The organism is Alteromonas sp. BZK5, from assembly GCF_014349115.1.
Lineage (GTDB): Bacteria > Pseudomonadota > Gammaproteobacteria > Enterobacterales > Alteromonadaceae > Alteromonas > Alteromonas macleodii.
Genome location: NZ_JACSOE010000004.1, coordinates 1 through 57671, shown reverse-complemented (window position 1 = coordinate 57671; position 57671 = coordinate 1). Strand labels below are relative to the sequence as shown.

Below are 57671 nucleotides of genomic sequence, written 5' to 3'. Positions count from 1 at the left end.
TGCACTATCGCGGCTGTAGCGGCGTGCCAAATTTAAAAGCGCGGGCGTATCACAGTGGAGAAACAGAAGACCCCAGCTTTTTCTTAGAGTGGCTTCACGATAAATTTCCACGAATTCCTAAAGTGGCCATCGGCTTTTCCCTTGGCGGCAACATGCTATTGAAACTGTTGGGCGAAAACCCTGCGCAAAAGTGGCTTAAGGCAGCGATTGCCATTTCTTCACCTCTTAAACTTTCTGAATGTGCTAAATCAATTAACCAGGGTTTTTCTCGCGTATATCAAAAGTATTTACTTACTAGCATGAAGGATACGCTGCGTAAGAAAATGGAGTACATCGATTATCGCAAGCTTATACAGCTAACAAAAACTGATGTGGAAGAGATCACCAGCTTTACCCAATTCGACGAGAAGATCACAGCGCCGCTTCACGGCTTTGCAGACGCTCAAGACTACTATGAAAAGTGTAGTGCGTATCACTTTTTAAGCGCGATCCACTGTCCTACACTGGTATTGCATAGCATTGATGACCCCTTTATGAATCACTTAATTGTGCCTAAGGAAGAAGAGCTTGCGCGCAACGTTACCGTGGAGCTAAGTGAACGAGGCGGTCACGTTGGGTTCATGCAAGGTTCTATATTAAATCCTAAAGTATGGCTGCACGAACGGGTGAAACGTTTTGTAAGTGAAGCCTTACCTGTAAATACTACGTGTCGTTACGTCAGCCGCTAATGTTGATGTCCTAATAATTTACCCAAACGCTTTTTATCAGGAGTGTGAATGATAATCCCCATTGACGCGCTAGAAGCCGATACGCTTTATAGCTTGGCTGAGTCTTTTGTTCTGCGAGAGGGCACGGACTACGGCGCTGAAGAAGTTGCGCTAGATGTGAAAGTGCAGCAAGTGTTAAACAGACTCAAATCGGGTGAGGCGGTGCTGGTCTATTCAGAGCTTCATGAAAGTGTAGATATCAAAAGAAAAGAAGATATTGAGCCAAGCGAAGCTGAAGAACAATAGACACAAAAAAGCCGGGTCGAGCAACCCGGCTACCTACCTGAGGAGAGGAAGGCTTAAAACGCGTAACGTGCAGTTACCTGCATAATGTCTAAATCATCAATGATTCTGTAGTTTGCACCCACAGCCCATTGTGGCGTGATGTAATAGTTAGCGCCTACTCTAAATGTCGCTTCACCATCGTCTACATCGTAGTAGCCAACTTCACCCGCCAGCTCTACCTGCTCTGTGATCATCGAGCGAAGGCCAGCATTAATGCTGTAACCTGTTTCGTCGTTTACGTCACCGTCAATACGCTCTAAGTTGGCACCAAAATACGCGTCTGTTGTCGCGTTAACAGGTAAACGGTAACCCGCACCTAGTGTCAGCATATCAAAGTCAAAGTTGCCCTCTTCAAAGAAGCTATACTCGCCGTTCAGGTACCAGTTGCTGTTCAGTAGGTATTTACCGTTAACGGTTAAACCGTCTGGTTCAAAAGACTCATTGTCGTCAAAGTCCATTTTGGTGTAACCACCTTCTACGTAACGCCAGTCAGGCTTGTCGGCCATAGCTGTAAGAGGAAGTGTTGCCGCAGTTAGTGCTGCTGCAATAAGTGTGAATGATTTACGCATGTGATAACTCCTTAGTATGTTAAGTAACCCACCTTGTTCATCGCGAATGTTCTCGGTTTGTTATAAATGTGCAAACCCAAGCGCAAGTCAGCGCTTAACAGCGCGCTACAAAAGGCTACTTGGTTGATGAACACAAAGCCGTACTTGCCTTCATGCCATCTTTGTTATTTCCGTTAAGAAATAGTGTCCGATTTATTTATCAACATGATGAATAGCAAAGCGTTTGCCAACTTCGTACTAAATCACTATTTTGATATGTCTTAATTTATCTATGTAGCTAATATTTATAGATAAAATGCGTCTGGCTTTTTAGAGGCTACACATTTGAAATGTTCAAAATCAAAGTTTGATGTATTCCTAGTAAAACGTTGGCACATAAAACTGTCTCTAAAAAACAACAGTTATCCTTTTGTCTAACTCATCGGACATTTTTACAAGCCAGTGTTCTCCAATAATTCACAATGTGTGTGTTTGTAAAGTATTGTAAATTATGAAAAATATAAAAAATAACGGCGACTATTTCGTGTTGGAACAGCTTTTGCTCAAGTCTCTGTGTGTTATCCAACATTCACTTTAGCCCTTCGGCAAGGAATTCGGTTTTTCACGATATTAGTGGATAAAGAAAGGAAGAGAGCGCCTTTCTCGCGTGGCTTCAATCAATACCGTTTTTGTAAATGACGCTTTTCAGTAAGTAAGGCGTGTAACGAGTTGTTGATGGTCATCTGGATAACCATTGTTTTCATAAGGAGAGGACAAATGGCTAAGCCAGTTTCGATTTTCGGTAAAGATTTACAAACGAATGTGCGTCAGCGCAATAAGCTGTCACACCTTCTTTTAGCGATGAGCAGTGTCATCGCATTATTTGCGTTTCAACAAGCCGGTGCAGTTGAGGTTAACAACGACAATCAGCCTCAAAAAGCATCGCCGGTTCTTCAGTCAATTATTGATGCTGCACGCCAGTCAGCGACAGAGAGCTACGAGCAGGACGATCACGGGTTAAACAGCAAGCTTAAAGAAATTGACTACACCACGTATCGTTCAATTCGCTTCAAGCCCGAGCAGAGTCTTTGGCATGGCGAGAATGACTACGAACTGCAGTTTTTTCACCCGGGGTTTTTATATGAATACCCTGTCACTATCCACACTATTGGTGAAAGCAATAAGCCTGAACGCCTAGCGTTCAACAGTGACATGTTCAACTACGACGGGTCTGCGTCGGGGTTAGCTGGGCTAACGGACGAAAAGTCAGGGTTTGCTGGATTTCGCGTTCACTACCCTATCAAGAACGAAGAGTACAAAGACGAATTTGCTGTATTTTTGGGGGCATCGTACTTCCGTCTTGTAGGTAAAAATCAAGTGTACGGTATCTCTGCACGAGGTCTTGCGATTGATACGGCGCTAGCCAAAGGCGAAGAGTTCCCCCACTTCACTGAGTTCTGGGTCATAGAACCGAGTGAGGGTAAGCCTATTACTGTTTATGCGCGTCTTGAAAGCCCTTCTGTAGCGGGCGCGTACAAATTTGTTATACAGCCTGATATTGATACCAGCGTTAAGGTAGAGAGTTGGTTATTTGCCAGAGATGACGTGAGCAAGCTAGGCATTGCACCATTTACCAGTATGTTCTTGTATGGCGAGAACACAGAAAAGCGTCATGACGACTATCGTCCAGAGGTGCATGATAGTGACGGTGTGCTTATGGTAACTCACGCTGGTGAAGAAATTTGGCGCCCGCTGACTAACCCTGCACGCCTTCAAGTCACGTCACTTAGCGACGCAAACCCTAAAGGATTCGGCATGCTTCAACGCGACGGCGAATGGGATAATTACCTCGACGCAGAGGCCAATTACCATATACGCCCAGGGCTATGGGTGACGCCAGAAGCTGGTTTTGAGAAAGGCCGATTAGAAGTCGTCGAAATTCCGACTAAATCCGAAATACACGACAATATCGTGGCTTTTTGGACGCCTGAAAAGCCATTCAATTCGGGCGAATCACTGTATTTCGCTTACGAGCTTAAAACCGTAGAACAAAATCCGTTTGTCAGTGAGCTGGCCTCAGTAGTACGTACCCGCCAAGGCAAGGCTGTGTTGCCGGGTGACGAGTTTAAAAACGACAGTCTAAATACGACACGACAGTTCAGCGTGGACTTCAGCGCGCCTTCTGCCATTGCTTTTGATAACGAGTCGATGAAGTTGGTGGTACAGGGTACTAACGGCACGATTTCTCAGCAGCGACTTTACCCCGTAGCTGACGGACAAGAGTGGCGAGCCGCCTTCTTTGTTAAGCCGAAAGAAAAGCAGACGGTAGATATGCGCGCTTACATTGAGAAAGACGGTAAACGTGTGAGTGAGGTTTGGAACTATGTCTACCAACCAAAATAATCGCGCTTGCATAGCGGTATCGGACGAGGCTAAAGCCGTGCCTCAGGTTAAAAGTGATGGCACTGCACGTGCTTCACATTTCATCTTAAAAGGAGAGCATATGCGTTTGTTTATCATGGCAATGCTAGTTATTCCAAGCACGGCACTGGCCGGTTGGAGTTTGTACGAGATCTTTTTACCTAACGGCCTTACCAACCTAGAGATTGCACAGCTGGGGTTGGGGCTAACCCTGTTCGCATGGTTGTGTATGGCGTTTTGGACAGGCATTATCGGTTTCTTTTTGCAGCTTTTTAACGTCGACCCGTTGAGCTTGCGCAGAAATCAAACGCCTCCTGATGCTACTGCGCCATTAACGCAAAAGCACGCCGTGGTCATGCCGGTTTATAACGAAGATACCCGCCGCATTATGGTGGGGTTTGAAGCTTGTATTCGCGAATTAATGGAAAGTGACAACAGTTCTAAATTCGACTTTTTCATGCTTAGCGACACCCGTGATATGGAAAAAGCGGATGCAGAGCTACGTGCCTTTACCCGTTTGAAAAAGCGTTTAGGTGCGTTCTCTAGCCAAGTGTTTTACCGTCGTCGCGAACAAAACCTGCACAGAAAAGTGGGCAACCTTAAAGAGTTTTGTGAACGCTGGGGTGCAAATTATGAGTCAATGATTGTATTAGATGCCGACAGCGTGATGAGCGGTGAGCGCATGCAAGACTTGGCGCGTCGTATTGAGCAAAACCCTGATACGGCTTTAGTACAGACCATTCCAATGCCGGTACGTCAAAACACCTTCTTTGGTCGTTTTGTGCAGTTTGCTGCTCACCTTTACAGCCCAATGTTGGCGACAGGTCTATCGTTTTGGCAAACAGACAGTGCAAACTATTGGGGGCACAATGCCATTATTCGTATTGCACCATTTATGCAGCATTGCGGGCTACCTACCCTCGAAGGACGCGCGCCTTTTGGTGGTGAAATTTTAAGTCATGACTTTGTTGAGGCTGCGCTACTGCGCCGTGCTGGCTGGCAGGCCTACTTGCTTACCGACACCACGGGCAGCTATGAAGAAGTGCCAAGTAACATTGTTGACTACGCAATTCGCGACCGTCGATGGGTGCAGGGCAACATACAGCATTTAGGGTTATTGAACGTTAAAGGTCTTAAAATGGCAAACCGCCTGCACTTCTTATTTGGTGCGTTTGCGTACATCTCTTCACTCATACTATTTTGCATGTTGGCGCTAGGTACAGCAGATGCGTTAATTCGCGCCACGTCAGTGCCAGAGTTCTTCGTGTCTGAATACCAGCTTTTCCCTAGTTGGCAGGTAGCGCGCCAAGACATGATGATGGTAACCATGTGGGGTACGGCGGCCTTATTATTCTTGCCTAAACTTCTCGGTATTACTTTAGCTTTAATAAAACGTCGTGGCGAATTTGGTGGCGCGTGGTCTTTGCTTAAAGGGGCAGCAATTGAATTAACTATGGCCGTGCTTATTGCGCCGCTAATGATGTTCTATCACAGTTATTTTGTGATTAGCGTTTTTGTTGGCCACTCTGTTAAATGGGAAGCGCAAGAGCGTGAAGGGCGCAAAGTGCCATGGAAAGTTGCAATTAAACACACGCAAATTATGAGCTGTTTAGCGGTAGCGTGGGGCGTAACTACTTTCTACTTCACCCCGTCGCTATTTATGTGGTTGTTACCCGTATTAGTAGGCATGGTGTTAGCGGCGCCGGTTATCCGCTTAACAAGCAGCGATAAACTAGGCATAGCCATGCGTAAGTGGGGCGTGTTTGTCATTGACCAGGAAGTGAATGAGTGTAAAGCACTTAAGCGTTTACGCGTTGCAATGGGGTATTTCGCTATATCACAGCACAAGGCAGAAGTACCTGCGCTTCCTGATAACGTGTGGCAGAGCATGCCAGAGCAAGTACTAAGTCAAAAGCCATTGCCTATGCGCCACAGGCTTCCTAACAGCGCATAATGGACTCAAAGTAGATATCAAAACAAAAAAACCGCACATGTGTGCGGTTTTTTATTGCGTTTAGTCACGTGCCACCTAGCTTTTTATCGATAGACGGCGGCAATAACAATGTTTTATTGAGTAAACGTAACTGAAAACGTTACGGGTACTGTTGTTGTTATGCTCTTAAGCCCTGCAATTTTTTGAAGTGCAGCTACGCCTTCAGCAAGTCCAAAAGACTCTGCTTTAATTAACGTTGGTGACGTGGTTGATACGGTAAGCGTATCGTCGTCTACTTTACTTGCTTTAACAGAAAATGACGTAGGAACGGCTTTTCCGTGCAACATCAAAATACCGTCTACCTTCCCGTTAACAACTTGGCCCGATTTCAGGTTCATCATCGACTCAGGCAAGTTGGCTTCAAATGTCGCTTGTGCAAACTTGGTCACGTTGAACAGCATCTCTTGCATTCGCTTGTTGCGAATATCAATGGCTGTATTCACTGACGATAAGTCAACCGCCACGTTAAGTTTGCCACCGTCAGACAGCGTACCATCAAAGCTATCAAACTTATGTACTTCGGTGACTTGTGCATTCTTCGTCGATAAGAAGTGTAGTGCACTTGTTTCGCCGTCTATTGACCAATCGGCTGCGGCGGGAAATGCTAGCCCACATGCGAGCAATGCTGCAGACAACGTGCGAATACGTGTAGTCATCATAGGTTACTCCTTTTACTTTTTGGTTCCATCTGGCTTGATTTAACCACTACCAGAGTAATGTGGCCCAGCAACATTACTACGCTATTATACGTAGGTTAACACGCTGCGCTAAGTAAATTATTACGCGCTAGTGCTGATGTGGGTTTACGAAGTCATCATACTGGACTACATCTTGCCATGGCACCCTTTGATCGCCCATTACCACAAAATCTGGGTTCTCTAGCGAATGACGCTGATTGTAGGTAAGAGGTTCGAAGTTAGCTGCGGCAATACTCCCACCCGCTTCAGAAACAATGCATTGCGATGCGCCAGTGTCCCATTCGCCGGTAATACCGATGCGCATAAACACATCAGCTTTTCCTTCAGCAATAAAGCAGGCTTTCAGGGAACAGCTTCCCAATGGAAGCGTTTGATATACGCGCTTGGCGCACATTCTGCTGAGCACTTTTTCTCTCGACTGACGACGGCTTATTGCAATCATCACCACACTATTTTTAGGGTCGTCTAGCTTGCGTACGCTTATTGGGTGATCGCCATCAGGTGATGACTTAAACGCGCCTTTGCCTTTCTGGGCGTAATATAACGACTGCCCTGGAGGCCAAAAGATAACGCCTATTGTCGGCTCATTGTTCTCTATTAGCGCAATGTTTACTGCGAAATCACCGCTTCTAGCAATGAATTCTTGGGTTCCGTCGATGGGATCGATTAACCAGTATCGAGGCCAATGCTTTCGCTCTTCTAGACTTGCATGTTTGTTTTCCTCTGAGAGGATTGGGATATCAGGCGTTGCGGCTTGTAAGCGCTTGTTGATGATATCATTTGCCAAATAATCTGCGCTGGTAACGGGAGACTCATCGTCTTTTTGATAAGCGTCAAACTCCCCTTTATCGTATACTTCTAATACGGCTTCACCGGCTTCGATGGCAATTTCTTTCGCAAGTTCTAGTAGGTCGGCATGGGCGTCGTCGGGCATTGTTTATTGTTCCTTAAACCACTTTTGAGCTAAAAACAGCGCGGCTATACAGCGTGCTTCTACAAAATCTTCTCGTGCAAGTAAAGCATCTGCTTCATCTAAAGGCCAGTGAATCACCTCAAGAGGCTCAGGTTCGTCGCCTTCAAGTTGCTTTGGATACAAGTCTCGAGCCAAAACAATGGTCATATTGGCGTTAAAGAAAGTGGGCGCCATGCTGACCTTATGAAGCTCCACAAGATCATTGGCCGCGAAGCCTGCCTCTTCTTGTAGTTCGCGATTAGCAGCTTCAATGGCAGTTTCGCCAGGGTCTATTAAACCTTTTGGAAAGCCTAGTTGATACGAATGTGTGCCGGCAGCATATTCACGAATTAACACCATAGTGTTTTCATCAAGCATAGGCACTATCATTACTGCGCCCCTGTTTCCGCCAGCCATCCGCTCGAATTCACGGGTGGCGCCGTTCGAAAACTCAAGGTCTAAGCGTTCTACCCTAAAGAGTTTGCTTTGCGCAACGATTTCACGAGAATGAATTTGTGGTAACGGTTTGTTCGGATCAATTTTTGGCATGTCTATCGCTACAACTTTGTTATCATACTTGTATACAATTTCCTAGCTTACTTCATTATAAGGAAAATCGCTTGCCCTTTCTGCCCTGGAATGAAATAGAAACTGTACTGTTAGACATGGACGGCACTTTGCTGGACCTTCATTACGACAACCAGTTCTGGCTACATCATTTGCCTAAACGATTAGCACAAATAAGAGGAATTTCAGAGGCGCAGAGTCAACGTGAAATGACTGCGCGATATGAGTCAGTATTCGGGCAAATTCAATGGTATTGCTTAGATTACTGGGCTGAATCTCTTGAAATGGACTTAGAAAATGAGTTTATGCCGCTGAAGCGTGAGCTGGCACATTTGCTCGCCCTTCGTGACGATACAATTCCGTTCCTTGATGCGCTTCATGACTCAGGCAGGCAGGTGGTATTAGTGACCAATGCGCACCCAAACAGTTTGGCGCTAAAGATAGAGCATACCCAGCTCGACGCACATATCGACAACCTCATCTCTACCCATGAGTTCGGCGTAACCAAAGAGTCTCAGCTGCTATGGGAAAGATTACAGGCACGGGTAAAGTTCGATGCCCATCGCACTCTATTTGTCGATGACTCACTGCCAATTTTAAATGCGGCAAAGACATACGGTATTAAACATTTACTTGCTGTCGATAACCCTGATAGTACTTTGCCAAATCGCAATATTAGTGAGTTTCCAGCGGTGCGCGATTACCGTTTAATGCTAGAAGATATTAAGCAGAACCCTGTTGGGACTGTTTCGAAAGGACGTTTATAAAGGACGAAAGCACATGGTTTCTGACACAATTTATGTAGGGTCGCTGAATCCGGTAAAAATTAATGCTGCGCTCAATACACTCTCTGACACACTAGAGCACGATTTCGACGCTCAGGGTATGGCTGTACCAAGCGGCGTGCCTGACCAGCCAATGAATGAAGATGAAACGCGCTTGGGCGCCATTAATCGCGTGAAGGCCATGCTTGCTCATCATCAAGGTGGTCTCACAGATGCGTGGTATGTGGCAATTGAAGGTGGTGTGGATGTATTTGAAGATGGTCCTGCTACCTTTGCCTATGTGGCGATATACCATGAAGGTCACTGGTCGGTAACGCGAAGTGCAAGCTTGCCTCTTCCTGTAAGCGTATATCAGGCGCTACAGCGTGGAGAAGAACTTGGGCCAGTTATGGACAAGCTCTTTGATACAGTAAACATAAAGCAAAAAGGGGGGGCTATTGGTTTGCTTACTCTTAATCACGCCTCGCGACAAAGTGTTTATGAAGTGGCGTTAACGCTTGCTATGGCAAAGTTCCATTTCCCTGACTTATACACGGACTAGTGTTGAACCTCTTGTGCTGTACAACAAGGCGCATTACACCGTTAATCAAACAGAGCGCCGCAAGGGTATCCTTACTTAGGAAAAATGATAAGGCGATCGCAACGGTCGCCCTGAAATCTTTACTGCGATAGGTAATCTTTTCTGGATCCTTTCTGACACTATCCATTACTTAGACTTCAAGTTACTTCTATATTATTGAAAATAGGTTAAAAAATATTTTTTGACACCTTGGCTTTTTAGTTGCACTTCCTTCAGACCAAACGGAATAAGGAGAGTGACAATGAGTGAGACAATCAATACCTACAACCCTGCTACAGGTGAAAAGATCGATCATTATCATTTGATGTCAGCCGAGGACGCCGAGCAAGCAGTTACCCGTTCACAAGAAGCCTATTTGAACTGGCGCCGTACGTCATTTGAGACCCGCGCAGATTTATTTAATAACCTTGCAAATCTGATGGAAGAGCGAATTGATGATCTCGCCAGCCTGATGACCCGGGAAATGGGTAAGGTTACCGCGCAAGGAAAGCAAGAAGTGCAGCTATGCGCTGAAATATGCCGCTATACGGCCGAGCACGGCGCTTCAATTTTGGAAGACGAACATCGCATTTTCGAAGGCGGTCGAGCAATCATTACGTATCAGCCCATTGGCGTTATTCTTGGCATCCAACCGTGGAATTTTCCGTTGTACCAAGTTATTCGTTATAGCGCCTCAAACATAATGGCGGGTAACACCACGGTACTGAAACATGCTAAAAACGTGTTTGGTATGGCGCAAGCCATTCAGCAAATGTACGAAGATGCTGGCTTTCCTAAAAATGTTTACCAGTCGCTGCTAATTGATGGCAGCACGGCAAGTGATTTAATCAAGCACAAACACGTCCGTGGCGTTACTTTTACCGGTAGTGATGAAGTAGGTAAGGAAGTGGCAAAGGAAGCTGCAAGCTTGTCGAAGAAAACCGTAATGGAGCTTGGAAGTAACGACGCCTTTTTGGTGTTAGAGGATGCTGACATCGACCATGCTGTAGAAATGTGTATCCAAGGACGCGTTATTAATAACGGTGAAACCTGTGTGGCGGCTAAACGCTTTGTTATTGTGGATAGCGTCTATGAAGAATTCCGAGACAAATTTGTGGCACAGTGTAAAAAGCTAAAAGTTGGCGACCCCACAAACGAAAACACGGATTTGGGCCCAATGGCGAGAGAAGACTTGCGCGATGAACTTCATGAGCAAGTGAAAAAGTCGCTAGAAAAAGGCGCTACGCTATCACTGGGTGGAGAAATTCCAGACTCTGATGGCTATTTCTACCCAATCACGGTGCTGGAAGATGTATCGCCAGGTATGCCCGCTTATGATGATGAGCTATTTGGACCAGTTGCGTCGCTCATTCGCGTACGCGACGACAAGCAAGCCATGGAAGTAGCAAATGATTCACGTTATGGTTTGGGAGGCGGTATCTTCAGTACAGATACCGACAAAGCAATAGCATTGGCGAAAGATGAATTTGATACCGGTATGGTTAATATCAATGGGTACTCTTTGGCACAACCAAACTTACCTTTTGGTGGTGTGAAAGACAGCGGTTACGGTCGTGAGCACGGAGGCTATGGTATGCGTGAATTCGTCAATATCAAAACTATCATGGTTGCTGAGAAATCGGCCGAGTAGTGCACTTCGGTAAGAAGCAATGAGAAGAAAGGCGAACTTGGGTTCGCCTTTTTTGTTTTGCTGTACGCCCTATTCATTAAGGTAGTCGCACAGTCAAGTCCATGTAATTGAAAACAGTCAGGCCAAAAAACAGTGCGCAGTCAACTAGGCTGAATAGTTTCGTCCGGGCAAACGGTCTTTTAATCAAATATCTGTGTATTAATGAGTAGGGAATAACATAAGGCGATGGTTATGACGGTTATAAATAAACGGTTAAGCAATGTAAGATCAGGCATTGGGCTTACAAGGCAGGACAAACAGCGCGGTAGAAAAAAAACTGCGTTTTTTTGCGCTATGACAACCACTGCTATTCTATCGTTCTCGGCTTTAGCGCAGCCGTTGTCTCAACCATCAACTACATCAGACGATGCCGGCCTAAGCACCAGCCCTATGGGTTGCCATAACGTTTCGGTGCAAATATTAGGGTCGGGTGGACCTGAATTGGATGACGGCAGAACATCTAGTGCCTATGTGGTTTGGATAAATGACAGCGCCCGCGTGTTGGTAGACGCTGGAAGCGGAAGCAGCGTTCAGTTTGGCGCCGCGGGGGCGACGTTTGAATCTTTAGAAGTTATCTTGCTTTCCCACTTGCACACCGATCACTCCGCCGATTTGCCAAGCTTTGTAAAAGGTGGGTATTTCACCGATCGCGAGAAGGATTTAATAATAATGGGGCCAGAGGGCAACGACATTATGCCGTCCACAAACGCCTATGTGGCGTCGTTAATAGGGAAAAACGGCGCGTTTAAGTATCTGTCTTCTTACACCATAGAAGGCCAAGATGACTATGCAATTTCCATAAAAAGCATCGGGGCCACAACCTTTGAACAACCGTTTAAACGCAATGTAAACGATAGCGTTAGTGTTGAGGCAATGACGGTGAACCACGGGCCTATTCCAGCATTAGCGTGGAAGGTCAAGGCCAATGGCTGCGAGGCGGTATTTTCAGGCGATACCAATGATAAACAAGGAAACCTTGCTCGTTTTGCTAAAAACGCAGACCTTTTGGTGTTACACAACGCCATTGGTGATGACGCGGGTCAGGTTGCTATGAACTTGCATATGACGCCAACTCAGATTATCGACATTGCCGCGCAGTCAAACGCTAAGCAAATAGTGTTGTCTCATATTATGAAACGTAGCGAACCGGGTCTTGATGCACTTACTGAGGCGATTACTGTTGTAGCTGAAGCTCGAGTATATGCCGCTGAAGATTTAATGAACATTACTCTGTCTGAACAGGAGTAAAGTAAGCGTAAACCGTTTGCGATGCACGGTTTACGCTTTTATAGAGGTTCTCTAACTATTATTGAGGGGCAAAAGGCAGCGGAATAGGCGTACCGTTCACACTGGCTTCGCCATCTTTAAGTGTTAGCTTTGTCTCGTAACCTTTCTCGGTTTCTTTTATTAAGCCTTGTTGAGCAAAGGTACTTAGCATCATAGGTGTCTGTTGTTCTACAGCGGCTTGAAGCTCTTCAGCCGTCATGTTTTGTGCTTGTGGCGTCGCCATTAGTTGGCCCATCATATAGCCAGATGCCATACTCTGTGCAAGCGCTTTATCGGCGGTGATTTGTGCATCAGCCAGCAAATGCGTGACCCAATAAGCGGCGTCTTCCAACGTACCGGGAAGTGCATCTATACCCACTAATTTCGTGTTTGCGTAAGCGTTAAACGACCCTTCAGGCAACGTTGCTTTCAGCTTCGTTATATTAATCTCTGGCTCAGCTTTAAGCTGTGTTAGCAAGTTAGCCTCAATAAACTCCATCATTTTGGCTGGCACTTCTTCAGAAGGCACTAATAATGAATTGTTGCTAAAATCTTGATAGGCCTTAATGAAGTCGATATCTAAGTTATTGATGGCAACGCCTAATACCATGTCTGTAGCATCAAGCTCAGGGCCCACGGCTTTGTCGATAGCGTATTCTACGTAGACATTGGCGGTGTTATTGTCTTCGTCAATCTTGACGTCGGTAGCAAAAGCTAGGTTCTCAATTTTGACTGTCGCACCTGGCTCAATGTTAGAAATTTCTATGCTTTCAATACGCGCCTTACCAGTAGATTCAAATAAGTCACCTTTGAACGCCGCTACCATATCGCCATCATAGCTCATATCTATAGACAGATTTTTCATCTCTAAGGAAAATTCATCTGCACTTATGCTTAGCGATTCACCCGACGACGTATACAAAGTTTTGTCACCATCAGGCTCAGCTTCACCCGCATAACCAGAGAAAAGTAGCGTAAACCCCTCTTCTTCGGCCGTCGCGCTAAGCGCTGGAATAACATCTGCGTAGCTTAGTCCACCAAACAAACCAACCACGCCTTCGTTGCGATAAATTGGCTGTTGACCATCCCACTGAACGTATTCTCTTAACTCATCTCCATCAATAGACACCATATAGTGAACGCGGCCTAATCCTAAGCCATCGCCAAAGTACACCGGTCCGTGATGAGCTACTAGCGTAGCGGTAATGCTAGGGTTTTCTTCCATTGGTATGTCAGTGGAGTCAACATTCTGCGCATTGATTAGCGCTTGAAAATCGACAGCAAGCTTGATTTCTGCTGTTGTCGAAAACCAGCCTTTGTCATACGAAAGTACCTCGGCAGAATAAACGGCTTGTTGGTTAATTTCGTTTACGGCGGCGTTAACATTTTCGTGAACGCTAGTGCCAATAAAATAAGGGGCAACGCCAAGTGCAACCAAAGTTACGCCCGCGCCAGCTAGAAGAGGTTTGTTCATGATTACAATCCTTTGTTAAAAAGTGTTCCCAGTTCCTCTGGCCACAAACGTAGAGTACGCTGGTGACCTAGAAATTCTACGCATAGGTTGTGCTATGCATCACAGCTTAATCGCAATATAGCCGCTACTATCCGGCGCACCAAACAAGCGTGCGGCCTGATGGACTTCTTGCGGTAAGCTGTCGTCAGGCTTAAATTTACCACTTACTCGAATATTTTTCATCGTAGTAGGGATAACCGCATCCATCGACAAGCTTAGTAAGTTAGGCTCGCTTACTAGTATTCCAATGTCATCGCCTTCACAACGCAGCTTTGCGGAATAAGTACCAAAATCAATAGGACCCTGTGTACCGGCAACTGTCGCGTTGAGCCAATCTCCGGTACCGTTTAGCGATTGACACGCAGGCCCAAACGTTAAGTCACTGAGCGACACTTTGAAGCGCCCGCCGGCATTTACTGGCAGCGGAAGGCGAACTTGTGCAAGTACTCGGTCTACCGGTAAATACAGCGTGAAGTTTTCGGTATTGACAGTCTTTTGGCTGAAAAGCCCCGTGGTAATAGGCCCTTCAAATGCAATGTCGTTTTTATCGCGAATATTACCTGCTTTAAGGTTTAATTTAATTTTACCTATCAACATATGTAAGGGGCTAAGCTCCCATTTTACATTGTTGATGGGCAGGCCATTAACTACTACAGTTTGCGCCTTGCCTGAAAACAAGGTGCCGCTAACACCACTAACGGCAACATTGCTAGGTAACGCAATACGGCCAATAACGTGAACAGCAGGCATGTAAGCAATGGCAAACAATAAGAAGGCAATAATGCCGCCTATAATCCAACTAACTTTCGACTTCATGCTTTACCTAATTGTAATCGGCGAATTTTGATATAGCCTGGCGCATCGGCCTCGGCAATATCCGCTTGAAGAATAATCACGCCCATATTCTCCATGGCTTTGAGCCATTCTAAAACACTGTTAAACGGCGCCTGATCAACCCACACCTGAAGCTCGTCGCCTTGTGGCTGCATACGAGATATAGCAATGTCGTGCTGAGCAGTAGTGCGGTTTACCGCTTGCGGTAACGAGCCAGAGAATGTTCGTTTACCCCCGCTGCTGCGGCGCAATTGCTGTGCTCTTGCTGCACTGTCTTTTACCCAAACCAACAAGGATTGCTGGTTGTCGAGAAGCTGTTTCTGTTTATCTAAGGCAGCATTAAGCGGCGACCATACCGCAAAATAAAATAGCGCAATTATTAATAGCACAGCTGAAACCAGTACTAACTTTTGTTCGCGCTCGGTCAGCGCTTTGTACTTTTCTAAGAGTGCATTCATGAGGTACTCCTTACTGATACTGTACCTACAACGCCATTGTCACGATTATTTATGGCCCCTTGTTCAACCATAAAGCCTGCGTTTTCTGCTGTACGTTTAAACTGCTCTAGCGCTTCAAAGTTTTTACCTTGCGCCTGAATGCGAATCTCAGTGCGGGTGGCATCGAAGCGCAGTGTTTGCGGTTTTACATCAGTGGCTGAAAAAGCCGGAGCGAGCTGGTCTAGCATTATTAGCATAGAGGCACTGCCACCGCCTTGTTCTAACTTGGCAAGCTCGCTTTGTAGCTTCAATCGCACGTTGCGATAGGTACCAATATTGGGGAAACCCGCTTTAACAGCGGTATTAATCTCACTGCTTAACGCCTGATTTTGGGCTTTAAGCTGGTAAAGAGAAAAACCTTTGTCGATAAGGCTGGTGCATAGCGCTAATACTGCTAATACTGCCGCAACACGCCACTGATTCAGAACACCGCTGCGTTTGCGTTTTACTTTGTAATCGCCTTGGCATAGGTTGAAGCTGCTTTGCATCGCCTCTTTTGCCAATACTTGCATAGGCAGCTCTAAGGGTGCCTGTGCTTCCTCAATATTTGGCAAAGTGCTTAAATCGATACCCGCATAATTGGTAATGGTTATCGGGCTTTCTTGTTGTGCTGTAAAATGGACAAGAGTTGGCAGTAACCATGTTGCCTCGCCCTGCACGCCTTTGAATGTGTCTTGTCGAACGAGAAGCTGTTCACCTAACGTAAGCACTGACCAACCGTTTTCGGTGACTGGCACTGCGAGTACATCAGGAATAATGGTGTCGCAGAATAACCCTGCTTCGCTAAGCCAGGACTGCCACAGCTCCATCTTTTCATGGCTAACTACTGCAACGGCCTGTTCATCGCCTCGTTTAGGGCCGATCGCAAAAAACTGCTGGCTAATGTCAGTGGCAAGCTCGTCTTCTAGCATAAACGGGATGGCAGAAATGATCTTGCGGCCAGCTTTAGGCGGCAGCTCAACCCATTTGAGTAAAATTTCGCTGCTAGGCGCTAAGGCAATAACACTTCGTTGTCCCGCGCGTTCGGTCAGCGAAGATAAGGCTTCTGCATTAGGCAGCTCGCCCGATGCAATAATTTCATCTTCGGTTCGCGAATAAACGAGCCAGCTAATTGGGTCTGTATGGTTGGCGCCTAAACGCACCAAGAGTTGTTCCATCAATAGGTTCCCCCAAACTCGCGATTCACAATACTAACGCCGGTATCGGCATTAACGTGAAACACGGTGGAAAGCTTAAAGGTTGCTTTGTTGTATTGTGTTTTTGTATGCAACATAAAATATTCAGTTTTAACCGAAAACCAATCTTGTCGAGTGCTTGTTAAATTGAGCGCTTGAATAGAGGGCTCGCTTAAAAATGCATTGGTATCGTCCCAGCCGTTTTGCGGGCGACTGCTAATCAAACTTGCGGCCTGCTGAATGTCTAATCCCGTTAGGCCTGCAAGTAATGGTGCATCTTCTTCTTCTAATGTGTTGACGTTAATTTTCAACTCATTGTAATCCGGGATCACGCAAACTAATGGCAGTAATGCGGCTAGCCATTGTGGTGATACACCGTTAATAATACGCAATTCACTTTTTGATGCCAGTGGTCCGTTAGCTGCTAGGTAAGGAAACTCTCTGGACTCGTATTCGCTGTCTTCTGCACCGTAAGGGCGCATTCTGTCATCTTCGTCGACCCAGTCGGCTAAACTGTCGCGTAAGGTATCTGCGGTGTAGTTGTCTAGTCCGTCAACGCTAAGTGATAGCAACATAGTGTGAAAAGCGTCCATGGCTTCCGTGGTGTTACTCGCCCCACTGCTGCCATTACCGCTGTTACTGCCCGCGCCTCCTGCACTGCCAGACGTAATCGCGTTTAAATTAAAACACGCTTGCAAATCGTCTAAGTTAGCGGTTAAGCCACCGTTTTCTAACGGATAGCTGAATTCCTGCGCCCAAGCCTGGTCTATGGAGATAACGTCCGGGCTCTCTTCTATTAAAGACTGTATAGATTTTCGAGCGAATGCCTCGGCTCCCATGGCGTACCAGTAGGCTTGATTGTTGTCTTTTAAGTTCATCGTACGCTGCACCTGAAGCTGCAAGCGTGTACCCATTTCTGTGGCTAATACCGCAACCAAGGCTACTATCATAAGCACAATCATTAATGCCACGCCTTGCTGCTTAGCGGGTGGAGTAATCGACTTGCGCTGAGTACTCTTGATTGTCATGACGATTCACCCGTAGTTAAGGTAAATTCTCTGCGTATTTTTCCGAAGTCTTTACTGACAAACTCAATGGCCACCGCGCGCGGCAGTGCAGCTCCTTTATAACTTTCGCTCCACGACAGGTCTTCGTCTTCATCTAAGGAACTACTGTTAGCGGTGGCAAGAAATTCAATTTTTAAGCTTTCTACATCCTCTAACAGCACACGGACTTTGGGCTCGTAGCCTATGACGTTATCCACATAGTTGCTGTAAAGGCGCTCCAGTTTGTTTTCTCTAAGTCTATAGGCGACAAACTGTAGGGTACTTCGTGGCAACATTAACTGAGGGTTGTGCCACCCTCCGCGTACAAAACCAATGCCGTCATCGTCACTGTCGTCGGTTTCACCGCCAGACATGACCACGTCTTGCTTTTCGCCGTTAACCCTTGCTGCGCGAGGCACGGCTTGCTGAAGGTCTCGCTCAATCGTGATCATGGCACGCTGCAATAATTGAAGTTTTGCAAAACGCTCTTCTGAAATATCATTGCTGTCGATAACTGTGGTAAGTAGACCTGTGGATGCAAGCCCAATTAGGGTGAATATGGCCATAGCAATCAGTATTTCGATAAGCGTGAATCCGCGCTGCATGCTAATTTCCCGCCGTCGGTTTAGCAACGAAAGTGGTTACTGATGTAACTGAACTGCCGTAGCTTTCGTCTTCACCCACCGAAACGGTTACCGATCGCAAGTCGTTGTCGTTGGTTTTTGTCACCGTTTGCTGCCAGTACCACGTGCGATCGGCCATCTCCATCGTGCCTTTTAAATTGTTCTTGGGCGGCCACGTGGTATCTAATTGAAGCTGGTTTAAGCGATTGCTTGCCACCCAGTTGGCAAAGGTGACAGATTCTATTTGCCCAACGCTTGATAAATGCTCGCCTGCAGCTTTAAGTACTGCTGTACCGGTTAGCGCAAAAATAAGCAGGGCAACCATAACCTCCAGTAGCGTCAAGCCACTTTGCTGGCGTGGCGTGGCAGGTGCAGCGTTCTTTGTCGATGCATCAACGTTGAACGCAATCATAGTGGTCTCTCCAGAGGCCCTTCAAGCACTAAAGGCGGAAGATCTTGGTTTTGCAGGCTGTAATAGACGGGATTGTCGCCGTCATCACCTTCGTAATTAAACGACAAGGTAAAAGGCGTAATTTCGCCACTCGACATTATAAGCACTTGAGGCGGAGGCAGCTTTTTCTCTTCTTCGTTACCTATTTCAACCCCTTCATCAGAAACACTTAAATTCTCGTCGAACAGCTCCCTGTCAAAGAGCCTGTCTTCAACATCCCATGGTAAGTCGTCTAAATCTAAAGTGAAGGTGAAAGGCTCAGGCAACGTATAAGGTTCGTAGGTTTTTTCGCCTTCGATACGCTGCCACTCATCATCGTCGTCTAAGTAGACAAAGTAGTATTCATTTTTATCGGCTTCAAACCGCACTCCAAGCTGTTGTTGATTTAACACCGCAAAATCGCTGGCCATATCAACAATCACCTGCAGGCGTTGCGCTTGGGTTTTTAGCAGGTCAGATTTACTCGCACCGAATGCGTTAAACATAACGTAACCCGCCGCCAATCCCATAAGCAGCAGTACCAGCATGACTTCTAATAGGGTAAAGCCTGCTTTTTTCAAAGATGTACTGCCGCGGTTGCGCATAAAGGTTAGTTCAGGTATTCGTTAATGTTCCAGTTACCAATGTCATCATCAGTACCCGGTTCGCCGTCTGGACCATTAGAGAAAATATCAACTACGCCAAGTTCTCCCGGGCTAATTAGTGCATATGGATTGCCCCACGGATCTTCAGGCAGGCGTTTAATGAAACCACCTTCAGGGTAATTACGTGGAATTGGGTCGATAGTTGGTGCGGTAACTAGCGCTTCTAGTCCCTGTTCTGTGGTTGGAAAGCGGTTGTTACGCAGCTTATACATCTCAAGCGCGCTTTCCATTTGCTGGATGTCTACCGCCGCTTTTTTAAGCTGCGCTTCTTCTTGGTTACCCAAGATTTGCGGTGCCACCATAGACGCCATAATACCGATGATTAGAAGTACGACCATGACTTCAATCAAACTGAAACCAGAACTGCGATTAAGTGTTTTCATTAAATATTCACCATGTTGTTCAATGCTAAAATTGGTTGCAATATTGCCATAACGATAAACAGAACAATGCCTGCCATCGATACAATAAGTAAGGGTTCAAATACCTTAAGTGAGACACCAATAAGCGCTTCAAATTCCCTATCTTGATTATCTGCGGCGCGAGCTAGCATTTGCTGTAGCTCACCCGATTTTTCACCAGACGCAATCATATGCATCATCATTGGTGGAAACATTTTTGTGTTATCTAGTGCCGCCCGCAGGCTGCTGCCTTCTTTAACGTTAATGGCTGCATCTGCCACTTGGTTTTTAATATGCTGATTTTCCAGCACATCACCTGAAATACGCATAGCTTCTAGTAGTGGAACCGCACTGGCACTTAAAATACTTAAGGTACGTGCAAAACGCGCGGTATTGAGCCCGCGAGACACCCGGCCAATTAACGGCAAGGTTAACAGCGCTCTGTGGTAGCGTAGCTTCATGTGCTTTTGCTGCAGCACGCGCTGAATAATGACAACAAGCACGGCAATACCAATAAGCATAAATAAGCCGTAATTTTGCAGCCAGGTACTGACAGAAATTAGAAACTGGGTAATGGCCGGGAGGTCTTGCCCCATGTGATCGAACTGCCCCACAATTTTGGGCACTACCACCGTTAACAATAGCAACACGATACCCATTGCAAAAAACAGCATTAGCGATGGATAAATCATCGCCTGAGTAATTTGGCTGCGGGTTTGTTGTCTGCGTTCTGTGTAGTCAGCAAGGCGGTTAAGCACGGTATCAAGGTGACCGGATTTTTCCCCTGCTGCGACCATCGCACGGTATAGCTCGTCAAACACACTGGGAAATTGACCCAATGCATCGGCAAGTCCGTGACCTTCTACCACTTTACTGCGTACTGCCATCATCATGTTTTTCTGACGAGGCTTTTCACACTGCTCGGCTACGGCAAGCAGTGCTTCTTCAACGGGAAGGGCCGATTCGACAAGAGTGGCGAGCTGACGCGTGAGTAGCGCTAAATCTGATGCTGAAATACGGGGTTTAAATAAAGAAAACGACAGGCCTTTGCCTTCGCTTTGTGCGCGCTCTGCGACCTGCTCTACTTCTAAGGGAATTAACCCTTTTTCGCGCAGTTGTTGGCGAACCTGGCGTGCATTATCACCTTCAAGTACGCCATTTGTATTTTTACCGCGGGCATTAACCGCCTTAAAAGCGAATGCCGCCATTTAGTCTTCCCTCGTTACTCGAAGCACTTCTTCAAGTGAGGTAGCGCCCGCCAGCACTTTACTACAGCCATCTTCACGAATGCTTGGTGTCGTCTTTCTGATGTAGCGTTCAATGGCTTGCTCACCTACACCTTCGTGCATCATCTCGCGCACTTTTTCATCTACCAACAATAGCTCGTGAATACCGGTACGACCGCGATATCCGGTTTGATTACACGCGGCGCAGCCATGAGGCTTGTAGATAGTGGTCTCGCTTGTGGCGTTTTGCCCTAATACTTCAAGCTCAGAAGCGTCAGGCGTATGTGGCTTTTTGCAATCTGGGCACAGGGTACGAACGAGTCGCTGTGACAAGACGGCCAATAAGCTCGAAGACAACAGGAATGGCTCAATACCCATGTCTTCTAAACGGGTGATCGCGCCCGCTGCCGTATTGGTATGCAGAGTAGAGAGTACTAAGTGACCGGTTAAACTGGCTTGAACAGCAATTTGCGCCGTTTCGATATCACGAATCTCACCCACCATCACTACATCGGGGTCTTGACGCAAAATAGCGCGAAGGCCTCTGGCAAAAGTCATATCTACACGGGGATTAACCTGTGTTTGTCCGATGCCCGGAAGATCGAACTCAATAGGATCTTCAACGGTTAAAATGTTTCTGTCTCGCGAGTTTATCTCGGTTAACCCTGCATACAAGGTGGTACTTTTACCCGAGCCCGTTGGGCCGGTAACCAAAATAATGCCGTGAGGTTTTCGAATAAGAGACGAAAAGTGATTACGGTTTTGCAGCGTCATGCCTAAATCTTCTAGATTTAAGCGCGCATTGTTTTTATCCAGTAGACGCAATACCACACGCTCGCCGTGGCTTGAAGGCATGGTCGAAACACGCACGTCTACTGCTCGCCCAGCAATACGCAATGTAATACGGCCATCTTGAGGCACGCGTTTCTCGGCGATATCTAACTTCGCCATAACTTTAATACGCGATACCAGCATGGAAGAAAGTTTGCGATTCGGGCGCAAAATTTCGCGTAACACGCCGTCTACCCTGAAGCGAACCACAAGCTGGTTTTCAAAGGTTTCAATGTGAATATCTGATGCACCTTCTTTAATCGCCTCGCCCAACATGGCGTTGATAAGCTTAATAATAGGCGCATCGTCTTCACTGTCTAACAGGTCTTCAGTGTCAGGCAAGTCTTCAGCAAGAGCGAACAAATCACTCTCGTTGCCAAGGTCTTCCATTAGCTGTTTAGCCGCAGAGCTATCGCGTTGAAACGCACTGGTAAGCAGGCTTTCAAATTCATTGGCAGGAATAGTTTTCGGCACAAAGGGCTCGCCGTAGAAACGTCGCACTTCAGCGAATACATCAAACGGCGTATTCTCTGTAAAATACAAAACCGCAGGGGTTTCATTGGTTTCCAGCAATACCTGATTGCGCTTCGCAAAGCTAAAAGAAAGCTGTCTTGAACCGGCCTCCTCTTCAGGCAAACCTGCGTCTTTACCCATGGCTTCTAAGGCTTCTTCTTGCGCCTCTAATGCCTGAGTAATTTGTTCGTCCTGCCCTGCCATGCTAGTCGTTACCTTCTTCTTGTTTCTGCTTCTCTTTCTCAGAAAGGTACTCTTCGAATGAAGGTGGCAACGCTAGCGCATCATCCCATTGTGGAATAGTCGGGGTTTCTTCGTAAGGCATTAGCGATACACCTTCTTGCTGGCGTTTTAGCTGCAGTGCACGAATGTAATTGTATTTGCGATGGCTGATTGTGTTCATGGTTGCACCGTCACGGACAATGGTCGGTTTCAAGAACACCATCAAGTTACGCTTACGCTTGCTTGTAGACGTCGTCTTGAAAAGATGACCAAGAACAGGGATATCGCCTAAAAGTGGCACTTTAGACACACTTTCTTGTACGTCTTCGTCAATCAAGCCGCCTAGTACGATAGTACCACCATCGTCAACAATCACTGTGGTTTTGATTTCGCGCTTGTTGATAGAGATGTCTACTGATGTCGCACCGCTAACGCTAGACACTTCTTGTTCAATAAGAAGCTGAACGGCATCGCCTTCGTTAATTTGCGGCGTAACTTTAAGTTTAATGCCCACTTCTTGACGATCCACCGTTTGGAACGGGTTAGAGTTGTTCGAGCCGGTTGTCGTACCGGTAATAATCGGTACTTCCTGACCCACAATGAAAAACGCTTCTTCGTTATCCATGGTAGTTAGGTGAGGTGTGGCAAGAATATTTGAATTGGTATCAGTGCTTACCGCCTGTACCACTGCGCCCCAGCCATTTTCGATAACGCCAGCAATCAGGCCGTTTGCACCGCCAAGTAAGCTTGCAAGAGCAGTGAAGTCGCCTTCTATCGTGTCCGTTGTTTCTACCACTTCACCGTTGGCAGTGATGTTGGTTTGCGTGGTCTCTCTATCTTCGGCCTGTCGTAGTGCCACAGCTAATGAACCGACGCCTATAACACCATTATTGAACTGTGTACCACCGCCCTCTTCTGACACCCATTGCACACCTAATGTGTTGCCGTCGCCTTCAAAAACTTCAACGATAATGGCTTCAACTTGTACCTGTGCACGGCGAATATCCAGTTGACGCACCACTTCTTCTAGCGAGCGCATCATGTCTGGCTCTGCAGTTATAACAATGGCATTAGAATCTTCGTGCGCATCAATGCTGATTTCACGGTTAGAGCCAGCTCGACGTGACGTAGTGCCACCACCTTGCTCTTCAGCTTGAATGCTTGCAGATACGCCCTGCAATACTTTTACTAAATCTTCCGCTTTAGCGTAGTTAAGAAACAGCACGCGGGTATTGCCGTTTGACTCAAGCTCTTGGTCCATGCGCTGAATAAGGTTAATAAGACGCTGACGCGCTTTAATATCACCGCTTACAATAACTGAGTTAGTTCTGTCGTCTGCCACTACGCGAGGCTCAGACTTAGTACCAGTATTGGCTTTACCTTGTGACTTATTAATACTGTCAATAATGCGCACCATTTCTGATGCTGACGCATAGCGAAGTTTAACGATTTCAACTTCTTCGTCACCGGCACGGTCCACGCGCTCGATAATTTCTACCAGTCGGTTCACTACCGCTGCACGGCCGGTTAGCATCATCACATTTGATGGGTCGTGGCTAACTACGTTACCGCCGCCCGCTTGGTCATTTAGCTGGCGTAAAATAGGCGCAAGTTCACGTACCGGTACGTTATACACAGGAACAACGCGAGTGATCATTTCGTCGCCGTCGCGGTTAGCGCCTTCCACTACTGGAATGTTCGATGTTTTGGCGTCTTTAGAGCGAACCACTTTCAAAATACCGCTAGGCATTTCTACAACGGCGAAGTCATACACTTGAAGTACGTTTAGGAAAAACTGGTAATACTGATCTTCATCGAGCATGTCGTAGCTGCGTACGCTTATTTTCCCACGTACGTTGGGGTCGACAATAATAGTGCGCTCTAGATTTTTACCAACGATATTAATGAACTCGTTAATGTCGGTATCTTTGAAATTAGGCATGTACTCAGCGGCTGTCACCGAGAAACACAGAAGCGCCGTGCACATGGCTGTGCTCAAGCGAGATAATAGTTTTTGGCTAGTGCGCCTTTTCATTCTAACGTCCTTCATTTCCTAACTTGTCGATGACCGATTTGCTTTAATTGTTATTTTGCTTACCTAGCGACAATATAGCGCTGCTACCGTTAGTGGTATTAAGACTCGGGTAAATCTAGGTAAAGCGTGGTTAAGCTGCCATCTCGAATAATCGTTAATTCTATTGTTTGTGCATTGCGTAGCTCAGACAGTGCCTCTTGCGATTGCTGCAAGTCGGTAAGGTCTAGCCCGTTAATTTGTGTAATGACATCGCCAGCCTGAAGCCCTGCCGATTTAAATAGTTCAGGCTCTTTGCCAGGACTTACTTGATAACCAATAAGCTGGCCTTCTTCGGTTTTTGGCGATATTGAAATAAAGTCTGTGAAGTTAGCGGGGCGTTCTCGCAGAGCAGCGGTTGCTTCTAGCGCTTCTTCGCTAAGCTCAACTGTATCTTCTTCCTCTTCCTGCGGCTCAGGTCGGTTTCTCGCTTGCATTTCACGGCGACGATTAGCTTCATCGTAATCAATTCCGTCAAGCATCAGGGTTTCGTTTCTTACCCCGTTCTTAATAATAACGCGATCGTTATACACCTTTTGCAACGTGGCGTTGGTGTCTTCAATCTTTTCACCTAAACCATATACTGCTTGGCTGCCGCGATTTTCTATAATAGCGGTGCCCGCTTCCTGCTCTGAACTGGCAACAACGCCGGTCAGGGTCAAATTTAAGCGTGTCTCTGGCGCGTCAGTAACTTCGGCTACCGGTTCCGCGGGTTTAGCCGCTGCATTACCAAACAGATTCAACTGTTGTATTTTGGCAATGTTGACCCCATTTTGGCCTGACGACGAAGAAATAACCGGAGCACGGCTTACTGTGGGTGTCGCAGATAGTTGAGGTTCGGGTATAATTCGCCACACGAGTTTGGCAGCAAATGCAATTAAATACAGGCTGAGCAGAACCACTACGATGGTATGTAGCTGTTTTTGATGCTGGTTCAGATAAACAACCAGAGATTGTGGGTTGGGTTTATTGAATGTCATGCTGCCACTGATGGTACTGCTTTATTATAATATAGTGAATTTTTGGTTAACCGCGCTTTAGCAAACCCATAATAGCCTAGTAAAGGTGAGGGTCACAACACTAAAGCCACACCATTACGAAAATATTACATGAGCCAATCGGATAGCAACAATACAACACAAAATGTCAGGCTGGACAAGTGGCTATGGGCTGCAAGGTTCTTTAAGACCCGCGCAATAGCAAGAGACATGGTGCAGTCGGGAAAAGTCCAGTACAACGGGCAAAGGGCCAAACCTGGTAAGCATGTAGAGCTTGGCGCCATGATTAAAGTTCCCTCAGGATGGGATAATCGTGAAATTAAGGTGCTAGGCTTAAGTGACAAGCGTTTGAGCGCGCCTTTGGCGCAGGCGCTTTTTGAAGAGACGATTGAAAGTGTAACAAAACGTGAAGAAAACCAAATGGCGCGCAAAATGAACGCCTTTCACAGCCCTAAACCAGATCATAGACCTGATAAAAAGCAGCGACGACAGATTATTAAATTTAAGCAGCAATAGTAGGCTGCTCAACAGGATTAGTTATGAGCGATTTCGATAAATTACACCGCTTCTTATTTACCCAAGCTAACGTTCGTGGCGAATTGGTTCGTCTTGATGAGAGCTTAAAGCAAATTGTGCACAGCTATGAATACCCTGTGCAAATTCAAACATTGCTAAGTGAAATGGCGGCAGCGACGTCATTGTTAACGGCAACGCTTAAGTTTAAAGGTGAAATTTCTCTTCAAATTCAAAGCAAAGGCCCAGTAAGTTACGCGGTGTTAAACGCCACTCACGAACAAACGCTTCGCGGTGTGGCGCGCTGGGACGAGACATTAGAAACATTGCCAGAAACGTTTTCAGAGTTATTGTCTCAAGCGGTATTGGTCATTACTATCACACCAGATGAAGGCGAGCGTTATCAAGGCGTTGTTGCATTAGATAAGCCTTCTTTAGCTGAATGTATTGAAGGCTACTTTGCTCAGTCAGAGCAGCTAGCGACCAGCGTGCACCTAATGACCGACCCTAAAAACGCGAAAGCGTCGGGTGTGTTACTTCAGGTCTTACCGACTGATGCTAGCGCTACTGATGTGTCGCAAGCCAATGAGTTTGCTCATATCTCTAAACTTACTCAAACGTTGACCAAAGAAGAGATGTTTACGTTGTCGGTTGAAAACATTTTATATCGTCTTTACCACCAAGAAGACGTGGAAGTGTATCCAGCGAAGGACGTAACCTTTGCCTGCTCATGCTCGAAGGAGCGCAGCGCAGAAGCACTTCGTCACGTTGAGAAGTCTGAGCTTCACGCAATTATAGCTGAAGAAGGTGCGATCAAAATGAACTGCCAGTATTGTCATACCGAATATCGCTTCGATAGTATCGACGTAGAGGCTATTCACAGCGGCAACTTCGACGCACCGTCTTCAAATCAGTAACTACTTGTTTACTGCTGTGTTAAAGCACCTTCTTTTGAAGGTGCTTTTTTGTTTCTGAATCTCTCACCGTCTAGATAGGTTCATTTTTCCAACACTTCACTTGTGGTTAAAAAATGCCCAGTAGTAAGTGTTTAACTTTCCTACATCATCCTATTTTCCTTTTCTTCCTGTTGTGGTGAAAATTTTCACCTTCACTTTCTAAAAAAAATTGTCATTTTTTATTTTGAAATTCATCGATCAATATAGGTTTTCTACGCCCTATTTTTGCATTTATATCCAAGGAAAAGGCTTTCCTTGTAATTAATTTACAATATTTAAGAAATTAACATATGAGAAATAGTGAGTATGTGTTTTATAAATGCGCGCTAGACCTTGTTTACATTACACTCGAAGAGGTGATACTTTTTTGAAAGTGCTTTTGAAAAATTACATATAGGGTAACAGCCATGACCGCAGCAGCCTCAATTCAAACGGATCTGAAAGTAACGCCACTCACCGATCTGCCAAATGCAGAACTTATCGAGCGCGCCGTAAAGCGCGGCGAAGGTGTCCTTGACAAAAACGGGGCGCTTGTCGTTGAGACCGGAAAACGAACCGGTCGCTCTCCAAATGATAGATTTATCGTTAAAGAGTCAACAACCGAAAATGAGATCGATTGGGGCAAGGTGAACAAGCCTTTTGACGCTGACAAATTTGATGCGCTGTGGGACCGCGTTGAAGCCTACCTGTCTACCCAAGAACACTTTCTTTCACACCTTCAAGTGGGCTCAGACCCTGAACATGCTTTGTCGCTTGAAGTAAGAACGCAAACCGCGTGGCAGCACGTTTTTGCTCGCAACCTTTTTATTATTCCTGAACAATGGAATGTTAAAGGCGACCAGCCTTGGCAAATCTTAAACGTACCTGGTTTCACTTGTGAGCCAGAGCGTGACGGCACAAACAGTGATGGCACAGTTATCATCAACTTCGCTAAAAAGCGTGTGTTGATTGCAGGCATGCGTTACGCAGGTGAAATGAAAAAAGCCATGTTCTCCGTGCAAAACTTCCTGCTTCCGGCAAAAGACGTGCTACCTATGCACTGTTCAGCCAACGTGGGTGAAGAAGGCGATGTGACCTTGTTCTTTGGTCTTTCAGGTACTGGCAAAACTACGCTTTCAGCCGATCCTAAGCGCTTCTTGATTGGTGACGACGAGCACGGCTGGGCACCAGGTAGCGTATTTAATATTGAAGGCGGTTGCTACGCTAAATGTATCGACCTATCTCAAAAGAACGAGCCAGTAATTTGGAATGCTATCAAGTTTGGTACCATCCTAGAAAACGTAGTACTTGATGAAACACGCACGCCAGACTATACCGACACGTCGTTAACCCAAAACTCACGTGCGGCCTATCCGCTTTCACACATTGAAAAGCGCGTTGCTGAAAACCGAGGCGGCGAACCTCGCTCGGTTGTATTTTTGACCTGTGACGTAAGTGGCGTGTTGCCTCCTGTTTCAGTGTTAAGTGAAGAAGCTGCGGCGTATCACTTCCTAAGCGGTTACACAGCGAAAGTAGGCTCTACTGAGATTGGCTCTACTAGCGATATTGAATCAACCTTCTCAACTTGTTTTGGTGCGCCTTTCTTCCCACGTCCAGCAGGCGTGTATGCAGAGCTTCTGATTAAGCGTGTTAAAGCGTTTGGCGCTAAGGTTTACTTGGTTAATACCGGTTGGACAGGCGGCCCTTACGGCACAGGTAGCCGTTTTGATATCCCTACTACGCGCGCCATCATCGATGCGATTGTATCGGGTAACTTGGCTGACGTTGAAACTCAGCACATTGACGCGTTAAACCTAGATGTGCCAGTGGCAATAGACGGTGTAGACAGCAATTTGCTTGTGCCACAAAACACGTGGGCAGACAAAGAGAAGTACAACGAATACGCCGCTAACTTAGTTAACGACTTTAAACAGAATTTTGAAAAATATGACGTTAGCGACGCTATCGTTAAAGCCGGGCCGGGTAACTAGTACCCCGTTCGCCCCTTCCCAACGTTCATCACACTCAACGTGATTGATGTTTTGCCCGCACCGTGTTGCGGGCTTTTTTATGCGGATTGGTATTATTAGGCTTTCAAGAACTAGCTGATTTAATGGCACCTTTAATGTTAGAGCATTGAGCTAAACCAATTTGTGGATACTGGAGTAAAGTTGATGTCGGCCTTGTACTGAAAAAATTCGCTGTCCATATGACTATCTCTTATCCAATAATTTCGTTTATCAATAGAGATAAGCCTTAGGGTGTAAGGCACGCCAAATGGATCTAGAGGAGCAGTTTCGATAAGCAGCGAAGTATCAAAAATACGAATCTCTCTTTGTTTGTTGTTTGGTGGTGGAGTTAATTTGTTTTGAGCATCATAAATAACTGGGACATGTAAATACACAACACCTTGTGGGAGGTTATGTTTACTGACAACCTCAAATAACTCTTCGCGATCAAATCCCGATTGTTGGATGTCCCAACTGGAGTCAATAAATACTGTCGCTAAAGCGACGTTATTATCTCCAACATGAATAAATGCGCTAGGTTGAAATAATCTGACAAAGCAATAAAACCCAAATAAAGATGTAATGACACCAAATAACATCCATCGCATCATTCATTTCGCTTTAGATTAACTTTATTAGGAAAGGTTGGCATCGGCGCATAAGGCATAACGAAGTATTCTCCAATGATTAATAGACTCCCTGTTTATACATCTTTTTATATCAGTAAGTGAGCCAAAGAGATAATCATTAATAAAGCAATTGTTGTTAACAAATTTAACATTATGAATACGTATGTTTATTTAAGTTGTGCAATGCACTGGCTATCATCCACCGTACACAAGTAGGCTTTAATTAAGCGCGCTTCGCATCGAAGCATAAAAAAGGTTTTAAGTATGATAGACAGGCAACTGCGTGTATCACTGGCATGTGCGGGTTTTGCACTCTTTTCGGCAAATACGCTAGCGGACGTTCAAACAGCAACACTTGAAAACGCAACGCTTACCATTGATACGGATACTAATGATTTTAAGATAAAGGCGCTGCGTAACAACAGTTTTCAGGTAACCTATCTTACCGATGGCAAAGGTGCGCCCTACGCAAACCTACCTTCTATGGCACTTCCTGAGGAAGCCACGAGTGCAGTTACAAAAAATATCGCAGGCGATGTTGAGCTAGAAGAAACCGCAACAACGCTTACCTTAAAATTGAATAATATTTCTGCACATGTCGATAAATCAACGCACGCTATCAGCTATTCTGTTAACGGCAAAATTGTCGCGAAAGAACAAGGCGGACTAAGTATTTCCAGTAACGGCGTCAGCCTGTCGTTTGCGTTAGATGAAAACGAAAAACTCTACGGTGGCGGCCAGCGCGTTTTAGGTATGGATCGTCGTGGTCATAGCATGCCGCTATATAACAAAGCACACTATGGTTACACCACGTCTTCAAATCAGATGTACTTTGGCTTGTCGGCTGTGATGTCGTCAAAAAATTACAGCGTATTGTTCGATAACACCGCTTCTGGTGAGCTAGATATTGGCAAAACGAACAGCGACGAGTTGCTATTTAAGGCACAAGGCGGCCGTGCTAGCTACATCATGGTGTTGGGTGAAAATTTAGAAGACACGGTTACGAATACCGTAGCAGTTACGGGAAAACAGCCGCTTCCGCCGCGTTGGCTGCTGGGTAACTTTGCGTCTCGATTTGGCTATAAATCTCAAAATGAGGTGATGGATGTTGTCGATGCCTTTAATACGCAAGATATTCCCGTTGATGCCGTAGTGCTCGATTTATATTGGTTTGGCAAAGACATTAAGGGGCACATGGGGAATCTAAGCTGGGACGCCGCCACTTTCCCTGAACCCGAGAAAATGATTAGTGAGCTACGCGCTCAAGACGTGAAAACCGTGCTGATAACAGAGCCTTTTATTCTTACCACGTCAAAACAATGGGAAAGCGCCGTTGCCAATAATGCCCTTGCTCAAAACGATGATGGTGCGCCGTATACCTTCGATTTTTATTTTGGCAATACCGGCCTTGTCGATGTGTTCAGTGAAGCGGGTCAAGATTGGTTTTGGCAATACTATGAAAAGCTTGCTGCACAGGGCGTTGCTGGCTGGTGGGGCGACTTGGGCGAGCCTGAAGTGCACCCTGATGACATTCAGCACATGTGGCAGTCTACAAAAGTAAGCGGCGCTGAAGTGCACAATGCCTATGGTCACCAGTGGGCGAAAACCGTGTATAACAATTTGACTGCACTACAGCCTGACACACGTCCGTTCGTGCTGATGCGCTCAGGCTTTTTGGGCAGCCAACGCTACGGTATGGTGCCGTGGACTGGGGACGTAAGCCGAAGCTGGGGCGGACTTAAACCTCAGGTAGAGTTAGCACTTCAAATGAGTGTTTTTGGAATGGCGTATACCCATTCCGACTTAGGTGGGTTTGCTGGAGGCGAAACCTTTGATCCTGAGCTTTATACAAGATGGCTTCAGTTCGGTACTTTTTCACCAGTATTTAGGCCTCATGCTCAAGATAATATTGCGCCAGAGCCAATTTTCCACGCCGATCCGGTAAAGTCTATTGCGCGCAAGTTTATCCAACTTCGCTACGACATGCTGCCTTATAACTACTCACTTGCCTTTGAAAATGCGCTTTATGGCAAGCCATTAATGCGCCCGTTAGCTATGGCGTACGGTGAAAGCGATTGGTTTGAAAATGCAGACAGTTATCTGTGGGGCGATGGGCTATTAGTTTCGCCTGTGACTAGCGCTAACCAAACGGTGTGGCCGACCAAGTTGCCTGAAGGCGTATGGTTTGATTTTTTCTCTGATACAAAATACCAAGGTGGTCAAACCGTTAACTACCCGCTAAGCCAAGATAATTTCCCGGTGTGGGTAAAAGCAGGAAGCTTTATGCCAATGACTAAAGGGCTTAGCCGCACAGAGCAGTTTGATAGCCGTAAAATAGAAATGCATTACTGGCATGACAATTCAGTGAATTCATCTTCATATACTTATTACGAGGATGACGGCAAAAATCCAGCGTCTGTCAAAAAAGGCTTATATACAAAGCTACTTCTTAATGCGTCAGTAGACGATAAGGCCGCATTAACCCTGACGCTTGATAGTGAAGGTAGCTATATAGGTATGCCTAAGCAGCGAGATATCACTTACATCGTGCATGGTTTAAGCGAAAAACCACAGAGCGTTTTACTTGATGGCAGGAGCGTATCTGTAATGTGGGATGAAAAAGGGAAAACGCTTTCACTTGCAATTTCTTGCGATTATCAGCAATCTGTAAAGGTAGTGATTATGTGATAATTAAGGGCTGCTGTTCTTTCTTGCACAGTAAAGGTCAGCGCCCTCAAAAGGTTCACTTTGTGGTCAAGGGGCATAACTAAGCTGTGCCCTCACGCCTAAATCGGATGTCTTTCTACTGATATCAGCCATGGAGCCTAAATGAGCCGACTTCCTGCCACCATCGTTATTTTCGCTGGTTTTTTTCTAATTGGTAAATTGTTTCTCTTGTGGGGAATACTATTGCCAGATATAGCAGCCGATCTGCAAATGTCTGAAGTAGTCAGTGGCGCGCTGTTTTCGCTCTTCTCTGTAGGCATGATGTTAGGCGCTGTGATTGGTGGCAAGTATGCCAGTCGCTTTGAGTATATGCCTCTATTAGCCACGTTATTCAGTATGAATACGGCGCTGTTGCTGCTTGTGTCAGTGCTTACCGCTTGGCAATGGTTTTTGGTGTTAGCGGTATTAATAGGTGTGGTGAGCTCAACAATATTTACTATTGGCCACACGCTTATTGCACGAATGTACGCAGAAAAGCGCTTTACTATGATGGGCTTAATGGACTTTATGTTCAGTTTAGGCACGTTTGCGGCGTCGTTCTTTGTAACGCTGTTATACCTTGTTGAGCACAACTGGCGTTTACCTATTCAGGTGTTGGCAGGCGTTATGATTTTGCTTTCGTGCTACGCATTTATTGCGGCGCGTTCTCAGGCAAAAGTGCTTAAAGGTCAGCCTAAAGCGCCTAAAAAGACCTTGGCATTTGGGGTCATTATTAAGCAGCCTGTTTTCATATTTCTAACTTTGCTTACCTTTGGCTATGGTGCTGTAGAATTTGGTAACGCGAACTGGTTTGTGAGCTATGCGCAAAACGGCTTAGGCTTTACCGGCGAACAGTCGAGAAACTTACTGGCATTTTTTACCGCTGGCATGGTGATCAGTCGTCTTACCTTCCCGTTTTTACTGCGATTCGTATCGGTACACCGCATGATTGTAATCATGGCAACAGCCTCGCTAGCGGGTGTATTTGCACTGAAACTAATGCCTTCATTTTATGGGATTGGCGCTGGTAACTTACTGCTTGGCTTAGGGCTAGGTGGGCTCTTTCCGTTAGCACTTTCTGCGGCAATGAATATCGACAGTGACAACGGCCCCGTACTTTCTGGTATTTCTATTATCGGTAACTCTACTGGCGTGCAAGTGGCATCGTTTTCTACCGGACTATGGGCGAACTTCGCGCCACTTACTACGGCGTTTTGGGTAATTCCCCTTGGCGGCTGCGTGCTGTGGTTGGCGTCTTATGGATACAGCCGAAAAATTAAGTACCACCGAAGCTAATACCAATCCGTGTAGTGTTTTTGGGCTTAATGGGTTTGATAAGGTAAATAAAACTCTGCGACCAAGCCCTGCTGAGGATGATTTCGCAACGTCACCTCACCATCGTGAGCTTCTACAATTCGCCTTATTATGGCAAGACCAAGGCCTGAACCTGACGAATTGCGGGCTTTGTCGCCTTGTGCAAACGGCATAAATACACCGTCGAGCTCCGCTTCCGGTATTCCCGGGCCAAAGTCGCGTACTTTGCAATACACGCGCTTTTCGTGGCGATTGTAAAAGCTGCTAATAGCAATATCGTCCGAGCCGTATTTGAAGGCGTTTTCGATGAGATTATCGATCACGCGTTTCATTGCAATTCGTCGTAGCGACAACGGAGGAATGGCGTTGAGTTTGAGTTCAATGTGGTGCTTATCGTCTAAATGTCTGGCTTGTACCAGTTCTGCAATAATCGCGTTTAAATCGGTTTCTTGAGTGACTTCTTCGGTGTCGTAGCGCGCATAGTCAATGAACTGGTCGATGATGGCGTTCATGTCTTCTATGTCATTTACAATGCCGTCTTTTATCCAATCTTGATCTTCTGGAAGCATTTCTGAGGCAAGGCGAATACGGGTAAGCGGTGTGCGCAAGTCGTGAGAAATACCTGCTGTCATGATATTTCGGTCATTCTCAAGCTGCTTAATACCCTGATTCATGCGGTTAAACGCCCGGGTAACCTGAATCATCTCGGTGCTGCCTTGTTCGCGAAGCGGTGCTGGGTGCTCACCTTTACCTACCGCTATCGCTGCTTTTTGCAGGGCTGACAATGGACGGGTCATGCGTCTTACAAACAACCAGCCCCCGGCCACACTCAATATGCCAATTACCATTAAATACATAGTCAGAGGGGATATATTCGCTTCGTTAAGTCCTGAAATAGGAATAGAGATCCACGTATCTGGGTAGCGGTTCAGGGATATCCAAACAATGTATGGCGCATTTTCGTCACTGGCCTGCGTGGTGGTGCTAATGCGCACATCTGCAAGCTGCCGGAGCTGCTCGCTAACCTGAGAAGAAATATAGCTATAGTATACGGCGCTCTCTAATCCATTCTGTTTGGCAACGCTTTCGTCAAAGACCTGCACCTGTGTTTTTTGAAAATAGCGGTCTCGGGTCTCTTGGTTAGTCACCAGCAAATCGTTGGCGAGCACAGATTTAACTTGGGTGGCCAATAAACTGTTAATTTGTTGGTAGCTGGGCTGAATAAAATAATAGGTAACAGAGATGTAGGACACAATCTGATTAATAAGCAACAGCACGCCAATAAGCATGACGGTTTGACCAAATGCACTTTTTGGAATTAAACGCATAACATGCCGTCGCTTTGAATCATAAGCCAGTGTTTGGAATGGCAGTAGGTAAACGCATAATTAGGAGTCATGAGTAAACATACTTCATTTGCGCACTGGCAAAGACGGGTAGAGCCCGCCGTATCAGCCATAGGTGCTAAACTTGTTCGCCATCAGGCACGAATACGTACCCCAATCCCCATACTGTTTGAATATAGCGAGGGTTGGCAGGGTCTTCTTCAAGCATTCTTCGTAAGCGCGAAACCTGAACGTCAATACTGCGCTCTAAGGCGCTGTAGTCGCGACCACGCGCTAGGTTCATCAGTTTGTCTCGCGACAATGGCTCGCGGGGGTGAGTAACCAGAGATTTTAATACTGCAAACTCGCCGCTTGTCAGTGTTAAAGGTGTATCGCCAGCTGTCATCTCACGGGTGGCGAGGTTCAGCTTGTAATTGCCAAATTCCACAATTTGCACATCTTTAGACGGCGCGCCCGGCGCTTCGCTGCTGCGTCTGCGCAATACCGCTTTAGCACGCGCTAGTAGCTCGCGGGGGTTAAATGGCTTAGGCAAATAATCGTCTGCACCCATTTCAAGGCCGATAATGCGGTCAACTTCATCGCCTTTTGCAGTAAGCATAATAATGGGCATGTCGTTTTCTTGCTGGCGCAATCGGCGGCAAATAGACAAGCCGTCTTCGCCAGGTAGCATAAGGTCCAAAACCATTAAATGAAAATTCTCGCGCTCAAGCAGTCTGTCCATTTGTTCTGCGTTAGCCGCACTGCGAACTTGATAGCCCTGCTCAAGCAAATAGCGCTCTAATAGGCTGCGCAGACGCATGTCATCATCAACAACGAGAATTTTAGAGGTTTCCTGACCCATACTCATACCTTTCGTTTTACTTTTGTTTCACTATAACCACAAGATGTGAAATACAAAAGCGAGAAAAGCGTAAAAGGCTGGGGATGTTTGTTACAAATAGTGTCTAGGGCCTGTTGCTCTTTTATGTACAGCAAGATTCAGTAAAGACCCAGCAAAGGCCCAGCAAGCTTTAGAGAAAAGGAGGCAGTTAAGCATTTCTCCTCCCTAAACTTATTGAGAACTGCCGTTGATTACAAGCTGTAAAAAACGTAGGCACTGCAACAACACATCAGCAGTTCAAGTTGTAATCCACAAGGGGCGCTAATCAAAAGTGACGACGTTAAGGGCTTTTGTTTGCGCCGTTCCATTAAGCGTTTCTAAATATAACTGCGTTATAGCATCAGCTCCGCGGTGCGATTGCTCATAAAACTGATCGCTCACTTTCTCTGCGAAGCGTTTCCATGCACTGGCGTATTTTGCCAAAAAGGCCTCGTGCCCCCATTCATGTTGGCGCAGTTTCACGCGAGCTGGCGCGAAGAATATCTCTGCATTGAGCAGTTTGGGGTTGGGCTTCTCTTGGGCTTTCCAATCTGTCGCACCAATGAGTGTAACGTCGCTCAGGCTGTCGCCAAGCTGCTTGGTAAGGTTATTAATCAATGTACCGTTGGCAGCGAAATCAAGCAACCAGTAGCGCTCATCGCTGCTATTACTGCTATTGCCTTCGCTACTTAGGGCTGAGAGTTCGTCATAGCTATACACTTCATCGTAGCAACCGGACGCTTTTACCATATCCACGTTTTGTTTCGAGGTTAGCCCAACCACCTTATAGCTTGCGTTTCGAGAGGCCTTCTGGTCTTTAAGTAGTTGCGCTGTACCCAATGCGGTTTTACTCGAAGCGCTCGACAACAGTAAGGTTTCATTGTTTGCTTTCTCTGCCACATAGTCATCGAGAACAAACGAAGTCATATAAAGGGGTCTAAAATTAAGCTGCCATGCTTCGCGGTTTTTGTCGTAGCCGGGGTCGGCGGCACAGCGAAGATATTGATCGTAAACAGGGCTAATGCTCTTCCGTTTTTCGTGGATGTCTGAAAAGCCGTGAGGGGCAACTTTTCCAGCTTTTATCACCCAATGGCTAGCCATAGGCAGGTAGCCGAACACCTTTTCACCTACTTTGATATCGCTATGACAAGACGCCTTAACGGTAGCAAAGCCCCAAACGGGCACAATACCGAAGCCATGTGCTTCATCAACGTCACTATCACTCTTTGCAGGGAAAAAGCCCCAATAGCCCATTTTAAAACCCAGTGCAGCATAGGTGATGTTGTTGGCAGAAAAGCCAAAGCTGTCTGTCTCAAGCAATACTTCGTCTTGCTGTAAGTCGCTGATGTTTATATCGCGGGAAACAACGTTAGTGTTGGCAAGGTTTTGCTGGTCTACCCAAATTTGTTGGCTTTTAATTGTGGTCATAATAGGAGCCTGCTGTGTCAAAAACTAGGTCGAGAAACTAAATCAAGAAACTAAATCAAGAAGCTAAACCAAGAAAGTTTCCGAATAGAACCTAGATTGACGCAGGGCATGAGCCATTACGACTTACTGTTTTAAATATATGCCTATAGAAGCGATGTATATTGGGCTTACTCGTCGCTGCTCAACCAATCCATCTGATGACCAGCTCTGCGCTTTTTATTTAAGATGTCTTCAAGGAGCGGAGTTAAAATGAGCTCCATGGCTAAGCCCATCTTTCCGCCGGGTACAACCAAGGTGTTGATGCGAGACATAAACGCGCCGTCGATCATTTGAAGGAGGTAGGGGTAGTCCACAGTCTTCATTTCCCGTCTAAAGCGCACAACCACAAAGCTTTCATCTTGGGTTGGAATTTCCCGTGCACTGAACGGGTTGGAGGTATCAACGGTTGGTACGCGCTGGAAGTTAACGTGGGTGCGTGAAAATTGTGGCGTGATGTAGTGGAAATAGTCGTCCAGTCCTCGCACTATGCTGCTCATTACCGCTTCACGAGAATGTCCTCGGTCAGTGGTGTCGCGTACAATTTTTTGGATCCACTCTAAGTTTACAATCGGCACCATGCCGACCAGTAAATCTACATGTTTTGCTACGTCATTTTCTTCCGTTTTTACACCGCCATGTAAACCTTCATAGAACAGCAAATCAGTGTTTTTGGGTAAATCTTGCCAAGGTGTAAAGGTGCCGGGCATTTGGTTAAAAGGCACGGCTTCATCGAACGTGTGAAGGTATTGTCTAAACTGTCCTGTACCCGAGCTGCCGTATTCCCTAAACAGGGATTCCAGTAGCTCAAAGTCGTTGGCTTTAGGGCCAAAGTAGCTGATATGTCTGCCTTGTTCTTGGGCTTTGCGAATTTCTACTTCCATTTCCGGGCGGGTAAAACGGTGAAAACTATCGCCTCCTACAACCGCAGCATTAACACTTAAGTTCCTGAAAATATGACGTATAGCGTTGGTCGTGGTAGTAGTACCCGCGCCAGAAGAACCTGTTATAGCAATAATAGGGTGTTTGACAGACATAGGAATTCTTTTTGGAAATGACGGGTACTAGTTATAAGCTGATGTGAGCTAAGAATCAAGGGGAGGTATAAGCGCTTACCACTCGATTCTTGGGAGTTGCTTTCGCTCCAGCCTGCGTATAATCAATCATCTAGCCGTTTGTGATGGTGCTGCAATAGGCGCACAATTAGCTTTGCCTCTTCTTCATCTAAATCAAGAAGTGCGCGAACATGTTCTAGGTGGTGCACATCGTGCTCACTCAACTTTCCGTCGTCCAAAACGCTTCTTACTGTGTCTTTAAACCTATCGCGTTTTAGCTGCATCTGCGACGTGTAGCTAGAAGATAAAATACCCGCTGGTAGGGCGTAAAAACAGATACCCATTATAGTTATGAGGCCGCCAAATATTTTACCCAATGCAGTTATAGGAACGGCGTCACCATAGCCCACCGTGGTCAGCGTGACGAGTGCCCACCACAATGAAGCGGGAATACTGCTAAAAACATCGGGCTGAGCAGCATGTTCGATGTAGTAAATACAGGTGGCGGCGATAATCGTGAACAACAAAAGTACGCTTAACGCCGCAATAAGGCTGTGAGACTCGTTGCGCAATACGGTAACGAGAGTTTGCATAGAGCGCGAATAGCGCCCAATTTTTAGAATTCGCATTACCCGAAATATTCGCAAAATACGTAAATCGAACGCCACGAAAACGCTTAAGTAAAAAGGCAGAATTGCCATTAGGTCGACGAGCGCCATGGGACTTTTCAAATAGGTCCAGCGCTTTTGCCATGTCGTTGTGCGTTCGTGATTAGGACGGTTTGGGGCCGATGCGCTGCCGTATAAACGAAGAAAGTACTCAACGGTAAATATCAGTACTGAAACCACTTCGATTATATGAAGTTCGTACTGCCAAATGGCAGGGATTCCCGGCACTGTTTCCAGCATCGTAGCGACAACATTTACGATAATTAACGCGATAAGAAATACATCAAATATTTTGCTGAGCTTTTTGTACTCGTGAGCCTCGCTGGCAGGCGCAAGGATGTGATAGCACGCGTTTTGAAATGACATAGCCATGGTAGTGAGGGAACGAATGTCCTTTTTATACCAATTAACGTTTCAAATTGGTAATGCTTCTAAAAAAGAAGGAGGTGTTCGGCGCTATTTTCAAGCGCGGATGGGGTCAAAACATGGTAGTTTAAAATACAAATAAGCAAACAAAGAGCGTATCCAATTGAAAAGTGCAAAACATTTAGGGGCAGTACTAACCTCGGCACTGCTTGTGGCTATGTCTGTGCCCACAGCACAAGCTAAGTCTGACAGCGTACTTTATTCATCAACGCCACCTGTTATAGATGGTGTAGCCAATGACGCTGCATGGAAAGGGGGCGATTGGCATGAAATGACGTCGCTTATGTGGGGCTCGGCTCCTGAGTCCGGTGATTTTTCTGGTCGATATAAACTGCGATGGAACAAGGATGCGCTGTATCTTTTGGCAGAAATACAAGACGATCACCTCTCAGATACCTATGCCAATCCCCTTGAACGTTATTGGGATGATGACTGTTTAGAAATTTTCATTGATGCTGATGCCTCTGGTGGCGATCACCTTAATAACTACAATGCGTTTGCCTATCACTTGGCGTTAGATAATCAGGTTGTTGATATAGGTCCAAACGAAGCAGGAGAGGCTGTACCACAACTTTACAATGATCACGTAGAGAACAAATGGCAGCGAGATATATTGGCGCCGCATAAGATTCATTGGGAAGCAGCGGTACGTGTATTTGATGATAGCTATCAACACGGAAAAGATAATTCGCCTGTTACCTTAAAAGAAGGTATGACGCTGGGCTTTATGCTTGCCTATTGCGATGCGGATGGTGGCGACAGAGAGCACTTTTTAGGCTCTCATGAGATCACCCCAGTAAACGGCGATAAAAACTTGGGGTATAAAGATGCGTCGGTGTTTGGAAAGGTGAAGCTGACAAAGTAGTGAACCATAATTTGTCGCTACTTTACTTGATTGACTTGCTGCGCGTAATTGGAAGGAGTCGCAGAAATGCCACTCCTTTTAACCTGCAATTACTCACCTTGACTAAAAGCCATGCCATTTGGCGATAAAAAAAATGCGCAACAGAGCTCGTCACACTCTAGCTGGTTGAGTTAATTGGCTTCGCCTTCCTGCTTACTCATATCTAACTTGTCCAGCACTGCAAGTTTATTAAAACCGATCATCTCACGTATTTCTTTTCCATATTCATCGCCACGCTCAGAATACTTCCCTAAGCCATAGCTAAGCGCAACCCCGGTGACAGCCTTGTCTTCTTCACGTAAGGATTGGCGAATTTTACGCAATGGTTTGTAAGCATCGTGGGTGTTTAAATTTAGCATGTAGCTTTCTACTGAGTCGGCAGGCGAACGGAAATCAGCAACTTCATGATTTTTGTTAGTGTCACGCGATTTTGGAACGATACCGCAGCCCTTAGAGAAACACCACTGACCAAAAAAGTTGTTCCCTAGTTTTGCAAAACGAGAGGTACCCCATGCACTTTCATTCGCTGCTTGTGCAATAGCTAACGACGCAGGAACAATGTCGGCACGTCTTAACAAAACCTCGCAGGCTGACTCTTGTTCAAGGTCAGCATCGTCAACACGAAACTTTGTCAGGAACTGGTCTAGATTGTCTGCTTCATCCGCGTCGCAAGAACTTTGAATTTGCACTCTATCGGTGGCTAGCTCTTTGTTCACCTCGACTACAATAGGAGTGAAATACTCAAAAAAAGCCGCTTTTCGGTCAGGCCCGGCGGCATAAGCAGTAAAGTCTGGAGCAGATTCTTTGGCAAAAAAGGCGAACCACGCTGCGGTACTCGCCACTACTGCTACAAGCAACACAGCAATAAGTTTAGTGTTCGACATCAGGTGATACCTCTTTTATTAGAATGAAATAATACGCTTTTTAAGCGGACTACCTGAGCTTATTAAATCTCGCTAAGTGGTTAATCATCTATGCGGATTGAAACCAATACCATACAGGTTCTTGTATGCGCTGCAACATATGGAGAAGGTCAGTAAATTAAAGATTTATAATGTATACAGTACTATCGGCAAGTACCAAATCAGACTCAATGTGAAATTCAATACCTTATTGCTTATGTACTGAGCGCGAGTTTTCTTTTGTGTTGAGCGTTAGTATCAGGTTAAGCAGTGATATGTAGCTGGGAAACTACGATTTCTACGTTTACTGCACGTTAGCATGGTGAGTAAGTGGTAAGAGTAAAAGTGGGGGCGTAGAATTTACACCTTGGCTTTTCGTAATTATGTAAGAACGCAGCGTTGCGCTGCGTTCATTTAGCACTTTCTATGAGGCTTTCGGCTACTTGGCTTCAGCTTCACGCGCAATCGCACGGTGCGCAATATCAGTGCGGTAGTACACATCTTTAAACTGAATGGCTTTTAGTAGCTCGTAGGCTTTTTGCTGCGCTTCGGTAACGTTGTTACCCAAAGCTGTAGCGCAAAGTACGCGGCCACCTGCGGTTACCACTTCGCCATCTTGAAGGGCGGTGCCTGCATGGAAAACCTTTCCGTCTAACTTAGCGGCTTCTTCGAAACCAGTAATCACGTCGCCTTTATCATAGCTGCCTGGATAGCCGCCAGCGGCAAGCACAACACCTACCGACGCGCGCTCATCAAACTCAATCGTTTTGCCAGCAAGTTCGCCTTTGCACGCTGCTTGGCAAAGTGGAACCAAGTCAGACTTTAAGCGCAGCATGATTGGCTGGGTTTCCGGATCGCCAAAGCGACAGTTGTATTCGATTACTTTTGGAGTGCCATCAGCCATAATCATAAGGCCAGCATATAAAAAGCCAACGTAGTCGTTGCCTTCAGCAGCCATGCCGTTAACTGTTGGCATAATCACTTCCTGCATAATACGGTCGTGAATGTCCTGCGTTACAACCGGAGCCGGAGAATATGCACCCATTCCGCCTGTGTTCGGCCCTTTGTCACCGTCAGCAGCACGCTTGTGGTCTTGGCTGGTGGCAAAAGGTAGTACGTTTTTGCCGTCTACCATGACAATGAACGACGCTTCTTCACCGTCTAGGAATTCTTCAATAACTACGCGGCTGCCGGCTTCGCCAAACGCGTTACCTGCCAGCATGTCGCGGATAGCGTCTTCCGCTTCTTCAAGGGTCATCGCAACAATAACACCTTTACCCGCAGCAAGACCGTCAGCCTTTACTACAATCGGCGCGCCTTTCTCTCGCACATAGGCAATAGCTGGGTCAATTTCTGTGAAGTTTTGATACTCGGCCGTTGGAATGTTGTGGCGAGCCAAAAAGTCTTTGGTAAAAGCTTTAGAGCCCTCAAGCTGCGCGGCAGCTTGAGTGGGGCCAAAAATCATTAAACCAGCGTTTGTGAACGCATCTACAACACCTGCAACTAGCGGCGCTTCTGGGCCTACAATAGTAAGCTCAACATCGTTACCCTGAGCAAAAGAAACCAAGCCAGCAATATCATTTACATCGATAGCTACGTTCTCAAGCTTAGGTTCTGTAGCTGTGCCGGCGTTGCCAGGTGCTACAAATACTGTTGAAACATCAGAAGACTGCGCTGCTTTAAACGCTAGCGCGTGTTCGCGGCCACCGCCGCCAATTACAAGTACGTTCATTAACTGTTCCGTTTTGAGTGTTTAATTTTATGATTTTGGTTTGGTGAATTTTAGCGTCATGCGATTGCTCTCGCCAATCGCCATGTATTTTTCGCGATCTTGATCATCTAGCGCCAAACGTGGAGGTAGCGTCCACACACCTTTCGGGTGGTCGGCAGTATCCATTGGGTTCGCGTTGACATCGCTGCTTGCTTCAAGCACAAAGCCTGCTTTTTCGGCGGCAGCCACAACGTAAGAACGCTTCATGTAGCCACTTTTCTTCATTGCTTCATCATCTGCGCTTTCAGGAAGCTCATGTTCCACTACGCCCAGTACGCCACCTGGCTTAAGCGCTTTGAAAAATGCGCCAAATGCATTGTCGATACCCTCGTCACCGTGACGCATATACCAGTTGTGTACGTTGCGAAACGTCAGCACCATATCGGCACTACCTGCGTCGCTAATATCTAACGCTTTGATTGGGTCGAATGCAGTAAGCTCAGCACCTTCGTACTTCATGCCCGGCTTCATTTTTTCTTTGAAGCCTTCCACCGATTTTTTAAAGTAACCGCTGGTTTCATCATCAACGTAAAAGTGAGCAGCTACATACTTACCGTTATCTTTTACAACAGAATAAAGGATGTCGGCGTACCAACCACCACCTGGAGAGATTTCTACCACAGTCATGTCTGGGGTAAGGCCAAAAAAGCGCAGTGTTTGCTGAGGATTACGGTACTCATCGCGTACTTTTGCACTAGCAGAGCGGATATCGCTCATTGCGGCCTCAGAAATCGCATCTGCGCTGGCATAAGTAGCACTTACACCTAGGGTTGCGGCTAACACATATTGGGCTAACTTTTTCATTCTTATTTCCTTTTTCTGTCGAGGGTAGGCGAATAACATAACACTATTACTACAAATTACCACGGGTCAGATCAAGCCTATCAGCTAACCCCTATTTGCACTTACGCCTTAGCAGAATAATTCGCAACTCTGTCGCTTCGATGAGATTTCACTACAACCAAGCAAATGACCTCGAGTCTGCGTATTTAAAAGGGTTAAGGAAAAATAACAAACACACAGTAAAGCCACTAAATGCCACTTTACTGCGTGTTTAACTTAGGTGTTGGTGTCCCTCACTAAGCCTGCACTAAAAGGTATTGCGTAAATACTTATTAGTGACGGAAGTGGCGCATACCCGTGAACACCATCGCAATGCCGTGCTCGTCAGCGGCATCAATGACTTCTTGGTCGCGCATAGAGCCGCCTGGCTGAATGACTGCTTTAATACCTGCTTCAGCCGCAGCGTCGATACCGTCGCGGAATGGGAAGAATGCATCAGACGCCATTACAGAGCCTGCAACTTCAAGGTTCTCATCAGCTGCTTTAATACCTGCAATTTTTGCAGAGTAAACACGGCTCATTTGGCCTGCGCCCACGCCTACCGTCATACCGTCTTTGCAGTAAACAATCGCGTTAGACTTCACGTATTTTGCTACCTTCCAGCAGAACATAAGGTCGCGTAGTTCATCTTCGCTTGGCTTACGCTTAGTCACAACTTCTAGGTCTTCCATTTCAACCATGCCGAAGTCGCGCTCTTGTACTAATAAACCGCCGTTTACGCGCTTAAAGTCATAACCTTCAGTTAGCTGACCAGCCCAGTCACCACATGCTAGAAGACGTACGTTTTTCTTCGCACTTACTACTTCTTTCGCTTCATCGCTCACTGTCGGCGCAATAATCACTTCCACAAATTGACGGTCAACAATCGCTTGCGCCGTTTTCGCATCAAGCTCGCGGTTAAACGCGATAATGCCACCAAATGCAGACGTTGGGTCAGTTTTAAACGCACGGTCGTAGGCACTTAAAATATCATCGCCAATGGCCACACCACATGGGTTAGCGTGCTTAACGATTACACATGCTGGCTCTTCGAACTCCTTCACGCACTCTAGCGCCGCATCCGTGTCAGCAATGTTGTTGAATGACAGTTCCTTACCCTGAAGCTGAGTAGCGGTAGCCACAGACGCTTCTTGAACATTGTTTTCAACATAGAATGCCGCTTCTTGGTGGCTATTTTCGCCATAGCGAAGGTCTTGCTTCTTAGTAAGTTGCATGTTGTAGGTACGTGGGAATTCGCTGTGCTGGTGGTCACAGTCTGCTTCACAACCTGTGCTGTCTAAACGAGCACCAAAGTAGTTTGCAATCATGCCGTCGTATTCGGCCGTATGTTCAAACGCTTTAATCGCAAGGTCAAAACGGGTGTTGTACGTTAACGAGCCATTGTTGTCGTTCATTTCTGCAAGCACGCGAGAGTAGTCCGCCGCATTAACAACAATAGTGACATCTTTATGGTTTTTCGCTGCAGCGCGAACCATCGTTGGCCCACCGATATCAATATTTTCAATTGCATCTTCTAGCGTACAGTCTTCGTTTGCCACGGTAGCAGCAAACGGGTAAAGGTTAACCACCACAAGGTCGATAGGCGCAATGCTGTGTTCTTCCATCACTGCTTCATCGGTACCGCGACGACCAAGGATACCGCCATGAATTTTCGGGTGAAGGGTTTTAACGCGGCCAGCCATAATTTCTGGGTGACCTGTGTGATCCGACACTTCTTTAACAGGTAAGCCAGCGTCAGCGAGAAGTTTAGCAGTACCGCCCGTCGACAGAAGTTCTACGCCAGCGTTATGCAGCGCTGTCGCGAAATCGAGGATACCGGTTTTATCAGAGACACTAAGGAGAGCACGTTTAATTGGTTTTGGTGTTTGCATAAATTTTAAGTTTCTAATGTTGTAGTGTTGAAACAAAAAGAGCACCGATTGGTGCTCTTTGGTGGGCAAAGCCCTTGGAATCTTAGTTCATGCCGTATTGCTTAAGCTTCTTGCGAAGTGTGCCACGGTTGATGCCCATCATGATGGCAGCACGGGTTTGATTGCCGCGTGTGTAAGTCATGACTTCTTCTAGCAGCGGCGCTTCAACTTCAGCCAGTACCATTTCGTACAGGTTATCGATGTTTGCGTTATCCAATTGCTTAAGGTACTTATTAACCGCTTGCTTTACAGAGTCACGCAGTGGCTTTTGAGCTTGCGTTTGTGAAGGCGTAGTTACTGTAGTAGTAAAAGGTGAAGTCACGTTTTGATCGAACATAATACTGTGTTGCTCTTAAGTTAGTCATCACTATGCTGCGGGAGAAATCTGTCGGGTTTCTCGTGTCTGCAGCGCTTGAAAATATGCATTTAGTGCATCGAGTTGCTCATTCGCATCATCGATAGCGTTAAACGTTTTACGAAACTGACGATCCGTATCGTGCTCCGCGAGATACCAGCCCACGTGCTTACGGGCAATTCTCACACCGGCTATGTCGCCATAAAAGTCCTGCACATTGGCTACGTGCTCATGCAAGAGTTCATATAACTCTGACAGCGGCGGTGCTGGTAGGTTCTCGCCCGTTTCAAGATAATGTTGGATTTGCTTAAATATCCAAGGTTTACCTTGCGCGCCGCGACCTATCATTACGCCATCTGCACCGGTGTAATTCAGCACCTCTTGTGCTTTCTCTGGAGAAGTAATATCACCATTTGCAATAACAGGAATTGAAATTGCCGCCTTTATTTGACGTATGGTGCTGTATTCAGCTTCTCCTTTATACATACAAGCTCGTGTTCTGCCGTGAACAGCAAGCGACTGTATGCCGTTTTGCTCTGCAATGCGGGCAATCTCTACCCCATTGCGATTTTCTGGGTTCCAGCCGGTACGAATTTTTAGTGTCACGGGTACATCAACAGCATTAACTACTGCTTTAATAATCGCTTCCACTGTGTCTGGGTATTGAAGCAATGCAGAACCTGCTAGCTTCTTATTAACCTTTTTAGCAGGACAACCCATGTTGATATCGATGATTTGCGCACCGTTCTCAACATTAAATTGTGCTGCTTGAGCCATAAGCTCAGGATCAGCCCCAGCTATCTGTACAGAGCGAATGCCTTCTTCACCCTCATGATTCATACGCGCTTGTGATTTAGCTGTGTTCCAAACTTTCGGGTTACTCGAAAGCATTTCTGAAACAACAAGCCCTGCACCTAAGCGCTTACAAAGTTGGCGAAACGGTCTGTCTGTTACGCCAGCCATGGGGGCCAACATCAAATTGTTTTCTAACTCGTAAGGTCCAATTCGCATTGTAAAATGTATAGCTCGCCATCTAAAACTGCACAGAAAATATACACCCGGCTAAAACGGGGCGCTAAGTGTACGTGTTTTCGCAAGGCTTGAAAAGGCTAAAAATCGCACAAAATTTCACTCCGTGGTCTTGACAGTGAAAAAAATCTGTCACATTAGTAAGCTAACGTCGATTTTTAGTTTAAATATTGTACGAAAGTCTTACAGCCCCCGATTTGAAAGGGCTGTAATGTGAAAAAAATTAACAATTAATTAGGCGGCAACGTGCTTTGTCGTACAAATTTTCGTCGCAATTTTGAGGTAGTTTACCGAAAACACACTATTCTAACTGGGCGTAATTTTCACCGACTGGTCGGTTTATCGCTCAAACTTAGTGTTTTTTGCCCGACACTCTCGCCCATTCGCCATCTATGGCACTGGGTTCAAGTGTAATATCTTGAGCGTACGCTTCTTCTATGCGCGTAACTTGCTCCGCCAAAATGCCAGAAAGAACTAACAAACCGCCTAGCTTGCAGTAATTTGTAATAACGCTTTGAAGTTCTAGTAATGGACCTGACAAGATGTTCGCCATCACGACATCGGCTTCAAGCTCAGGCTGGTCTTCAGGAAGGTATACATCCAAACGGTCTTCAACGCCGTTGCGTCGTGCATTTTCTTTTGTTGCTTGTAGCGCTTGTGGGTCGATATCAATGCCGATGACGCGCTTAGCGCCCAACTTCAGCGCAGCTAACGCCAAAATTCCTGAACCACAGCCAAAATCGACGACGGTTTTATCCGTCATCTCTATGCCGTCAAGCCAGCGCAAGCAAAGCGCAGTGGTAGGGTGCGTGCCAGTACCAAAGGCAAGACCTGGGTCTAACATTACGTTAACGGCGTTTGGATCGGGAACATCGCGCCAGCTTGGGCATATCCACAATCGCTCGCCAAATTGCATGGGATGGAAGTTATCCATCCACTCTCGCTCCCAGTCTTTGTCTTCAAGTGGCTCAAGCTTATATTTAAAATCAGGGCCCAAGACTTTGGCTTTACCCAAGCGCTGAAGGATGCCTTTCATATCGGCATCAGCTTCAAATAAGCCGACGACTTGTGTATCGGGCCACAGTAACACTTCACCCGGCTTGGGCTCGTACATAGGGGTGTCTTTCGCATCCACATAGGTCACTGCTTGTGAGCCGTTGGCCGTCAGCATGTCGCCTATTGATTCTGCATGTTCAGAGGAGGTATTAATTCGAAGTTGTAGCCAAGCCATAGTTATCGTTCATTGAGACCTTTGCGCATTATTGTACCTTTGCTTGGCAGTAAACAAAATGCAGGCAAGCGAAAAGCTTTCAGTAAATGAAAACGCGATGCTTACAGAGGCATGATCAAATCTAACCACTTTGGTTCTCAACAGGCTCTCAAGTACCCAATAAAACTTGGCTGCTCAATTGATTACGTAAGCCTCGAGAAAAACTAACCTTTTGTCGACTGGTGAAATTCTAATATAAGTTTATATTATGAGAAGGGTATCGTTTAATTTATAGTCTGGTTCATCTGTTGTATGCGCGCACTTTTATCTGCTGTTTGTTTACTGTGTTTTATCATACCGCTTAGCGCGAAAGAGCTAGATGTGGTTGTAGGCTGGAACAAGCCTCCATACGTTATTTCACAAGAGCACACCGGCTTTGAAGTTGACTTGGTGCGGGCGATCCTTGCTGAAATGGGATATGGATTGTCGCCTATTTATGTTCCTTTCGGGCGTACGGCAAGGTTATTAAAAGATGACGCCGTTGACATTGGACTTACCCTTAATCCTGCACACACGGTCGATCAAAGCATTTTATCTGAGCCATATATTATCTATCAGAACGTCGTGGTAACACGGGCAGACAGAGAACTGACGATAGACAGTATCGACGATTTGAAAGGTAAAAGCGTCATTGCTTTTCAAACCGCTCAATCGGTACTAGGTGAGGACTTTGGGCGAACTCTCGCATCGCAAACTACCTATATAGAAATGGCACGACAAGATCGTCAAGTGGACATGCTGATGCGCGGCAGTGTCGATGTTGCCATTCTCGATAGAAATATTTTCAACTACTTCAAATCTGCAAACAGTGCTTATGCCGAAGACGCAACCGTCTTTCATGAGCTTTTTCCTATATCGCCTTACAGTGCTGCGATCCCCGACCCAGCGCTAAGAGCCAAGTTTAACGCCACCCTTCGGCTATTTATTGAAGATGGGCGGTATCAGTTACTGCTTGATGAATATAAGCTCGATAACCTCCTTCATAAGCTTCCCGTTGCGGAAACGGCAAAATAATTCTTAGACAGTGAACTATTTCTGATTCAACGTATAAGAAACTAACATTACGTTACCTTCTATTGCCGTCAAACGCTGCATAATAAGAAGGAGTAACAGGCGCTAGGATCATACGTTAAGGAAAGGTTTATGTTGAAACAGGGTTTTTTGCTGGCCGTAGTCGTGCTATGCACTGCATGCGTGTCTCAAGCAAATCATACAGATAAGATTGAGCAATGGTTAGATAAGCCTGCTCACGTTCAGGCGCAAGCTATTGCGAGTGGCGACACGACATCTGCTGAGCTCGTTAGCGGTTATCTTGCGCGAATCGAACGACTAGATGGAAAGGTAAATAGCGTCTTAGCGTTGAACCCTAACGCGCTGACCGAAGCGAAGGCCATCGATAAACAACTAGCGAATGGCGAGACGCTGGGCCCTCTGGCAGGTATTCCCGTACTGCTAAAAGATAATATAGAAAGTGCAGAGATGCCCACCACAGCCGGCTCAATGGCGCTTATTACTAATGACACTGGTCGCGATGCGCCGATCGTAGAAAAACTGAAAGCGGCAGGGGCAATTATTTTGGGTAAAACCAATTTGTCTGAATGGGCAAACTTTCGCTCTGAATCCTCTATCAGCGGCTGGAGTGCAGTTGGCGGGCTTACCCGAAACCCGCATATGCTATCAAGAAGTGCTTGTGGCTCGTCATCGGGCTCGGGCGCTGCCATGTCACTTCGCCTCGCGTCACTTGCCGTGGGCACCGAAACCAATGGCTCTATTATTTGTCCGGCATCCATAAACGGGGTAGTCGGCTTTAAACCAACCGTGGGCTTGCTTTCCAGAACTCACATAGTGCCTATTTCTTTCAGTCAGGACACCGCAGGACCAATGACGTCTAACGTTCAAGACGCCTGGCTAATGACGGCAATCATGGCGGGCCCTGATGCAAGCGATAACGCGACACTAGACGCAGAGTCTCACCGCCCTTCTATGCCAACATCTTCAATGCTGGCTACAGATTTAAAAGGCAAGCGTATTGGTGTGGTTAGGTACCGCCAAGGTGATAACCCTCATGTACTGGCTGTTTATGAAAGCGCGTTAAAGCAGCTTAAAGCGGCGGGCGCGACGCTGGTGGACATCAGTGACTTCTCTCAGCCAGATTCATTTTGGGCCGACTCTTATAATGTTCTGCTGAGCGAGTTCCATCATAGTATTAACGAATACTTATCGGGGTCTCCAGCAGAGCTTCCTGCAAGGAACTTGTCTGAGCTTATCGATTTCAATAACAAAACAGAGCGCGAGTTAGCGTTATTCAATCAAGACATTTTCGAAAAATCGCTCGCGTCGGCAGCCATTGACAGCGAAAAGTATCAAAATGCACTGCGCCTTATTCAAGACACGGCGGGCAAAAATGGTATTGATACGTTATTAGCAAAGCACAATGTTGATGTACTAGTTGCGCCCTCAAACAGCCCTTCTTTTTTAATAGACGGCGTATATGGTGACCATTCGCCAGTCGGTTTTATCGGTATCGGGTATTTGGCAGCAATTGCAGGATATCCGCATCTCACAGTGCCCGCTGGACAGGTGAAAGATCTTCCTGTGGGAATTAGCTTTGTTGGTGGAAAGTGGCAAGACGAAAGCGTGTTGAAAATAGGTAGAGTCTTTGAAGCAAAACACGGCTTCTTCATTAAGCCTGGCCTTCTGCCTACACGTTTTGACAACCCAGCGCTAAAAGGTATCGAAGACGGAATTGATGTAGTTCGCTAGCGGGAAATGAGGATACATAATCGTATTTCGCCTCAACAGAAACGAAAAAAGCCCTTGGTTTAACTCAAGGGCTTTTGAACGTCTTTTCTTTCGATTGGTTAGCCAGGCTTTTTCACCCAAGCGCTACACCAGCCATCAGCGTTAACAAGCTTATTAGGGAAAATGTTACAAGGGCGGTGTTGTTCGCCATCGGCGCCCTGCACGTACATGCAGTTTGCGCATTTTGCACCTTCAACAGTTGACGACGGTGTGTAGTTCAGTGCTTTTGCAGTAGGGTCATCAGCGCTCAATTGTTCTTGAGCCTGAGCACGTAACGCTACACCACCTAATGTAAGACCGATAACTGTCGAGCCAGAAAGCTTTAAAAAGTCACGGCGATTTACAGATTTCATAACATTCTCCTTAAGAGATAGAAACGATAATGATTCTTTTTTATTCAGTGCCTTAAACGCAAAAACCTGCCCAAAGAGGCAGGTTTTGTTTCATGTTTAAATACTATCTCTTTTTGAAAAAAGATCGAACGAAATGTCGCATTTTCGCTTGATCCAGATTAAATAAACTTCAGAGTTACAATCTTAAGTATTGAATATAAGACCGCTGGACAGTTTATTAGTTCACTTCACGGTTAACTTTACATCGGGCTTTGCATATGCAAATTGCGCAATTCGTTGTGTGCTGTGGTAGCTGTCTAGGCCTGAGATACAGGCCGTTTGCGCTTGCTCTATATCTGCATAGCCGTCTGAATCTATTATTTGCTCAGGAACGTAGAGCTCCTGGATTTCGCCGATAACCATTTCGGTTTCATTAAGCAAAGTAAAATGCTGTGCTACTTTTAAGCCCATTTTAATTTCACTTTCTTTGACATACGGCGCACTGAAGGACTCACTGATCTGCGCGGTTAACCCAACGGCTTCAAATTCACTTTCATCTGGCGCATAGCGGGCTGATGTTTGGTGGGCTTTGTCGACCCAGTCAACAGACACGTGATTTAGCGTATAAAAGCCCTGCTGTTTTATATTGCTTAACGTATCTCGCGTGACGGTATGAGGACGCATGATCATGCCAATGAGAGGCGGGTTTGCACCGACATGAACAATAGAGCTCACTATAGCCAAATTGTTTGTAACGCCGTTTGTTGTACCCACCAAAGTCGCCGATTTAAAACCAGACAAACTATTGATTAGGTTTGCGCGGTAGCGCTGTGCAAGGGCGTCTATATCACCGCGGGTAAACTGCTTAGTCATTCTCTCTTTCTGCCTCTATCTGAATGTCATCACCGTGCTGATAAGCAGTAAGCTCAATGGGCTGACAACACACTTGGCAGTCGAGCACCTGTACTTGGCCAACATCGTTAATTTCATCTATTTCAACATCATTTGGGGCCATACAGTAAGGACAGGAAAAGCCCATGGAACGAGTTAAACTCATATTTAAATGCCTTTGTAATCACTAATGCTATTTGTTACGTAATGCAAAGACGAGTGGATTTTCTTTTAGACACGCCCCTTGTATCTGATTTTAAGAGAAAAGGACAAGACTGCCATTTGACGCTTATGAGTAATCAGAAAACTGGGTGCACAAATAATAGATGTGATAGACGAAAAAGGTGACCTTGTGGCAAATAAAGTCGGTCAATGCCCGTGCTGTAATAGAGAAACTCGCCTTACTTACCATCATCTTATACCGCGAAAAATGCACAGGCGTACCTATTTTAAAAAGCACTTTAGCAAAGCGGAGCTTCAGGACGGCATTTACATTTGCAGACAATGTCACAGCGGTATACATCGATTTTATGATGAGATGACGTTGGCCAAACACTACTTCAATTTGCAGCGTTTATTGGCAGATGCGCAGCTTTCTTCGTTCTTTCATTGGGTGTCCAAACAGCGCGTACGCGTGTAAAAGTACACGCTGTGCACTATTGGCAGCAGATGTGATACCCAATCGCGGAGGATTTAATTTGATTCGCGGGGCTGTATAAATATACACTATTGGTGTTTTCATAGCCAAAGATACCTCATGCGAAAAGATTTACCGCCACGTTATTACCTTACACACTTTCACGAGTTCCTTGGGTTCTTTGAGGGTGCTAGCAGGGCGCTTCTAAGTGACGAAGCCACTGACTTTGTTAGGCGTTTTAAAGCGTTAGACGATGACAAACAGTGTATTGTTGTGCGCGCTGCAAATCGCAAGTACGCAGTGATTGACAGGACGCAGTTCAATTATAGCGAAATCGCTGTGCCACAAGAGCAAATAGATTGGCTTACCGACAACGGCTGGTTTGGTGACCTTACCCACGCTTCGCTTAATGACATCGCAGGTGTCTTGACCAAAGTTGCTCTGCTTGAGCTACTTGCTGAATACGGCAGTATTCAGGGGCTCGCATCTCTCACCAAGCCTAAACTCGTGACGTTGCTTAATGAACATATCGAAGCTAGAGGCTGGCCAGAGCGCTTTTCGCTAGATAACTACTTAGTGTGCTTGTTCGACGATGCACTTCGCTATTTGCTGTTTATCTATTTTGGTAACACCAAAAGCCGTCTAAATCAGTTTTCTATGCGCGATTTAGGCGTAATGAGAACCCGTTCTGATTCCGTAACGGATACGGCGCGTTTTGAAACTAAAAGCGACGCCCAAGCGTCATGGTTTTACGCTAACCATTACAGCCAGTTAGCTTTTTATAACGATGATATGTTGCTTGCCATTGCCGAAGGTGAACTCCCAGCGACTGAGGGTGTGTCGGCCAGCTTTTATCGCGACCAATTACTGTATGCGTTAGGCCTTAAGGTGTTGGCTTTTGATAGACCGAAAGGACTAGAGGTGTTGAAGCTGGCGCAAAGCGATAAGGCAAAAGAGAAGTGGCTAAGAGAGAGCTACAAAGACGGAGATGAAGATGGCGTTAAGCAAGCACTTGAAGAAATAATTGATAATCCGCCATCGGATACACTGTTAGCTTTTGCAGAAGATTTTTACGCCCGCAAATACCATAAAAAGCGCACCAGTACGGTTACCGATATGCTTCGTAATGCGAGTCGAACTTTGGAAATCGACGTAAGCCAAAACCAACAGGTTGAGCGTGGTGTGCTGGCGCATTATGCAAGGCACGGCATTGAAGGCTGGCGCACGGAAAACCGATTATGGCGCACTTTGTTCGGCCTTACCTTTTGGAAGCAACTTTACGAAGAAGACACGCTGGTTACTGAGTTTGATCGCAGACCGTTATCGCTTAAACAGAATAACTTTTACGCCAAGTTTGAACACAGTATTGAAGCGTTGTTACAGGCGCTTGATAGCAAAGAAAAACTGCGTTTTCACATTCATAAAATGGCCACGATGCATTACGGTAAAGTGAACAGCTTGTTTATGTGGTCTAGTCATTTACTTACTCCTATAGAAGCACTGATTGAGCACGCTTCGCTAGAGCAAATCTACGCTTTACTTCGCATGATGTGTAAAGACTTTGAGAGCCTCCGAGATGGCTTCCCCGATATCATGGTATTTGACGGCGCACTTCGCTTTGAAGAAATCAAAGCGCCTGGCGATCAGCTTCGCCGAAATCAGCTGGTTTCAATTCAACGTTTGCAGCAAGCTGGATTTGACGTTGCGGTAACAACAGTGAAATGGATACGCGACCCAGCACAGCCTTATGTTGTGGTAGATATAGAGACCACTGGGGGAAACAGCAGCTACAACCGGATTACCGAAATAGGTATGGTAAAACTTGTTGGTGGGAAAGAGGTAGACAGGTTTCAAACCCTGTTAAATCCGCAGCGCCGCATTCCTAGCAACATTACCCGCCTTACTGGAATTTCGGATGACATGGTGGCAGATGCTCCGCTTTTTGCTGAAGTAGCGGAACACGTGGCAAATTTCACCGAAGACGCTGTGTTCGTGGCTCACAACGTAAACTTTGACTATGGGTTCATCAAGCAAGAGTTTGCAAGACTAGAGCAAAGTTTCAGGCGACCCAAAATGTGTACCGTTCGTGAAATGCGTCGCACCTATCCTGGGCTGCCTTCTTACTCGCTGGCAAACTTAACAAAGCATTTTCACATAGAAATGGAGCAGCATCACCGCGCGCTGAGCGATGCGAAAGCCGCCGCCGAGTTGTTGAAGCTAGCGTTTGAAAAAGACGATGAGCTGGTGGGTATTTCGTCAAATACGTAATTGTCCTCGTGTTATTTTAGACTGGTGTACTGAACAAAATGCGCGTTAGCTTAGTATCTAAAGGGTTAAAAATGCATATTGAGAAGTAAGAGATGGCATTAACTGAAGAACAAGAATCACGAATAATTGAAATGGCGTGGGAAGACCGCACGCCGTTTGAAGCCATTGAGCGTTTATACGGGCTGCCAGAAAAAGACGTAATAAAGCTTATGCGCAAAAACCTCAAACAGAAAACTTTCAAAAACTGGCGAGAGCGTGTATCGGGCAGAAAAACAAAGCACGCTAGCTTGCGACCTGAAGGTGTAGACAGAGGGTATTGTCCTTCACAGTATAAATACAAAAGTGCCAATAAGTAGTGTACCCAATCAGCGCGTGGGGTCTGTAGAGCCCCTTTAGCGAAGGCTGCACTACATTACTTCTTAGGATGCGTCATTGTTGTTATCGGTAAGAGGAATGCGGTTAGCTGCTGACGTAACGGCGTAGGGAATATGATGGTATTACTAGATTGGGTAATGCTTTTTGCGTGATGGACTTGGCGCAGTAAATTCTGATAGGTTTCATCACTTTGCTGAACGGCTTCCACTTTTTTCATCATTAATTCAATGAATTCTGCTGGTGAAAGGTCATTATGCTGCCTTATTTCAAAGGCCAGCGCCTTGATCACGTACGCTTCCCATTCTTTCCTGTAACTGTCTTTCAGGCGTTCAGGGTAGAGCGTTAAGTCAGATATATCCTGAGCTAAGTCTACTATATCTAGGGGATCATCAAAGAGGACACGAAACGCTAGAAGCGCTTCATCTGAGAGTCGAGAAATGGGAAGTTTTTCTTTGAACTGAGCGTAGCGGCTTGGCACAAAAACACCTTTTCTTAACGGGTAAAACCTTGAAATAAAATGAAGATAATTCCTATCAACACCGCCAAATTGTAATAAAACCTAAATATCGTTGAAAGTTGTTAAGATTAAAAATACGTAATCTGCGATAACTGAACTCTGTTTGTCGATAAACCGTAACTCACTATGCACTGTTAAAGTGTGTACGCGTTCTTGCTGTTTGGCCCATCGTTTGATGGGCCTTTTTTATGTGGTGTAGGCGCTTTGTTTCATTCAACTATCGAAGGAGAGTTTTACTCCTGCCAGTAATCGACTGACACTATCTACCACATCAGCTCTTATAAACCACTCAACATCATGCTTCTCCGATAGCACGCCACTAAATTCCAGAGAGCCGCCGTGACCAGTTCCTAGGAAGTCTTCAATTAATTCAGCGCGCTCACCAAAACTACTGTCTATATAGGAATAGTAAGCAAAATATTCGATAGGATATGATGTGTTAAAAGCGCTTGCAGCGAATTCGCCGCTGGTGCCCACTACTATTTTCGCAGCACTTTCGTCGGTGCGCTGAACCAGTTCAACAAAAGCAGTGTCTTCTTCATTTATTCGGAATCGATATTCAGCGCGGGCGAATGTGCCGTTTAGCATTCGCTCAAAACTGGCTTCATAGCTATGTCGTCCCCCCATCTTTGCCGAATATTCAATCTCAAAGTATTCATCTTCTTCACCAACGTTAAACGCCTCGGAAGCTTCGGCATTCGCCAGTTGCCCCACCACTATTTCAAGAGCAGTGTTGTTTTGCAGCTTTCTCACGTGGCGAATGCCAGTAATCCATCCATCTTTGGACAAGCCTGTTGAAGAAACTCGCCCTTTATAAGTGGGAATAATGCCTAGTTCAGTTTTGCCCGCATTTGTTTCATGCCTGAGGTACAGTCGTCTTGCATAAAGATAATCGGTTGTGTCGCTACCAAACGTATTGTGGCTAGATGAAAAGTCATCGCCAGTAACAATAAAACTGTTTACCGACCATGTAGAAGTGAGGGCGAGCGATGGATAGTAACGCAATCGATATTGTTCACGGCTAGGGCGATTGGAGCGATTATCGTAACGCACTTGGATATCGAGTTTCTGTGAGAACGAAGGCGTGATGTCTTCAGCACAAGCCTCGGAGAGCGAGCCGCATAAGAATACACAAATAAAAATAGAGATTACCCTCACGCAATTTCCCTTCTCATTTCCAGTTAATCAGTTTATACATCAATCATAACTTTTTCGGACAGATAAATTTCGCTATGTAGATAAAAAGCGAAAAAAAAGCCGGCAGGGATGCCTAATGCCGATCAGTTAAGAAAATTTTCATGATCGGTTGACCGATCTTTTTAAGGCTTCAAAATCCGATATCAGTCTCTGGTATCGGATTTTTTA

54 protein-coding genes (1 of these 54 running past the window's edge) are annotated in these 57671 nt (G+C 46.0%); 19 read left to right on the top strand and 35 right to left on the bottom strand.

The features are described 5' to 3' along the window. Both BIZ39_RS02270 and BIZ39_RS02265 read left to right on the top strand, forming a co-directional pair. Positions 1 to 728: the 3' portion of a hydrolase gene (locus tag BIZ39_RS02270; protein WP_014951329.1), read on the top strand. The gene continues 307 nt to the left of window position 1, outside the view; the window shows 728 of its 1035 coding nt (coding positions 308-1035); its start codon lies off the left edge, out of view; the stop codon is at positions 726 to 728. A 48-nt stretch (positions 729 to 776) separates the two neighbouring features. Next, positions 777 to 1013 carry a YheU family protein gene (locus BIZ39_RS02265; protein ID WP_014951328.1) on the top strand — a complete coding sequence of 79 codons (237 nt, stop codon included), beginning with the start codon at positions 777 to 779 and terminating at the stop codon, positions 1011 to 1013. Positions 1014 to 1066: 53 nt separating this feature from the next. On the opposite strand, the gene BIZ39_RS02260 is transcribed toward BIZ39_RS02265, so the two are convergent. Further along, positions 1067 to 1621 carry an outer membrane beta-barrel protein gene (locus tag BIZ39_RS02260; RefSeq protein WP_014977785.1) on the bottom strand — a complete coding sequence of 185 codons (555 nt, stop codon included), beginning with the start codon at positions 1619 to 1621 and terminating at the stop codon, positions 1067 to 1069. 756 nt (positions 1622 to 2377) lie between these two features. On the opposite strand from BIZ39_RS02260, the gene BIZ39_RS02255 reads away from it, so the two are divergent. Then, the gene (locus BIZ39_RS02255; protein ID WP_187446240.1) at positions 2378 to 4003 is read left to right on the top strand and encodes a glucan biosynthesis protein; all 1626 of its coding nucleotides are present in this window, start codon (positions 2378 to 2380) and stop codon (positions 4001 to 4003) included. Continuing rightward, the gene (gene mdoH, locus BIZ39_RS02250) at positions 3984 to 5975 is read left to right on the top strand and encodes a glucans biosynthesis glucosyltransferase MdoH (RefSeq protein ID WP_187446239.1); all 1992 of its coding nucleotides are present in this window, start codon (positions 3984 to 3986) and stop codon (positions 5973 to 5975) included. Before BIZ39_RS02255 ends, mdoH begins: the two co-directional genes overlap by 20 nt. A 113-nt stretch (positions 5976 to 6088) precedes the next feature. Here the strand turns inward: mdoH and BIZ39_RS02245 are convergent, their stop codons facing one another. The 3 genes from BIZ39_RS02245 to nudE all read right to left on the bottom strand — a co-directional run bounded on the left by BIZ39_RS02245 (position 6089) and on the right by nudE (position 8213). After that, positions 6089 to 6673, bottom strand: coding sequence for a YceI family protein (locus BIZ39_RS02245; RefSeq protein ID WP_039228733.1), 585 nt, complete (start codon positions 6671 to 6673; stop codon positions 6089 to 6091). A gap of 127 nt (positions 6674 to 6800) precedes the next feature. Beyond that, positions 6801 to 7646, bottom strand: coding sequence for a 3'(2'),5'-bisphosphate nucleotidase CysQ (gene cysQ, locus BIZ39_RS02240; RefSeq protein WP_014951323.1), 846 nt, complete (start codon positions 7644 to 7646; stop codon positions 6801 to 6803). A gap of 3 nt (positions 7647 to 7649) precedes the next feature. After that, positions 7650 to 8213 (bottom strand): ADP compounds hydrolase NudE, encoded by a 564-nt coding sequence (gene nudE, locus BIZ39_RS02235; RefSeq protein ID WP_014951322.1) that lies wholly within the window; start codon positions 8211 to 8213, stop codon positions 7650 to 7652. Between the two features lie 71 nt (positions 8214 to 8284). Between nudE and yrfG the strand changes: the two genes are divergently transcribed. The 4 genes from yrfG (at position 8285) to BIZ39_RS02215 (ending at position 12513) form a co-directional block, all read left to right on the top strand. Next, positions 8285 to 8998: a GMP/IMP nucleotidase gene (yrfG, locus tag BIZ39_RS02230; protein ID WP_168463163.1), complete on the top strand. Its 714-nt coding sequence runs from the start codon at positions 8285 to 8287 to the stop codon at positions 8996 to 8998. Positions 8999 to 9011: 13 nt separating this feature from the next. Beyond that, a complete protein-coding gene (yjjX, locus tag BIZ39_RS02225) occupies positions 9012 to 9557 on the top strand; it encodes an inosine/xanthosine triphosphatase (protein WP_014951320.1) in 546 nt (181 codons plus the stop codon). Positions 9558 to 9837: 280 nt separating this feature from the next. Further along, a complete protein-coding gene (locus BIZ39_RS02220; protein ID WP_187446238.1) occupies positions 9838 to 11226 on the top strand; it encodes an NAD-dependent succinate-semialdehyde dehydrogenase in 1389 nt (462 codons plus the stop codon). Between the two features lie 231 nt (positions 11227 to 11457). Beyond that, the gene (locus BIZ39_RS02215) at positions 11458 to 12513 is read left to right on the top strand and encodes an MBL fold metallo-hydrolase (protein ID WP_187446237.1); all 1056 of its coding nucleotides are present in this window, start codon (positions 11458 to 11460) and stop codon (positions 12511 to 12513) included. A 58-nt stretch (positions 12514 to 12571) separates the two neighbouring features. On the opposite strand, the gene BIZ39_RS02210 is transcribed toward BIZ39_RS02215, so the two are convergent. The 13 genes from BIZ39_RS02210 to gspC form a co-directional block, all read right to left on the bottom strand. Next, entirely contained in the window at positions 12572 to 14005 is a 1434-nt protein-coding gene (locus BIZ39_RS02210; RefSeq protein ID WP_049585442.1) for a YdgA family protein, read from the bottom strand. 99 nt (positions 14006 to 14104) lie between these two features. After that, positions 14105 to 14860: a type II secretion system protein N gene (locus BIZ39_RS02205; RefSeq protein WP_168463161.1), complete on the bottom strand. Its 756-nt coding sequence runs from the start codon at positions 14858 to 14860 to the stop codon at positions 14105 to 14107. After that, positions 14857 to 15336 carry a type II secretion system protein GspM gene (gspM, locus tag BIZ39_RS02200; RefSeq protein ID WP_014977776.1) on the bottom strand — a complete coding sequence of 160 codons (480 nt, stop codon included), beginning with the start codon at positions 15334 to 15336 and terminating at the stop codon, positions 14857 to 14859. Before gspM ends, BIZ39_RS02205 begins: the two co-directional genes overlap by 4 nt. Then, positions 15333 to 16532 carry a type II secretion system protein GspL gene (gene gspL, locus BIZ39_RS02195; RefSeq protein WP_168463160.1) on the bottom strand — a complete coding sequence of 400 codons (1200 nt, stop codon included), beginning with the start codon at positions 16530 to 16532 and terminating at the stop codon, positions 15333 to 15335. The genes gspM and gspL overlap by 4 nt, the downstream gene beginning before the upstream one ends. Beyond that, entirely contained in the window at positions 16532 to 17578 is a 1047-nt protein-coding gene (gene gspK / locus BIZ39_RS02190; RefSeq protein WP_187446236.1) for a type II secretion system minor pseudopilin GspK, read from the bottom strand. The genes gspL and gspK overlap by 1 nt, the downstream gene beginning before the upstream one ends. Beyond that, the gene (gene gspJ / locus BIZ39_RS02185) at positions 17575 to 18201 is read right to left on the bottom strand and encodes a type II secretion system minor pseudopilin GspJ (RefSeq protein WP_014951312.1); all 627 of its coding nucleotides are present in this window, start codon (positions 18199 to 18201) and stop codon (positions 17575 to 17577) included. The genes gspK and gspJ overlap by 4 nt, the downstream gene beginning before the upstream one ends. A gap of 1 nt (position 18202) precedes the next feature. Continuing rightward, positions 18203 to 18631 carry a type II secretion system minor pseudopilin GspI gene (gene gspI, locus BIZ39_RS02180; protein ID WP_187446235.1) on the bottom strand — a complete coding sequence of 143 codons (429 nt, stop codon included), beginning with the start codon at positions 18629 to 18631 and terminating at the stop codon, positions 18203 to 18205. After that, a complete protein-coding gene (gene gspH / locus BIZ39_RS02175; protein ID WP_187446234.1) occupies positions 18628 to 19254 on the bottom strand; it encodes a type II secretion system minor pseudopilin GspH in 627 nt (208 codons plus the stop codon). Before gspH ends, gspI begins: the two co-directional genes overlap by 4 nt. A 5-nt stretch (positions 19255 to 19259) precedes the next feature. Then, complete coding sequence (gene gspG, locus BIZ39_RS02170; protein ID WP_014951309.1) at positions 19260 to 19697, bottom strand: type II secretion system major pseudopilin GspG; 438 nt, start codon at positions 19695 to 19697, stop codon at positions 19260 to 19262. Beyond that, complete coding sequence (gene gspF, locus BIZ39_RS02165; RefSeq protein ID WP_014977774.1) at positions 19697 to 20923, bottom strand: type II secretion system inner membrane protein GspF; 1227 nt, start codon at positions 20921 to 20923, stop codon at positions 19697 to 19699. Before gspF ends, gspG begins: the two co-directional genes overlap by 1 nt. Beyond that, positions 20924 to 22489 (bottom strand): type II secretion system ATPase GspE, encoded by a 1566-nt coding sequence (gspE, locus tag BIZ39_RS02160; RefSeq protein ID WP_275445276.1) that lies wholly within the window; start codon positions 22487 to 22489, stop codon positions 20924 to 20926. A gap of 1 nt (position 22490) precedes the next feature. After that, positions 22491 to 24542 carry a type II secretion system secretin GspD gene (gene gspD / locus BIZ39_RS02155; protein ID WP_081106123.1) on the bottom strand — a complete coding sequence of 684 codons (2052 nt, stop codon included), beginning with the start codon at positions 24540 to 24542 and terminating at the stop codon, positions 22491 to 22493. Between the two features lie 98 nt (positions 24543 to 24640). After that, the gene (gene gspC / locus BIZ39_RS02150; protein WP_061486815.1) at positions 24641 to 25558 is read right to left on the bottom strand and encodes a type II secretion system protein GspC; all 918 of its coding nucleotides are present in this window, start codon (positions 25556 to 25558) and stop codon (positions 24641 to 24643) included. Between the two features lie 129 nt (positions 25559 to 25687). On the opposite strand from gspC, the gene hslR reads away from it, so the two are divergent. The 3 genes from hslR (at position 25688) to BIZ39_RS02135 (ending at position 29015) form a co-directional block, all read left to right on the top strand. Further along, complete coding sequence (gene hslR, locus BIZ39_RS02145) at positions 25688 to 26092, top strand: ribosome-associated heat shock protein Hsp15 (RefSeq protein WP_061096187.1); 405 nt, start codon at positions 25688 to 25690, stop codon at positions 26090 to 26092. A 23-nt stretch (positions 26093 to 26115) separates the two neighbouring features. Continuing rightward, the gene (gene hslO / locus BIZ39_RS02140; protein ID WP_187446233.1) at positions 26116 to 27006 is read left to right on the top strand and encodes an Hsp33 family molecular chaperone HslO; all 891 of its coding nucleotides are present in this window, start codon (positions 26116 to 26118) and stop codon (positions 27004 to 27006) included. A 446-nt stretch (positions 27007 to 27452) separates the two neighbouring features. Next, positions 27453 to 29015 carry a phosphoenolpyruvate carboxykinase gene (locus tag BIZ39_RS02135; protein WP_187446232.1) on the top strand — a complete coding sequence of 521 codons (1563 nt, stop codon included), beginning with the start codon at positions 27453 to 27455 and terminating at the stop codon, positions 29013 to 29015. A 137-nt stretch (positions 29016 to 29152) separates the two neighbouring features. On the opposite strand, the gene BIZ39_RS02130 is transcribed toward BIZ39_RS02135, so the two are convergent. After that, a complete protein-coding gene (locus BIZ39_RS02130; protein ID WP_187446231.1) occupies positions 29153 to 29644 on the bottom strand; it encodes a hypothetical protein in 492 nt (163 codons plus the stop codon). Between the two features lie 282 nt (positions 29645 to 29926). On the opposite strand from BIZ39_RS02130, the gene BIZ39_RS02125 reads away from it, so the two are divergent. Together BIZ39_RS02125 and BIZ39_RS02120 are read left to right on the top strand one after the other, a co-directional pair. After that, positions 29927 to 32350 carry a TIM-barrel domain-containing protein gene (locus BIZ39_RS02125; protein WP_187446230.1) on the top strand — a complete coding sequence of 808 codons (2424 nt, stop codon included), beginning with the start codon at positions 29927 to 29929 and terminating at the stop codon, positions 32348 to 32350. Positions 32351 to 32491: 141 nt separating this feature from the next. Then, positions 32492 to 33664: an MFS transporter gene (locus BIZ39_RS02120; RefSeq protein WP_039228706.1), complete on the top strand. Its 1173-nt coding sequence runs from the start codon at positions 32492 to 32494 to the stop codon at positions 33662 to 33664. Between the two features lie 26 nt (positions 33665 to 33690). On the opposite strand, the gene envZ is transcribed toward BIZ39_RS02120, so the two are convergent. From envZ to BIZ39_RS02095, 5 genes are all read right to left on the bottom strand, one after another. Next, a complete protein-coding gene (envZ, locus tag BIZ39_RS02115) occupies positions 33691 to 35010 on the bottom strand; it encodes a two-component system sensor histidine kinase EnvZ (RefSeq protein WP_014951299.1) in 1320 nt (439 codons plus the stop codon). A gap of 136 nt (positions 35011 to 35146) precedes the next feature. After that, a complete protein-coding gene (gene ompR, locus BIZ39_RS02110) occupies positions 35147 to 35869 on the bottom strand; it encodes a two-component system response regulator OmpR (RefSeq protein WP_014951298.1) in 723 nt (240 codons plus the stop codon). Positions 35870 to 36169: 300 nt separating this feature from the next. Beyond that, on the bottom strand, positions 36170 to 37315 hold the full coding sequence (locus BIZ39_RS02105) for a DUF2855 family protein (RefSeq protein ID WP_187446229.1): 1146 nt from the start codon (positions 37313 to 37315) through the stop codon (positions 36170 to 36172). Between the two features lie 167 nt (positions 37316 to 37482). Next, a complete protein-coding gene (locus BIZ39_RS02100; RefSeq protein ID WP_014951296.1) occupies positions 37483 to 38388 on the bottom strand; it encodes a phosphoribulokinase in 906 nt (301 codons plus the stop codon). A 122-nt stretch (positions 38389 to 38510) separates the two neighbouring features. Continuing rightward, on the bottom strand, positions 38511 to 39446 hold the full coding sequence (locus tag BIZ39_RS02095) for an ion transporter (RefSeq protein ID WP_187446228.1): 936 nt from the start codon (positions 39444 to 39446) through the stop codon (positions 38511 to 38513). A 157-nt stretch (positions 39447 to 39603) separates the two neighbouring features. Here BIZ39_RS02095 and BIZ39_RS02090 point away from each other — a divergent pair, with 157 nt between their 5' ends. Next, on the top strand, positions 39604 to 40365 hold the full coding sequence (locus BIZ39_RS02090; protein WP_039228699.1) for a sugar-binding protein: 762 nt from the start codon (positions 39604 to 39606) through the stop codon (positions 40363 to 40365). Between the two features lie 170 nt (positions 40366 to 40535). On the opposite strand, the gene BIZ39_RS02085 is transcribed toward BIZ39_RS02090, so the two are convergent. The 7 genes from BIZ39_RS02085 to prmA all read right to left on the bottom strand — a co-directional run bounded on the left by BIZ39_RS02085 (position 40536) and on the right by prmA (position 48445). Next, a complete protein-coding gene (locus BIZ39_RS02085; RefSeq protein ID WP_187446227.1) occupies positions 40536 to 41288 on the bottom strand; it encodes a glucosaminidase domain-containing protein in 753 nt (250 codons plus the stop codon). 457 nt (positions 41289 to 41745) lie between these two features. After that, on the bottom strand, positions 41746 to 43038 hold the full coding sequence (purD, locus tag BIZ39_RS02080; RefSeq protein ID WP_014977766.1) for a phosphoribosylamine--glycine ligase: 1293 nt from the start codon (positions 43036 to 43038) through the stop codon (positions 41746 to 41748). 27 nt (positions 43039 to 43065) lie between these two features. After that, on the bottom strand, positions 43066 to 43881 hold the full coding sequence (locus BIZ39_RS02075) for a class I SAM-dependent methyltransferase (RefSeq protein WP_187446226.1): 816 nt from the start codon (positions 43879 to 43881) through the stop codon (positions 43066 to 43068). 311 nt (positions 43882 to 44192) lie between these two features. After that, a complete protein-coding gene (gene purH / locus BIZ39_RS02070; protein WP_014977764.1) occupies positions 44193 to 45791 on the bottom strand; it encodes a bifunctional phosphoribosylaminoimidazolecarboxamide formyltransferase/IMP cyclohydrolase in 1599 nt (532 codons plus the stop codon). 82 nt (positions 45792 to 45873) lie between these two features. Beyond that, complete coding sequence (gene fis / locus BIZ39_RS02065) at positions 45874 to 46167, bottom strand: DNA-binding transcriptional regulator Fis (protein ID WP_012520109.1); 294 nt, start codon at positions 46165 to 46167, stop codon at positions 45874 to 45876. A 30-nt stretch (positions 46168 to 46197) separates the two neighbouring features. After that, positions 46198 to 47196 (bottom strand): tRNA dihydrouridine synthase DusB, encoded by a 999-nt coding sequence (dusB, locus tag BIZ39_RS02060; protein WP_014951289.1) that lies wholly within the window; start codon positions 47194 to 47196, stop codon positions 46198 to 46200. Between the two features lie 370 nt (positions 47197 to 47566). After that, the gene (gene prmA / locus BIZ39_RS02055) at positions 47567 to 48445 is read right to left on the bottom strand and encodes a 50S ribosomal protein L11 methyltransferase (protein WP_187446225.1); all 879 of its coding nucleotides are present in this window, start codon (positions 48443 to 48445) and stop codon (positions 47567 to 47569) included. A 291-nt stretch (positions 48446 to 48736) separates the two neighbouring features. On the opposite strand from prmA, the gene BIZ39_RS02050 reads away from it, so the two are divergent. Further along, on the top strand, positions 48737 to 49498 hold the full coding sequence (locus BIZ39_RS02050; protein ID WP_014951287.1) for a substrate-binding periplasmic protein: 762 nt from the start codon (positions 48737 to 48739) through the stop codon (positions 49496 to 49498). 129 nt (positions 49499 to 49627) lie between these two features. Then, complete coding sequence (locus BIZ39_RS02045) at positions 49628 to 51247, top strand: amidase (RefSeq protein WP_187446224.1); 1620 nt, start codon at positions 49628 to 49630, stop codon at positions 51245 to 51247. A 98-nt stretch (positions 51248 to 51345) separates the two neighbouring features. Here BIZ39_RS02045 and BIZ39_RS02040 read toward each other — a convergent pair whose 3' ends face one another. From BIZ39_RS02040 to BIZ39_RS02030, 3 genes are all read right to left on the bottom strand, one after another. Then, positions 51346 to 51639 (bottom strand): high-potential iron-sulfur protein, encoded by a 294-nt coding sequence (locus BIZ39_RS02040; protein WP_014951285.1) that lies wholly within the window; start codon positions 51637 to 51639, stop codon positions 51346 to 51348. A 222-nt stretch (positions 51640 to 51861) separates the two neighbouring features. After that, positions 51862 to 52491, bottom strand: a complete 630-nt coding sequence (locus BIZ39_RS02035) for a flavin reductase family protein (protein WP_061486805.1) — start codon at positions 52489 to 52491, stop codon at positions 51862 to 51864. Then, positions 52484 to 52675, bottom strand: a complete 192-nt coding sequence (locus BIZ39_RS02030; protein WP_014980678.1) for a CPXCG motif-containing cysteine-rich protein — start codon at positions 52673 to 52675, stop codon at positions 52484 to 52486. The genes BIZ39_RS02035 and BIZ39_RS02030 overlap by 8 nt, the downstream gene beginning before the upstream one ends. 186 nt (positions 52676 to 52861) lie before the next feature. On the opposite strand from BIZ39_RS02030, the gene BIZ39_RS02025 reads away from it, so the two are divergent. The 3 genes from BIZ39_RS02025 (at position 52862) to BIZ39_RS02015 (ending at position 55770) form a co-directional block, all read left to right on the top strand. After that, entirely contained in the window at positions 52862 to 53149 is a 288-nt protein-coding gene (locus BIZ39_RS02025; RefSeq protein ID WP_230598863.1) for a hypothetical protein, read from the top strand. 117 nt (positions 53150 to 53266) lie between these two features. Further along, positions 53267 to 55414 carry an exonuclease domain-containing protein gene (locus BIZ39_RS02020; protein ID WP_187446223.1) on the top strand — a complete coding sequence of 716 codons (2148 nt, stop codon included), beginning with the start codon at positions 53267 to 53269 and terminating at the stop codon, positions 55412 to 55414. Positions 55415 to 55506: 92 nt separating this feature from the next. Next, a complete protein-coding gene (locus tag BIZ39_RS02015) occupies positions 55507 to 55770 on the top strand; it encodes a TIGR03643 family protein (protein ID WP_015000000.1) in 264 nt (87 codons plus the stop codon). Positions 55771 to 55826: 56 nt separating this feature from the next. Here the strand turns inward: BIZ39_RS02015 and BIZ39_RS02010 are convergent, their stop codons facing one another. Together BIZ39_RS02010 and BIZ39_RS02005 are read right to left on the bottom strand one after the other, a co-directional pair. Then, positions 55827 to 56267, bottom strand: coding sequence for a hypothetical protein (locus BIZ39_RS02010; RefSeq protein ID WP_076011918.1), 441 nt, complete (start codon positions 56265 to 56267; stop codon positions 55827 to 55829). A gap of 252 nt (positions 56268 to 56519) precedes the next feature. Then, the gene (locus BIZ39_RS02005; RefSeq protein ID WP_187446222.1) at positions 56520 to 57464 is read right to left on the bottom strand and encodes a hypothetical protein; all 945 of its coding nucleotides are present in this window, start codon (positions 57462 to 57464) and stop codon (positions 56520 to 56522) included. Between the last annotated feature and the right edge of the window lie 207 nt (positions 57465 to 57671).

Bases quoted from the DNA above. Each gene is read 5' to 3' on its own strand.
- BIZ39_RS02265 (WP_014951328.1), top strand. From the start codon at position 777: ATGATAATCCCCATTGACGCGCTAGAAGCCGATACGCTTTATAGCTTG.
- BIZ39_RS02260 (WP_014977785.1), bottom strand. From the start codon at position 1,621: ATGCGTAAATCATTCACACTTATTGCAGCAGCACTAACTGCGGCAACA.
- BIZ39_RS02255 (WP_187446240.1), top strand. From the start codon at position 2,378: ATGGCTAAGCCAGTTTCGATTTTCGGTAAAGATTTACAAACGAATGTG.
- mdoH (WP_187446239.1), top strand. From the start codon at position 3,984: ATGTCTACCAACCAAAATAATCGCGCTTGCATAGCGGTATCGGACGAG.
- BIZ39_RS02245 (WP_039228733.1), bottom strand. From the start codon at position 6,673: ATGATGACTACACGTATTCGCACGTTGTCTGCAGCATTGCTCGCATGT.
- cysQ (WP_014951323.1), bottom strand. From the start codon at position 7,646: ATGCCCGACGACGCCCATGCCGACCTACTAGAACTTGCGAAAGAAATT.
- nudE (WP_014951322.1), bottom strand. From the start codon at position 8,213: ATGCCAAAAATTGATCCGAACAAACCGTTACCACAAATTCATTCTCGT.
- yjjX (WP_014951320.1), top strand. From the start codon at position 9,012: ATGGTTTCTGACACAATTTATGTAGGGTCGCTGAATCCGGTAAAAATT.
- BIZ39_RS02220 (WP_187446238.1), top strand. From the start codon at position 9,838: ATGAGTGAGACAATCAATACCTACAACCCTGCTACAGGTGAAAAGATC.
- BIZ39_RS02215 (WP_187446237.1), top strand. From the start codon at position 11,458: ATGACGGTTATAAATAAACGGTTAAGCAATGTAAGATCAGGCATTGGG.
- BIZ39_RS02210 (WP_049585442.1), bottom strand. From the start codon at position 14,005: ATGAACAAACCTCTTCTAGCTGGCGCGGGCGTAACTTTGGTTGCACTT.
- BIZ39_RS02205 (WP_168463161.1), bottom strand. From the start codon at position 14,860: ATGAAGTCGAAAGTTAGTTGGATTATAGGCGGCATTATTGCCTTCTTA.
- gspM (WP_014977776.1), bottom strand. From the start codon at position 15,336: ATGAATGCACTCTTAGAAAAGTACAAAGCGCTGACCGAGCGCGAACAA.
- gspL (WP_168463160.1), bottom strand. From the start codon at position 16,532: ATGGAACAACTCTTGGTGCGTTTAGGCGCCAACCATACAGACCCAATT.
- gspK (WP_187446236.1), bottom strand. From the start codon at position 17,578: ATGACAATCAAGAGTACTCAGCGCAAGTCGATTACTCCACCCGCTAAG.
- gspJ (WP_014951312.1), bottom strand. From the start codon at position 18,201: ATGCAGCGCGGATTCACGCTTATCGAAATACTGATTGCTATGGCCATA.
- gspI (WP_187446235.1), bottom strand. From the start codon at position 18,631: ATGATTGCGTTCAACGTTGATGCATCGACAAAGAACGCTGCACCTGCC.
- gspH (WP_187446234.1), bottom strand. From the start codon at position 19,254: ATGCGCAACCGCGGCAGTACATCTTTGAAAAAAGCAGGCTTTACCCTA.
- gspG (WP_014951309.1), bottom strand. From the start codon at position 19,697: ATGAAAACACTTAATCGCAGTTCTGGTTTCAGTTTGATTGAAGTCATG.
- gspF (WP_014977774.1), bottom strand. From the start codon at position 20,923: ATGGCGGCATTCGCTTTTAAGGCGGTTAATGCCCGCGGTAAAAATACA.
- gspE (WP_275445276.1), bottom strand. From the start codon at position 22,489: ATGGCAGGGCAGGACGAACAAATTACTCAGGCATTAGAGGCGCAAGAA.
- gspD (WP_081106123.1), bottom strand. From the start codon at position 24,542: ATGAAAAGGCGCACTAGCCAAAAACTATTATCTCGCTTGAGCACAGCC.
- gspC (WP_061486815.1), bottom strand. From the start codon at position 25,558: ATGACATTCAATAAACCCAACCCACAATCTCTGGTTGTTTATCTGAAC.
- hslR (WP_061096187.1), top strand. From the start codon at position 25,688: ATGAGCCAATCGGATAGCAACAATACAACACAAAATGTCAGGCTGGAC.
- hslO (WP_187446233.1), top strand. From the start codon at position 26,116: ATGAGCGATTTCGATAAATTACACCGCTTCTTATTTACCCAAGCTAAC.
- BIZ39_RS02135 (WP_187446232.1), top strand. From the start codon at position 27,453: ATGACCGCAGCAGCCTCAATTCAAACGGATCTGAAAGTAACGCCACTC.
- BIZ39_RS02130 (WP_187446231.1), bottom strand. From the start codon at position 29,644: ATGATGCGATGGATGTTATTTGGTGTCATTACATCTTTATTTGGGTTT.
- BIZ39_RS02125 (WP_187446230.1), top strand. From the start codon at position 29,927: ATGATAGACAGGCAACTGCGTGTATCACTGGCATGTGCGGGTTTTGCA.
- BIZ39_RS02120 (WP_039228706.1), top strand. From the start codon at position 32,492: ATGAGCCGACTTCCTGCCACCATCGTTATTTTCGCTGGTTTTTTTCTA.
- envZ (WP_014951299.1), bottom strand. From the start codon at position 35,010: ATGCGTTTAATTCCAAAAAGTGCATTTGGTCAAACCGTCATGCTTATT.
- ompR (WP_014951298.1), bottom strand. From the start codon at position 35,869: ATGGGTCAGGAAACCTCTAAAATTCTCGTTGTTGATGATGACATGCGT.
- BIZ39_RS02105 (WP_187446229.1), bottom strand. From the start codon at position 37,315: ATGACCACAATTAAAAGCCAACAAATTTGGGTAGACCAGCAAAACCTT.
- BIZ39_RS02100 (WP_014951296.1), bottom strand. From the start codon at position 38,388: ATGTCTGTCAAACACCCTATTATTGCTATAACAGGTTCTTCTGGCGCG.
- BIZ39_RS02095 (WP_187446228.1), bottom strand. From the start codon at position 39,446: ATGGCTATGTCATTTCAAAACGCGTGCTATCACATCCTTGCGCCTGCC.
- BIZ39_RS02085 (WP_187446227.1), bottom strand. From the start codon at position 41,288: ATGTCGAACACTAAACTTATTGCTGTGTTGCTTGTAGCAGTAGTGGCG.
- purD (WP_014977766.1), bottom strand. From the start codon at position 43,038: ATGAACGTACTTGTAATTGGCGGCGGTGGCCGCGAACACGCGCTAGCG.
- BIZ39_RS02075 (WP_187446226.1), bottom strand. From the start codon at position 43,881: ATGAAAAAGTTAGCCCAATATGTGTTAGCCGCAACCCTAGGTGTAAGT.
- purH (WP_014977764.1), bottom strand. From the start codon at position 45,791: ATGCAAACACCAAAACCAATTAAACGTGCTCTCCTTAGTGTCTCTGAT.
- fis (WP_012520109.1), bottom strand. From the start codon at position 46,167: ATGTTCGATCAAAACGTGACTTCACCTTTTACTACTACAGTAACTACG.
- dusB (WP_014951289.1), bottom strand. From the start codon at position 47,196: ATGCGAATTGGACCTTACGAGTTAGAAAACAATTTGATGTTGGCCCCC.
- prmA (WP_187446225.1), bottom strand. From the start codon at position 48,445: ATGGCTTGGCTACAACTTCGAATTAATACCTCCTCTGAACATGCAGAA.
- BIZ39_RS02050 (WP_014951287.1), top strand. From the start codon at position 48,737: ATGCGCGCACTTTTATCTGCTGTTTGTTTACTGTGTTTTATCATACCG.
- BIZ39_RS02045 (WP_187446224.1), top strand. From the start codon at position 49,628: ATGTTGAAACAGGGTTTTTTGCTGGCCGTAGTCGTGCTATGCACTGCA.
- BIZ39_RS02040 (WP_014951285.1), bottom strand. From the start codon at position 51,639: ATGAAATCTGTAAATCGCCGTGACTTTTTAAAGCTTTCTGGCTCGACA.
- BIZ39_RS02035 (WP_061486805.1), bottom strand. From the start codon at position 52,491: ATGACTAAGCAGTTTACCCGCGGTGATATAGACGCCCTTGCACAGCGC.
- BIZ39_RS02030 (WP_014980678.1), bottom strand. From the start codon at position 52,675: ATGAGTTTAACTCGTTCCATGGGCTTTTCCTGTCCTTACTGTATGGCC.
- BIZ39_RS02020 (WP_187446223.1), top strand. From the start codon at position 53,267: ATGCGAAAAGATTTACCGCCACGTTATTACCTTACACACTTTCACGAG.
- BIZ39_RS02015 (WP_015000000.1), top strand. From the start codon at position 55,507: ATGGCATTAACTGAAGAACAAGAATCACGAATAATTGAAATGGCGTGG.